The organism is Aeromicrobium ginsengisoli, from assembly GCF_004134905.2.
Lineage (GTDB): Bacteria > Actinomycetota > Actinomycetes > Propionibacteriales > Nocardioidaceae > Aeromicrobium > Aeromicrobium ginsengisoli.
Window position 1 is genome coordinate 1178046 of sequence record NZ_SDPQ02000002.1, and the last position, 56386, is coordinate 1234431.

The following is a 56386-nucleotide window of genomic DNA, read 5'->3' on the forward strand; positions in this document are numbered from 1 at the left end:
CGGCGGAGCTGCACGCCCGCGGACGGCGGATCGGCGCCCTCAATCTCTATGGCACGTCGGAGGCGACGTTCAGCCCCGAGGACATCTCGTTGGCGGCGCTGTTCGCGCGTCAGGGCGCGCTGGCCCTGGGTTACGCCCGCAGTGAAGAGGGTCTGCGTGTGGCGCTGGAGACGCGTACGGTCATCGGCCAGGCGCAAGGCGTGCTGATGGAGCGTTTCGAGATCGACGCCGATCGCGCGTTCGCGACTCTGCGCCGCTACTCCCAGCACCACAACATCAAGCTCAAGGCGTTGTGCCACCAGCTCGTCGAGACGCGCGTGCTGCCGGTCGCCGATGCCGGCGGCGCAGCTGGGGGTCCAGCGGCGGTTGAGACCCCGATCGCAGCCGTGTTGTCCGAGCCCGCCTGACGTTCGAGCTCAGAAGGTGCGATTGTTGCCTCCGCGCCAGTTGATCTTGGCCAGTCCTCGGCTGACCAGGAACCCGACGGTCAGCAGCGTGACGTAGAACCACGCCTGCGCCGCACTGAAGCCGGGGCCTGGCCCGTCCTCGTCGATGATCGCCGACGTGATGAACACGCCGAGCACGGCGAGGACGTAGAGGATCATCTCGATCGTGAGGTACGCCGACTGCGAGCCGGTCGAGACCTTCAGGTCACCGAGGTCGCGGGTGTCTCCGTCGTCGGAGCGGCGCTGCGGTTCGAGCGGTTCGTTGCTGGCCATGGTCTCCCTCTCGTCGGTCGAGGTGAGCGAAGAGCTCGTCGTGAGGACTACCCGGCGGGGCCGCTGCCAAACCGCGCGGAGTCAGCGGCGAACGACTCCGAAACCTCCACGTACGATTGACCAGTCATGACGAAGACCTACGAAGTGCGCACCTACGGCTGCCAGATGAACGTGCACGACAGCGAGCGGCTGTCGGGGCTGCTGGAGACCGCCGGCTACGCGAAGGCAGAAGCGGGCACACCCGACCTGGTTGTGTTCAACACCTGCGCCGTGCGCGAGAACGCAGACAACAAGCTCTACGGCAACCTCGGCCACATCGCGTCGGTCAAGGAGCAGAACCCTGGGATGCAGATCGCCGTCGGCGGGTGCCTGGCGCAGAAGGACCGCGACACCATCACGAAGCGTGCGCCCTACGTCGACGTGGTGTTCGGCACGCACAACATCGGCTCGCTGCCGGTCCTGCTCGAGCGCGCCCGCATCGCCGAGGAGTCGCAGGTCGAGATCCTCGAGTCGCTCGAGGTCTTCCCGTCGACGCTGCCGACCAAGCGCGACTCGGTGTTCGCCGCGTGGGTGTCGATCAGCGTCGGCTGCAACAACACCTGCACGTTCTGCATCGTGCCGAGCCTGCGCGGCAAGGAGAAGGACCGCCGCCCCGGCGAGATCCTCGCCGAGATCGAGGCGCTCGTCGCCGACGGCGTCGTCGAGGTCACACTGCTCGGACAGAACGTCAACTCGTACGGCGTGGAGTTCGGCGACCGGCAGGCGTTCGGCAAGCTGCTGCGGGCCTGCGGCGAGATCGAGGGACTCGAGCGCGTACGTTTCACCAGCCCGCACCCCAAGGACTTCACCGACGACGTCATCGCGGCGATGGCCGAGACGCCCAACGTCATGCCGCAGCTGCACATGCCGCTGCAGTCGGGCTCCGATCGCGTGCTGAAGGCGATGCGCCGGTCCTACCGCCAGGAGAAGTTCCTGGGCATCATCGATCGCGTACGCGCGGCGATGCCCGACGCCGCGATCACGACCGACATCATCGTGGGCTTCCCGGGCGAGACCGCGGAGGACTTCCTCCAGACCATGGAGGTCGTGCGCAAGGCACGGTTCACCAGCGCGTTCACGTTCCAGTACTCGCAGCGGCCCGGCACACCGGCCGCAGACCTGCCCGACCAGCTGTCCAAGGCGGTCGTGCAGGAGCGCTACGACCGGCTCATCGAGGTCGTCAACGAGGTCGCGTGGGACGAGGCGCGCAAGCAGGAGGGCCAGGTCGTCGAGCTGCTCGTCGCCGACCACGAGGGCAAGAAGGACGGCGCCACCCACCGCCTCACCGGTCGGGCCCGTGACAACCGCCTGGTCCACTTCGTGCCGGGCGACCACGCCGTACGACCCGGAGACATGGTCGAGGTCCGCATCACCTATGCCGCGCCGCACCACCTGGTCAGCGACGACGCGCCGATCTCCTTCAGGCGTACGCCCGCCGGCGATGCGTGGGAGTCGCGGCAGGGCAGGACGGAGGTCCGATCGGTGGGCCTCGGCATGCCGAGCCTGGGCGTGCCCGCGCCGTTGCCGCCCGCCGAGGCATGCGCGATCTGACCTTCCGCACACCTGACCTCGACGACTCGCGGGCGATCGCCGAGTTCCAGACGGTGTGCTGGCGTGAGGCGTACGTGGGGGTCGTCCCGCAGGTCTACCTCGACTCCACCGGCCCTGATGAGCGTCAGCGTCGATGGGCCGCGCGCATCCTCGGCAGCGAGCGCGACATCCTCGTGGCCGAGGACGGCGACCGCATCGTCGGCGTCGTCAGCTGGGGTGACGGCAGCTGGCTCGATGTCAGCGGACTCGAGCTCAAGAGTCTGTACGTCTCGGCGGACCAGCGGGGAAGCGGCCTCGCCACCACGCTGCTGCAGCGGTCGATCGGCGACGCACCCGCGTTCCTCTGGGTCTACGAGGCCAATCCGCGAGCACACGCGTTCTACCGGCGTCACGGCTTCGAGCCGAACGGCGTCAGCGAGCCGGATGCGGACAGCGGCGCCACCGTGATCATGCTGCAGCGCTGAGTCAGTGGAGTCCCGCTGTCAGCACCCCGCTCTAGCATCGGGGTGGAGGCGAAAGGGGGCAGACATGGCGGCAGATGCATTCGTCGAGACGTTCGACGGCACACGACTCGACGAGGGGCGCTGGCTGCCGCACTACCTGCCGCACTGGTCGTCGCGAGCGGAGTCGGCGGCGACGTACGACCTCGCGGACTCCGAGCTGCGGCTGAGCATCCCGGCCGACCAAGGCCTCTGGTGCCATGACTCCCATCCGACGCCGTTGCGGGTGTCCGGCATCCAGTCGGGTGCCTTCTCCGGGCCAGCCGGCAGCACGATCGGCCAGCAGCCCTTCCTCGACGGTCAGCAGGTGCGCGAGGAGGAGCCGGCGTGGTGGGGCTGGACTCCCCGTTACGGCCGCATCGAGGTTCGGGCGCGCATGCAGCTGTCCGAGACCTCGATGGCGTCGGTCTGGATGATCGGGCTCGAGGACAGCCCCGAGCGGTGCGGGGAGATCTGCCTCTTCGAAGTCTTCGGCAACGCCATCGCGGCTGGCGGTTCGACGGCAGATGTGGGCACCGGACTGCACGCGTTCCGGGATCCCTCGTTGGTCGAGGAGTTCTCCGCCGACAGTCAGCCGATCGATGTCGCCGAGCCCCACGCGTACGCCGTGGAGTGGCGACCCACCGGCGTCGACTTCCTCCTGGACGGTGGCGTCGTGAGGAGCTCGCAACAGGCGCCGCACTATCCGATGCAGATGATGATCGCGGTGTTCGACTTTCCCACCGATGAGGTCGGCGCGGGGGCTGACGCGCCGTTCCTCGCTGTCGACGAGGTGCGCTGGCAACCGCTGGCCTGAGACCGGACCTGTGGAAAAGGTCTTCGCAACGTTTCACAATCGACACGCAGCGACCGTTGCGCCTGACAACGATCGGGAGCAGGATGAGACAACTTCTGCTCGACCGAGCAGTCTTCCTTTATCGGGGGGTTACATGCGCAAGACCCTGCTCTGTACGGCGGCGGCGATCTCGCTGACCGTACTGACGCTCGCGGTGCCGACTGTGGCACAGGCCAAGACCGCTTCGGTGGCACCGGCCAAGTCCGCTTCGGTGGCCACCGCGGCCTCGACCATTCCGGTCGACTGGGGCACGTGCTCGAGCACGTCGCTCAAGAACGCCGGCGCCGAGTGCGCCAAGATCTCGGTGCCGCTCGACTGGGCCAAGCCCAGTGGCACCCAGATCAAGATCGCGATCTCGCGCGTCAAGCACACGGTGCCGGCGAGCCAGTACCAGGGCATCATGCTCGTCAACCCCGGTGGTCCCGGTGGCTCGGGCCTCGGCCTCTCGGTCCTCGGCAAGTACGTGCCGGACCGCCACGGCAAGGACGTCGGTGGCGCATACGACTGGATCGGCTTCGATCCCCGTGGCGTCGGCGCGAGCGAGCCCGCCGTGTCGTGCAACCCCAACTACCCCGGTGCCGGCTACAACCGGCCCAACTACGTGCCCTCCACGAGTGCGTACAACATCTCCGACCCGTGGCCGTCGATCACGAACCAGTACACGACCGACTGCGCGGCCAACAACACGTCCGGCATCCTGCGGCACATGACGACCAAGGACGTCGCCAAGGACATGAACCGCATCCGGCAGCGTCTGGGCCGGAGCCAGATGAACTACTACGGCTTCTCCTACGGCACCTACCTCGGTCAGGTGTACGCCTCGATGTTCCCCAACCAGCTGCGCCGGGTCGTCTTCGACGGCACGGTTGACCCGCGGGGTGTCTGGTACGGCGACAACCTGGACCAGGACGTGGCCTTCGACCGCAACATCAACATCTGGTTCGGCTGGATCGCCAAGCACGACGACGCCTACCACCTCGGCACCACCAAGACCGCGGTCAGGAACCTCTTCTACAAGACCCGGGACGACCTCTACGCCAACCCGGTCGGACCGGCCGGCAAGAAGCTCGGCGGTGCCGAGTGGACTGACGCGTTCCTCTACGCCGGCTACTACCAGTCGACGTGGACCGACCTGGCTGACGTGTTCTCGTCGTTCATCAACAACGACGACGTCAACGCTCTTGACGGCGCCTTCCTCGACGCGACCGGATACGGCGACGACAACGGCTATTCGGTCTACCTCGGTGTCCAGTGCACCGACGTCGCCTGGCCGACGTCGTGGGCGACCTGGTACAAGGACAACTCGGCGATCAACGCGATCGCGCCCTACGAGACCTGGTCCAACGCCTGGTACAACGAGAGCTGCCGTCACTGGCCCGCCCCGGCGCACGTGCCGATGCGGATCAAGGACCTCGGCGTCAAGAGCATGCTGATGATCGAGGAGACGCTCGACGCGGCGACGCCCTACCCGGGCAGCATCGAGGTCCGCAAGCGCTTCGCCAAGGCGAGCCTGGTGGCCGTCACGAGCGGCACGACTCACGCCAACTCGCTCAACGGCAACGCGTGCGTGGACAACACGATCGCGGACTACCTGCTGACGGGCGTTCGTCCCACCCGCACGTCGGGTGACCACGCGGACAAGTACTGCAAGGCACTGCCGACTCCCACACCGGAGGCAGCCGCCAAGCAGGCAGCACCCCAGTCGCAGATCACCAAGCTGCTGATGAAGGCGAACACCAACATGCTGCGGCCCTAGGTCGTACGCATGACGATGGGCCGTCCCGAGCGATCGGGGCGGCCCGTTGTCGTACGTCGGGGGCAGGATGGTGCGCATGACGGGGATCAAGCAGGACCTGCACACCAAGCTCAAGGCGAGCCGAGCCGTGATGCTGGCGAAGGTCGAAGGGCTCAGCGAGTACGACATGCGTCGCCCGATGACGCCGACCGGCACCAACCTGCTCGGGATGATCAAGCATCTGGTCGGTGTCGAGCACGTCTACTTCGGCGACTCATTCGATCGGCCACCGCCTGACATCCTTCCGTGGAACGAGGACGGCACGGTGTGGCAAGGCGCCGACATGTGGGCCACGGCCGACGAGCCGAGTGACGACATCCTCGACCTCTACCAACGGGCCTGCGCGCACAGCGACGCGACGATCGAGGCGCTCGACATCGAAGCCTCCGGCCGGGTGCCCCACTGGCCCTCGCCTGACACGACTCTGGGCTACTTGCTCGTGTGGGTCCTGACCGACACCGCTCAGCACAGCGGTCACGCCGACATCGTGCGCGAGCTGATCGACGGGAGCACGGGCTCCGACACCGCGACGAGCAACACGGACTGGTCGACCTATGTGCAGCGCATCCAGGCCGCCGCCGACACGTTCCGCAGCTGACTCACACCTGCAGTGTCGGGTGCAGCCTTGTCATCGTGACGGTCTGCCGGCGACGGGCGGCGAGCACGGTGACCGACAGCGCCAGCACCGTGAACAGCGCCAGCACGACGAAGTCCGTCGCCACACCGGCCCCGCCGCCCGCGGTGGCGGCGCGGAAGCCGTGCACCGCGTACGTCATGGGCAGCAGGCCGTGCAGCACGTTGAAGAACGGGGGAGCGGTCTCGATCGGATAGGTCCCGCCCGCCGCGGTGAGCTGCAGGCAGACGAAGACCAGCGCCGCGAACCGCCCGGCACCGCCGAAGAGCGCGACGAACATCTGGTTGATCGCGGTGAACACTGCTCCGGTGGCCAGCGCGACGCCGAGCAGCAGTGAGGGACTCGCCGCATCGATCTTGAGCACGCCCAACAGCACCGCGAGGAGCAGCACGACCTGCACGAACGACAGCACGACGCCCGGCACGTAGCCGGCGAGCGTCGTGCGGATGCTGCCGGTCGTCGACGCGATGGCGCGGGCCGACAACGGCCGGAGCAGGAGGTAGATCGCCATCGCGCCGACCCAGAGCGCGAGGGCCATGAAGTACGGCGCGAGGGCCTCACCGTAGTTCTTGACGGGGTTGACCCGCTCGGGCGCGTCCGTGATCGGGGTGGCCGCGGTGCGGGCGAGCTTCTCGCGCTCTGACGTGTCGTAGTCGGGCACCTGCTTGCTGCCATCGTCGAGCCCCTCGACGAGCTTGAGCGCTCCGGCCGAGAGCTGATCCGCGCCACCTGAGAGCTGGTCGGCACCCTTGGCCGCGTCTGTCGCCCCGTCACTGAGCTGTGACGTGCCGGTCGTCAGCTGCTTGGCACCGTCGGAGGCCCGGCCGATCGCGTCGACGAGCTGGGGCACGGCGTTGGCGAGCTTGGCGTTGCCGGCGGCCACCTGAGCTGCACCGTCGGCGAGCTTCTGGGTCTGACCGGCATAGCCGTCCGCCTGGGAGGCGAGGTCGCCCGCTCGATCGGCGGCGGCGTCCAGCTGGGCGCACAACGGCGGATCGGGCTCCGCTGCTGCGCGGCACTGTGCCGCTGCGTTGCGCAGAGTGCTGACGAGCTGGTCCGTCGAGCCCTTGATCTCTGAGGTCAGGCCCTGGACGAGGGTGTTGATCTGTGCCACGCCGCCGGAGACCTGCTGGGCACCGTCGGCGAGCTGTCGCGTCTGACCGGGCAGCCCGGACGTACGTGCGTCGAGCTGGGACAGTCCACCCGAGAGCTGCCTGGCGCCCGAATCGAGCTGACTCGCGCCGTCGGCGAGCTGCCGGTTGCCGTCGGCCAGGTCGCTCGCCCCATCGGCGAGCTTGCCGGCTCCGTCGGACAGCGTGCCGGCACCGTCAGCGGCGTCGGACAGCGCCATCTTGATGTCCGAGAAGCTGAGGTAGACGTTGTCGAGATAGGTCTCGGTGACCTGCGCGTTGAGCGCGCCCTTGGCGGCCCGCAGGATCGTCTGGGCGATCGTGCCGTTGATGTAGTTGACCGCGTCGTTGGTCCGCAGGTCGAGCTTGCCCTGCACGGCGTCGGCCGGGTCGCCGCTGGTCGACGTCGCTGCCTTCGACAAGGTCGTGGGGATCGTCAGGACGGCCTTGTAGTGCCCGTCGGCGAGGCCTCGCCGGGCGTCCTTGGCGTCGGTGAGCACCCAGTCGTAGTTGTCCTTGTCGTCGTTGCTGACGAGGTTGCCGGCGAGCTGCCGGCCGACCGCCACGGGCTGCTTCTTGCCATCCCGCCCGGTGATCTCGACGACCTTGTCCTCGTTGACGACTGCCGCACGTACGTGGTCGAGATGGCCGGTCGGGTTGATGTTGGCCCAGACGTAGAGCGCGCCGTAGAACAGCGGCACCATCATCACCGCGATGACGGCGGCGCGGGTCAGCCGGCTGCGGCGGAACCGCGCGAGCTCGAACCAGGGGAGTGTCGGGGAGGGAATCATCAGAGCATCAACTCGCGGAGGGTGCGGGTGGTGTCCAGCTCCAGGTGGTGGAGCCGGTTGGTCGGTTCGGGGGCGGACGACGCTGACTGGACGCTCGCGACGAGCGTGACGCGGCGGTCCTCGAGCAGCCACGCCAGCGCCGCCCAGAGCAGCTCGATGTCCTCGGCGGCGCGCAGGTCGTCGACGTCGTCCACCACGACGATCTGCGGGTCCTCGGTCAGCGCGAGCACCACGCCGAGCAGCTTGCGCTCCAGGCGGGTCAGGATCGACACGATCGTCGTGCCGGGCAGTGGGTCGTACGTCAGCCCGGCCTCCTCGTGGGCGCGCTGGAGGGCGTGATTGAGCTCGGCGAGGACGGGGATGATGCGGTTACGGGAGACCCAGAGGCCGAACGACCGGATCGAGAGTCGCTCGGCGATGTGCTGGTCGATCGTCAGGTTGTCCTCGAGGTCGTTGACACCGGGCAGCTCGGCCAGGGCGACGGCATGGCGTACGGCTGCGGACTCTTGGGGCAACAGGTGGCCGGCGACGCGCAGACGCCCCGAGTCGAACGCCATCCGGCCGGCGAGCGTCAGGAGCAGCGCGGTCTTGCCCGAGCCGCTCGGGCCGTGGACGACGAGCCAGTCGCCGGTGTCGACCTCGACCCATACGTCGTTGAAGATCGTGCCCTCGGGACCCGATGCGGTGACGCCGGCTGCGGTGATGGCAGCGCTCGAGTCGGGGCGCGGCCACGCCTGGAGCTGCACGCGGCGATGCAGTCCTTCGCCCTCGACGTCGACGTGTGGCAGCCGGGCGTCGAGCCAGGCCGGGAGCGTCCACGACCGGCGCCCGAACAGCTCGAGCACGGCGGGTGCGAACAGCATGCGGATCAGGAACGCGTCGACGAACACGCCGATGGCCAGCGCGAAGGCCACCGGCCTGATGCTGGGATCGCCCTCGGGCACGAACGCGGCGAACACCGCGAGCATGATGACCGCCGCCGCCGTGACGACGCGGGAGCTGCCGACGAAGCCGTCGGCGATCGCGCGGTGTGGGTCGTCCGTGCGGACGTACTCCTCCTTCATCCGCGACATGAGGAACACCTCGTAGTCCATCGACAGCCCGAACAGCACGGCCATCAGGATGATCGGCAGGAAGCTGATGAGGGGACCGGTCTGCTCGAGGTGCACGGCGGACGCCAGCCAGCCCCACTGGAACACCGCCACCACGGCGCCGAACGACGCCCCGGTCGACAGGATGAAGCCCAGAGTCGCCTTGAGCGGCACGACAAGCGAGCGGAACACGATCAGCAGGAGCAGCACGGAGAGGCCGACCACGACCAGCCCGAACGGCAGGAGCGCGGCCTGCAGGCGTTCGGACACGTCGATCCCGCCGGCGGTCAGGCCCGTCACGGAGACGTCGACTCCGTGCTCCTTCTTCCATTCCGGCTCGCGGTCGCGGATCTCACGGACCAGGTCGGTGGTGCGCTGATCGGTGGCGCCGGTCGTCGGGATGACCTGGATGATGCCGGTGTCGGCCGTACGGTTCGGGGTCGCCAGCCCGATCGCCTCGACGCCGGGCATGCGGCGCAGGTCGGCCTCGATGTCGTCGACCACGCCGAGCGGGTCTGTGGTCGAGATGATTTCGACGCTGACGAGCAGGGGTCCGTTGTAGCCGGGCCCGAAGTGCCGGTCGACCAGGTCGTACGCCTGACGTTGCGTGCTGCCCGTCGGGGCGGTGCCGTTGTCCGGCAGGGCGAGCTGGAGCGCGTGCGACGGGATCGCCATGACGCCGAGGCCGACCACGACGATGGAGATCGCGATCAGCGGGAACCGCGTCGTGATCGCGACCCAGCGGCGGGAGAACCCTCCGGGTGGGTGCTCGGTGCTGGGCGTGAGCTTCTCGCCGGCGCGGCCGAGCAGTGCCGGGAGGACCGTGAGGGCGACGGCGACGGCCACGACGACCGACAGTGCGGCGATCACGCCCATGACGGTCAGGAACGGGATGCGGGCGATCGCGAGACCCAGCAGGGCGATGATGACCGTCAGGCCCGCGAACACGACGGCCGAGCCGGCGGTGGCGACGGAGCGTGCGGCCGCCTCCTCGGGATCGAGTCCTTCGGCCAGCTGCTCGCGATGCCTCGAGACGATGAACAGCGCGTAGTCGATGCCGACCGCGAGCCCGATCATCAGCGCCAGCAGGGGCGCGGTCGCCGAGATCGTCATGAAGCCGGTCGCGGCGATCGTCAGCGCGCTCGTCACGAGGACGCCGAGGAGCGCCGTGACGATCGGGATCACTGCGGCCCGCAGCGAGCGGAACATCAGGTAGAGCACGATGAACGCGATGACGACGCCGATGACCTCGATGATCGACAGCTGTGGCCCGGTGTTGGCGAACACGTCGCCGCCGAACGATGCGGTGTAGCCGGCGTCGCGCAGCGCTTTGCCGGTGTCGACGAGGTCCTGGCGCTCGTCGTCCGTGACCGCCGTCAGCTCGCGGTCGAACTGCACTTGGACCTGTGCAGCGGTGCGGTCCTTGGAGATGCCGATCGACGTCTGGTCGGAGTAGGGCGAGACGACCTCGCTGACCCCTTCGACCTTCTTCATCCCGGCGATGGCGTCACCGATCAGCTGCTTGGTGCGCTCGTCGTCGACCGTACGGCCCTTCGGCGCCACCACCACGACGTACGCTCCGGCGCCACTGAGCTCGGGGAACGTACGCCCGAGGGAGTCGATCGCGTCCTGCGACTCGGTGCCGGGGATGTCGAACGAGTTCTGCGTGCCCGAGCCGAGACCGAGCGCTGCAGTGCCGGCCAGGACGAGGATCGCGACCCAACCGGCGAGCACCCGACGGTGGTGGCGGAAGGCCCAGCGGCCCAGGGCGTACAGGGAGGTGGACACGACTCCGACGATACGCTTTTGTATCCAATACAGCAATGTATCGAGTAAGGTGTGCTGCGTGACCCGCAACACGGCACCCGCCACACCTCGATCCCGCGCTGCGACCCGCGAGCGGCTGCTCGACGCTGCCCGCTCGGTGCTGGCAGCCGAGGGCATCCAGGGCGCGTCGGTCGAGCGCATCTGCGACGAGGCCGGCTTCACGCGTGGTGCGTTCTACTCCAACTTCACCAGCAAGGACGACCTCGTCCTCGCGCTGTTCCGGCGCGAGCGCGAGCTGATGATGGCGATCCTGCGCGAGGCCGCCGACCCGCAGTCGTACGCCGGCATGGACCCGGTCGAGGCGATCGGCGTCATCATGGACCGCTTCTTCAAGCTGCAGCCACCCGACCGCGAGTGGTATCTCGTGCACGCCGAGTTCGAGCTGCGCGGCGTACGTGACGACGCCGTCGGACGCGAGTTCAACGACGCATGGCGCGAGGTCAGGGCCCAGTTCGAGGTGATCATGGTCGCGGTGCTGCGCGACATCGGGCTGCGGCTGACGGTGCAGGCGAGCCACGCCTCGGCGATCATCATGGGCACGTACGACACGGCACTCCGAGAGGCGCTCATCGAGCGGCGCCCACTCGACCTCGACCTGCTGCGCGTGACGATCCCCCTCGTCATGCTGTCGGTCACTCAGCCCCTCGCCTCCGGTGGTTGAGGCGCGGAGCGAAGCCGAGCCTCGAAACCACCAGCGCCCGGTGGCAGGATGAGCCCATGGCCATCCGCATCGCCCAGGACCCGCACGCTGACGAGGTCCTGACCAACGACTCGTTCGCCCTGCTCGCCGGCATGCTGCTCGACCAGCAGTTCCCGATGGAACGCGCGTTCGCCGGCCCGGCCAAGGTGCTCGACCGCTTCGGCACGCTCGATCCCTCCGCTATTGCCGACGCCGATCCCGAGGCGTTCGCCGACCTGTGCGCCACACCGCCGGCGATCCACCGCTACGGCCGGTCGATGGCCGGCCGCCTGCAGGCGTTGGCCAGGGTCGTCGCCGACGAGTACGACGGCGACGCGTCACGCATCTGGACCGAGGCCCGTACAGGTGAGGCCCTGATGAAGCGGCTGCTGGCGCTGCCCGGGTTCGGGGAGCAGAAGGCCAAGATCTTCACGGCCCTGGTGGCCAAGCAGCTCGGCGTCAAGCCTGCGGGTTGGACCACGGTCGTGGGCGACTACGGCAAGAAGGGCTATCGCTCGGTCGCCGACGTGGTCGACGCCGACTCGCTGGCCAAGGTGCGGGCATTCAAGCAGGCCAAGAAGGCCGCTGCTCGCGCCTGAACCCCTCAGACGCCAGAGGCGTCGTCAGGCTCGGGGTTCACGAGCACCTCGGGCACCCGGCAGGTCGAGTCATCGAGGAAGGCGTCGTCCATGCGTACGTAGATGTCCCTGCCTTGATCGTCCGTCGGCAGCTCCAGCGTCGCGGGCTCGCCGTCCATGAGGGCGAAGGCGTACGTGTCGCGGGCTTCGGACAGCGAGCTCCAGTCGGCGAGCCAGGCGGTACTCGGCGGGTCGTCGGCCAGCAGCTCAGGCCCGGCGGCGGCGGTGATGCCCGAGATCATCTCCCGGATGGCGGCGTTCTGCTGGAGTATCGACTCGCCCTGCCGGCGAGCGGAGCCCTGGATCGGCAGCGACTCGACCGTCGTCGTCATCTCGTCGCACTGGCTCTCGATGACGGAGATCAGGTCGGGATCGTCGATCACGCCGTCCATGCCCGACGAGCCGACCGCGATGGTCACGACCAGCAAGGTCGTGCCGGCGACGAGGCCGAAGACGGACGCCCCGATCGCGAGCCACTTCCATCTCGACGACACCTTCGGCGGCGGGAACTGCCAGGCGTTGTGCGGGGGCGGGTAGTCAGGCAGTCCCCGGGAGTCGAACACGGCTCCATCGTGTCATGGCCGGGTAGCCTCTGACCCGTGATCCTCGCAGCCGCCGTGTGCCCGCACCCGCCGATGATCATCCCGGAGGTTGCTTCCGGTGCCGTGGACGATCTGGCGGCGTTGCGCGCGGCCTGTGATGCGGCTGTTGCCACGCTTCTCGCGCGGCGACCTGAGCGGGTCGTCGTGCTCGGGGCCGGCGAGCTGGCAGGCGATCTCGACGAGACTGCAGGCGGCACCTTCGCGGCGTACGGCGTGGATCTTCACGTCGGTGGTCCGGGCTCGCAGCTGCCGCTGAGTCTCGCTGTCGGGGCGTGGCTGCTGGACCGTGCGGGCTGGTCGGGACCGCGAACATACTCGACCGGTGTGCCCGATGTCGACGACGCTGCGCTGCTGGTGATGGCCGACGGGAGCGCCAAGCGATCGACCACGGCACCAGGTTTCTTCGACGACCGGGCGGAGGCGTTCGACGCGTCGATCGCGGCTGCGCTGGCCAGCGGGGACAGTGAGGCGCTGGCCGCGCTCGACCTCGAGCTGGGCGTGGACCTGTGGGCAGCGGGCGTGCCGGCCCTGCGAACCCTCGGAGAGCTGACGAAGGGCGCCGACGTCGCCGCGAACCTGCGCGTCGACGTGGCGCCCTTCGGTGTCGGCTACTGGGTCGCCGACTGGGTGCTCAGCTAGCTGCTACTTGCCGTCCTCGGCGAGCTTGTCGACGCTGTCCTGAGCCTTGTCGGCAGCGGCGTCGATCTTGTCCTCGTACTTGCCCTTGGTGGCCTTGTTGACCGCGTCGGCTGCCTTGTCGATGCCGGCGTCGATCTTGTCGTTCTGGCTCCTGGCCAGGTCAGCTGCCTTTTCCTTGAGCTGGGGGGCCTGCTTCTTGAACTTGTCGAGGAAACCCATGGCTTCCCTCCTTGATTCATGAGAAATGGGGGACGGCCGCCCCCGCGTGGTTCCTCACACTACTGCGAGACTTTGCCCATGTCTGTGCCCGAACGCGTCGTGACCGTCGTCGGACCGACCGCGGCCGGCAAGTCGTCGTTGGCCGTCGCGCTGGCGGAGCGTTTGGGTGCGGCCGAGATCGTCAACGCCGACTCGATGCAGCTCTATCGCGGCATGGACATCGGCACTGCCAAGCCCTCAGCGGCCGAGCGGGCGGGCGTACCGCACCACCTCTTCGACGTGCTGGACGTGACGGAGTCCGCCGCGGTCGCTGAGTTCCAGACCTGGGCGCGCGCGGCGATCGCGGACTGTCATCGGCGCGGCGTCACGCCGATCGTCGTCGGCGGATCGGCGCTGTACGTACGGGCGGTCCTCGACCGGCTCGACTTCCCCGGCACGGATCCCGACGTGAGGGACCGGTGGAAGGCCGCGCTCGCCACCCGCGGCGCCGAAGACCTGCACGCCGAGCTCGCCGAGCGAGATCCTGCAGCCGCGGCGCAGATCCTGCCGACCAACGAACGGCGGCTCGTGCGCGCGCTGGAGGTCATCGAGCTCACGGGAGAGCCGTTCGTCGCGACGATGCCGGCGTACGACTCGGTGTTCGGCGGCCTGACGATGCTGGGCCTCGACGTGCCGCGGCCGATCCTCGACGTACGTCTGGCAGCGCGGGTCGATGCGATGTGGGCTGCCGGGTTCGTCGACGAGGTCCGCGCGCTGCGGGACGCCGGGCTCGAGGACGGCTTCACGGCGAGCCGGGCTCTCGGCTATCAGCAGATCCTCGCGTACCTGCGTGGGGAGATGAGCGAGGACGAGGCGCGCGAGGCGACCGTCACCGGCACGCGGAAGTTCGCGCGGCGCCAGGATCGGCTGTTCCGCAAGGACCCGCGGATCCACTGGCTCCCGTACGACGCCGACGACCTCGTCGACCAAGCGCTGAAGTTGGTCGGCTGACGGTCAAGGCTTGCGGGCGACCCCGAGAATGCGGTCCACCGCGACGACAGCCCCGTCGACTGCTCTGATGCGTGCTCCGATCGTCGCGGCGGCCTCGCGGTGCGAGTCGTCCAGCACGGTCTCGACGGCTGTGCGGAACGCCGCCGCGGTCGACGACTTCTTGATCGACACTCCAGCGCCGGCTGACTCGACAGCCTTGCCGACCATCGGCTGGTCGAGCATCGGGTGCATCGGGACGATGACGAGCGGGAGGTCGTGCGCGAGTGCGCGCATCGTCGTCGAGTGCCCGCCATGACCGATCACGGCTGAGCACCCGGGCATGACCTCGTCGTGCGGCAAGAAGTCGTGCACGGTGGCGTTCGACGGCACCGTCAGCCCGGCCGGGTCGATCGCCGGACCCGTCGTCACGATCAGCTCGATCGGCGAGTCGGCGAGGCCGTCCAGGATGCGCTGCATCGCCTCGCGCTGGCCTGGGAACGACGTCGTGCTGAGGCTCAGGAGGACCCGTGGGTGGGACCTGTCCGAGGCGGGCTGCGTGCGTGGCTGGACCGGCCCGGTCCAGAGGAACGTCTCGGGCCAGGAGCCTCCGCCCGCGGGGTCGAGGCTCGGATCGCTGCACACGACCACTGCGTCCGACTCGCTCCACACCCGGCGCGGGCTCAGACCCTTGAGCCGGGCCGCGATGCCGACAGGCCCGTGACGCCACGGTCCGTCGAAGTAGGCATGGAACGTATGGACCATCGCCACGTGCGGCAGCCCTGCGGATGTCGCTGCGTCGAGCGCGCCCAGCAGCATGCAGTCGACGACCACCACGGAGGCGTCTCGGGCGAGCGTGACGAGATCCTCGCCCTTGCCCCGCTCGGTGAACTGGTGGATGAACCCCCGCAAGCCTGCGAGCGTCGACTTCGGCGCGATCGGGTCCCACGGCGTCGCGTGCTCGTACGCATGGAACTCGAGTCCCGCGGCCTCGAACGTGTCCCGCTGCTGAGGATGGCCCAGGACGCGGACGTCGTGACCTCGACGAACGAGCTCGGCACCGATGCCGAGCATGGGCGGCACGTTGCCACCGGCATCGAGAGTCGCGAGAACGACATCCATGAGTCGCACCGTCGCACCTCATCGGCGCAGGGTCAACGCCCGTGGGATGTCGCTCCGGACGGCTAGACTGGAACCTATGGCTTTTCCATGGCTCAAGGGGCACGGCACGGAGAACGACTTCGTGCTGCTCCCGGACCATGACGGCACGATCCACGGCGAGCTCGAGGGTGCCTTCGTGGCCGCCCTCTGCGACCGCCGGCGCGGCATCGGCGCCGACGGTGTCATGCGTGTCATCCGCACCGAGGCGCTCGGCGAGGCGTCGGCCGGCGAGTGGTTCATGGACTACCGCAACGCCGACGGCTCGGTCAGCGAGATGTGCGGCAACGGCATCCGGGTGTTCGCGCTGCACCTTGTGCAGCAAGGCCTCGTCGACCCCGCGGAGCCGATCGTCGTCGGCACGCGCGGCGGCGACAAGACGATCACCTGTGACCCTTCGACAGGCTCAGGGACCATGTCGTTCAGCGTCGACATGGGCACGCCCGAGGTGCTCGGCGTCTCCAAGGTCAGCGCGGCCGGGAACACCTGGGAGGCGCAGGATGTTCGTACAGGCAACCCCCATGCCGTTGCCTTCGTCGACCAGCTGGACGACGCCGGCAGCCTGCTGACCCAACCTGACTACGACGCGTCGGTCTATCCCGAAGGCGTCAACGTCGAGTTCGTGGTCCGCCAGGGCGAGCGCCACGTCGCGATGCGTGTGCACGAGCGAGGCTCGGGGGAGACGCGTTCCTGTGGCACCGGAGCCTGCGCCGTCGCCGTGGCGACAGCCGTGGCCGACGGCGCCGACCGGCCGACCACCTACCGGATCGACGTGCCCGGCGGCACGCTGCACGTCACCTGGAACGCCGACAACCACATCGTGCTCACCGGCCCTGCCGAGATCGTCGCGCAGGGCACCATGGATTGGATTGCATGACCGAACACATGGGCAGCACCGAGGGCCTGGAGCTCGAGGAGCGCAACTCACTGCGGCGCGTCGCCAACCTGCGCACCGAGCTCGAGGACATCACCGAGGTCGAATACCGCCAGCTCCGTCTGGAGCGCGTCGTCCTCGTCGGCGTATGGACCGAGGGCACCGCTGAGGACGCCGACAACTCGCTCGCCGAGCTCAAGCTGCTCGCCGAGACGGCCGGCTCCGAGGTGCTGGACGCCCTGATCCAGCGCCGGCAGAAGCCCGACCCCGCGACCTACATCGGCAGCGGCAAGGTCGAGGACCTGCGCGCCGCCGTCGTCGCGACCGGCGCCGACACGATCATCTGCGACGGCGCGCTCGCCCCGAGCCAGCTGCGCAACCTCGAGGACCGCTGCAAGGTCAAGGTCGTCGACCGCACCGCGCTGATCCTCGACATCTTCGCCCAACACGCCAAGTCCAAAGAGGGCAAGGCCCAGGTCGAGCTCGCCCAGCTGCAGTACCAGACCCAGCGCCTCCGCGGCTGGGGCGGCAACCTGTCCCGTCAGGCCGGTGGCCAGGCCGCCGGTGGCGAGGGCATCGGTGGCCGTGGCCCCGGTGAGACCAAGCTCGAGACCGACCGCCGCCGCATCCAGATGAAGATGACCAAGCTGCGTCGCGAGCTCAAGGAGCTGGGCAAGGCCCGCGAGACCAAGAAGGCCAACCGCAAGCGCCACGAGATCCCGTCGGTGTCGATCGCCGGCTACACCAACGCCGGCAAGTCGAGCCTGCTCAACCGGCTGACCGACGCCGGCGTGCTGGTCGAGGACGCGCTGTTCGCGACGCTTGATCCGACCACCCGTCGCACGCAGACCTCCGACGGCCGCGTCTACACGATGTCCGACACCGTCGGGTTCGTCCGCAACCTGCCGCACCAGCTCGTCGAGGCGTTCCGCTCGACGCTGGAGGAGATCGCCGAGTCCGACCTGATCCTGCACGTCGTCGACGGCTCGCACCCCGATCCCGGTGGGCAGATCGCGGCCGTACGCAGCGTGCTCGCAGACGTCGACGCCCTCGACGTCCCCGAGATCATCGTGATCAACAAGGCCGACACCGCCGATCCGCTCGTCATCAAGAACCTGCTGGCTCGCGAGCCGCACGCCGTCGTGGTCAGCGCCCGCACCGGCGAGGGCATTGACGAACTGCTCAGCGCGATCGAGGCCGACCTTCCGCAGCCCGCGACCCATGTGGACGTCCTGCTGCCCTACGCCCGAGGCGACCTGCTCAACCAGATCCACACGCAGGGCGAGATCGAGTCGCTCGACCACGAGTCGGATGGCACGCACGTCGTCGCCCGGGTCCATGGCCATCTGGCCGCGGAGCTGGCCGATTACGCGGTGAAGTAGGAACGTCACCTTGTCGGGCCAACCCGCGTCCCGACGCACTCGTCAGCGCGGCGGCCTCCCGCACCTTGTGGATGCAGGTCGCGGGGATGGGTCACCTCACGACTAGCCTTGCGACATGCCCTCCACGCCCGACGTACGCGCGGTCCTGCATGCCGCCGTCGAGGCCGTCGGGGGAGAGGACCGGCCGGGCCAGATCGAGATGGCCGAGGCGGTGCAGCATGCCCTCGAGAGCGGCGAGCACCTGCTGGTCCAGGCCGGCACCGGCACCGGCAAGTCGCTCGGCTACCTCGTGCCCAGCCTGTTGCACGGCAAGCGCGTTGTCGTGGCGACCGCGACGCTCAACCTCCAGCACCAGCTCGTCGAGCGCGACATCCCGGCACTCAAGGACGCCGCACGCGCCACCCTCGACGTCGTCCCCCATCACGCCGTCGTCAAGGGGCGCAGCAACTACGCCTGCCTGCACCGCGTACGCGAAGGCGCTCCGGACGACCAGGGCACGCTGGTGGACGTACCCGAGGGATCGCTCGGTGCCGAGGTGCTCGAGCTGCGCGAGTGGGCCGAGGAACAGGCCAAGGGCTCTCATCTGGGTGACCGCGACGCCGCCCCCGCCCACACCGAGCGCGCGTGGCGGCAGGTCAGCGTCAACCACCGCGAGTGCCTCGGCGCCTCGCGCTGCGCCCATGCCCTCGAGTGCTTCGCCGAGCGGGCCCGTGAGGACGCGCACACCGCCCAGGTGGTCGTCACCAACCACGCGCTGCTGGCGATCGACGCGATCGACGGCGTGCCGATGCTCCCGGAGTACGACGCCGTGATCGTCGACGAGGCGCACGAGCTGGCCGCCCGCGTGACCCAGGCATCGACCGACGAGCTCGATCCCGTCGTGGTCGAGCGGGCCGCCCGACGGGCGCGTGCGCAGGTCGACGGCAAGGAGGCCGACGACCTGACCGACGCCTCCGATGCCCTCGCGGACGTGCTGGCCCGCACCGCGGAGGGGCGCATCGACGACCCGCCGCAGCCGCTGCAGGAGGTCCTGGCATTCGTACGCGACACCGCTCGCGCCTGCCTCTCGGCATTCCCCAAGGACAAGGACAAGGGTGAGCCCGATGCTGCGCGGCAGCAGGCCCGTGGCATGGTCGACGACATCCGCAAGATCGCCGAGCGCATGGCCGCCAAGGGCGAGACCGAGGTGCTGTGGATGAGTGACAACCGCGGCAACAAGCAGCTCCACATCGCGCCGATCGACGTGTCGGCGAGCCTGCGCGACAAGCTCTTCGCCGACAAGACCGTCGTGTTGACGAGCGCGACGCTCAAGCTCGGCGGTGGATTCGACCCGGTGGCGCGCTCACTGGGACTCGCGCCGGGCGACGACTCCTGGAGCTCGCTCGACGTCGGCTCGCCGTTCGACTACCGCAAGCAGGGCATGCTCTACGTCGCTCGCGACCTGCCGCTGCCGGGGCGCGATGGCCTCGAGGAGGCGCAGCTCGCCGAGATCGCCGCGCTGGTCGAGGCCGCGGGCGGACGTACGCTCGGCTTGTTCTCCTCGCGCCGCGCTGCCGAGAAGGCCGCCGAAGAGGTACGCACGCGGTTGCCCGACATCGACATCTGGTGCCAGGGCGATGCCCAGCTGCCCGAGCTCGCCCGCCGCTTCGCCGAGACACCCAGCACGTGCTTGTTCGGCACGCTCAGCCTCTGGCAGGGCGTCGACCTGCCGGGCGACACGTGCCAGCTGGTGATCATCGACCGCGTGCCGTTCCCTCGGCCCGACGATCCGCTGATGAGCGCGCGCCAACGTCTCGTCGAGAAGCGCGGAGGCAACGGGTTCATGAGCGTCGCCGCCAGCCACGCCGCACTGTTGCTGGCCCAGGGGACCGGTCGCCTGATCCGCCGGGCCACGGACAAGGGCGTCGTGGCGATCCTCGACCCGCGCATCGTCACAGCGCGCTACGGCTCGTTCCTGGCCGCCTCGTTGCCCGACATGTGGCGTACGACCGAGCGCGAGGTCGCGCTGGCCGCGTTGCGCCGTCTGGACGACGCGGCGAATGCAGTCAGCACCCCTGAAGTTTGATAACCTGTCGCAGATTCTCTCCATTCGCCGACGTCCCGGGGATTCCATGAAACTGCGCCTCACTGCCATGCTTCTCGCCGTCCCGGCGGTGATTTCTGGGCTCCTCGTGGCGATTCCAGCAGCGGACGCCCTGACCTATGACGCGGCCGTGCCGACGCGCAACATCGCGATCTCCACGAGCGGGCTCGGCAAGGTGACGGTGCAGTGCTTCGCGTCCACGACGTGCAAGGGCAAGCTGAGCTTCACCAACGCCAGCACGCGCGTCCGTGACTACAGTGTTCCGGCGCACTCGTCCCGCACGATGCAGGTGGCCGTACGCACGACCGAGGCGGCCTACCCCTATGCGTCCAACGGCGGCATCAAGCGCGGCGACGTCTACTACAAGGACGCCGTCCTCGTGGTCAACCAGGACTACCCCCGCAACAAGACCCGCACCTACAACGTCCAGACCGAGACGCTCCTGACCGCCCAGCAGATCACCGGCGTGGTCCAGGGCCCGGTCGGGCACGAGGCCACCGACGTCAAGGTGGAGCTGGTGCGCGGCCTGCGCGGCGGCAACACCGAGGTCGTGCGCAGCGCTGACATCCCCGACGGTGGCGGCACCTACACGTTCACGGTCGGACTCGGCTCCAACAACGCGCCGTCGGGCGCCTACAAGGTGCGCATCAGCGGCCTCGTGGCCAACGCCGATCACGGCACCACGCGCAGCTGGTACTGGCGAGGCAGCGACGGCAGCACGACCGGCGGTGGTGGTCGCTACCTCGACGAGGGCAGCACGGTGCGCGCCACCAAGATGGGCGACTTCAACGCCAACTTCCTCTACGGGTCGATCACCGGCAGCGTGACCAACAGCATCCCACCCAACGGGCGCGTGGACATCACGGTTGCGGCACCGCCGCGGACCTACTCGTCCAACTCCAAGACCCGGCGTGAGTACGACTTCCCCTACTGCGGCAACGTCTACGGCACGACCGACGCCGCGAGCGGTGGCACCTACCGCGTCGACTTCCTGCCGCTCTACACCGGCACCAAGCGCTACATGGTCCGCACGTCCTACGGCTCGGTCGAGAACTGGAACCCGCTGTCATCGTCCAACACGGCTTACGGCAGCTGCCTCGACGTCATGAACTACGAGCGCTCGACGACCAACCTGATCGCCTTCAATGGCAGCACGACGATCGACTACGACGTCCGCCTCCGCCGCGGGCTGCAGGACCTCTACGTCAACAGCGCCTTCAGCGGCTTCAGCAGCACGGTCGCCGGCGACCGCCAGATCACGATCCGCGAGAAGGTGCCGGGCCTCCCGGTGCTGTCCGCGCCGGTCGTCGCACGCGGCACCACCAACAGCAACGGCAACGGCACGATCCAGAACCTCATGCCCGGCAAGTACTGGGTCGAGGTCGGCCGCCGCACGAACTGCTCGGCCTGGTATCCCAGCGTCTACCCGGACAACAACGCCTACTTCAGCGGCGCTGACCGTGGCGCCGAGCGCTGGAAGACCGTCGCCGGCGCGGCTGCCGAGTACCAGAAGTCGTACGACATGGGCTACGTCAAGCGGACCCCGCCCAGCGGCTACAAGGGCTGGATGTACCGCGGCTACTGCAAGGCGCTCGGCACGGGCACCTACAACAACACCGTGAGCATCACCTCGATGGATGCGGGCACGACCACCGAGGTCACCAGCACGATCCACAAGGGCGCGGTCGTCAAGGGCCATGTCAAGCGGGCCGGCGGCAAGACCAACAAGGAGATGATGGTGCGGCTGTCGTCCTCTGACGGCAAGCGCGTCATCCGCACCGATCTGACCGACAGCAGCGGCAACTTCTACGTGGCCGGTCTGCCGTCGGGCACGTGGACGATCTCGGTCAACTCAGACTCGTGGCGAGGCATCGGGCGTACGTTCACCGGCAAGCACACGATCAGCGTCACGTCGGGCCACACCTACAGCGCCGGCACCCTCTACTTCAAGGGGTGACCGGGGCTCTGACAGGCTGGTCGTCATGACCGTTCTCGTCACCGGCGGTGCCGGCTATATCGGCTCGCACATCGTCCGCGCCTTCCGGCTTGCCGGGCTCGACTGCATCGTCGTCGACGACCTCTCGAGCGGCCATCGTGAGTTCGTGCCGGACGGGGTCGAGTTCATCGACACCAACATCCTCGACAGCACGCTCGTCGCCAAGGCGATGGTCGAGCACGAGGTCGAGGCGGTCGTGCACCTCGCCGGGTTCAAGTACGCCGGCGTGTCCGTCCAGCGGCCGCTGCACACGTACGAGCAGAACGTCCAAGGGACCGTCAGCCTGCTGCAGGCGATGCATGAGGCCGACGTCGACAAGATCGTGTTCTCGTCCAGCGCCGCGGTCTACGGCACGCCTGACGTCGACATCGTGACCGAGGCGACCGCGACGGCGCCGGAGTCGCCCTACGGCGAGAGCAAGCTGATCGGCGAGTGGCTGCTGCGTGACGCGGCCCGTGCGTTCCCGATGCATCACACGTCGCTGCGCTACTTCAACGTCGTCGGCTCGGCCGTGCCCGACCTCTACGACACGAGCCCGCACAACCTCTTCCCACTGGTCATCGAGGCGCTGCTCGAGGGCCGTACCCCACGGATCTTCGGCGATGACTACCCGACACCGGACGGCACATGCGTTCGCGACTACATCCACGTCGCCGACCTCGCCGATGCCCATGTGGTCGCCGCCCAGAAGCTGCTCGCCGGCACCCAGCTCGAGCCGGTCTACAACCTCGGCAGCGGTGACGGCGTCTCGGTGCGGGAGATCATGACGGCGGTCGCCGACGCGACCGGCATCGAGTTCGAGCCGGAGATCAGCGATCGCCGCCCCGGCGATCCCGCCCGCATCGTCGCGTCGGGTGAGCTCGCCGCGCGAGATCTCGACTGGGCCATGCGCCACTCGCTGGCCGACATGGTCAGCAGCGCCTGGAACGCCCGCCAGAACCACCCAGTCTGACGGGCCGCTCCTCAGGGCAGGTAGTACGTCGGGTTGGGCAGCTTGTACGCCTTGCCGTGCCCGCCGATCAGGTCGCTGAACTGGTCACCGAAGTTGGCGACGATGTCGTAGCCGCCACCGCTGGGCGACTCGACGTGCGCCCGGGTCTGTGACTTGTACTCGATCGTCGTGCACTTGGCGGTCGCGCAGGTGACGTAGGACGGCTGCTGCGACGAGCCGACGCCTGTCCACTTGGTGTAGTAGTTGGCGGCGGTGAAGCCCTGGTAGCCGACCTTCTGGAGGTTCGCGATCGTCGCGGCCTTCTGGTTGTCGTTGCGCCCGGTCAGGCCGATGATCGTGCAGCCGGCCTTGTCGGCGGCGTTGACGAACGAGACCATCGACGGGGTGGCCGGGAACTTCTGGCCCTGCACGTAGACGTCCTGCAGGGCCGGGTCGAACGTGAAGTGCATCCCGGCGACCTCCATGTCGTACGTCCACAGGGTCGTGTCGTCGGCGTCCAGGACGATCGCCGGCTTGGTGTGGTGCTTGACGCCGGCGCGGCACTGCGCCAGCACCGACGGAGCGAACGAGTGGGTGAGCTTCGCCATCTCGCGGATGTAGGGCGAGCTCTCCTTGTCGGCGATACCGGTGCCGGGGTCGCCGTAGTAGGCGTAGATCGTGCTCTTGACCGAGTCGATGTTGGGAATGCCCTCGCCGTCGCCCTTGAGCCCGCTGGACCCGTCCGGCTTCATGGTGAAGTGCGTACGCGGCGAGAGCTCCGGCTCGTGGACGCCCGGCAGGTCGGCGGACGGCAGGTAGTAGGTCGGGTTGGGCAGCTTGAGCGTGCTGTCGGCGTAGCCGCCCTGGAGGTCGGACCACTGGTCGCCGACGTTGAGCGTGATGTCGTAGCCGAGCGACTCGATGTGCTTGCGGGTGCCGGCCTTGTACTCGACCGTCGTGCACTTGGCGGTCGCGCACGTGATGTAGGACGGCTGCTGGGAGCTGCCCGTGCCGGTCCACTTGGTGTAGAAGCGGTCGGCCGTGAACGCGTCGTAGCCGACCTTGTCGAGGTTGCCGAGCGTCGCGGCCTTCTGGTTGTCGTTGCGACCGGTGAGGCCGAAGATCGTGTAGCCGATGTCGGCTGCCTTGTCGACGAAGCCCACCATCGCGGGGGTTGCGGGGAACTTCTGGCCCTGCACATAGACGTCCTGCAGGGCGGGGTCGAACGTGAAGTGCATCCCGGCGACTTCCATGTCGTACGTCCACAGGGTCGTGTCGTCGGCGTCGAACACGATCGCCGGCTTCTTCCCCTGCTTGATCTCGCGGTCATACGTGGACTGCAGGTTCTTGGTGGCTCGCTTGACGATGCGATCCATCTCGGAGATGTAGGGCGAGCTCTCCTTGTTGGCGATGCCCGTGCCGGGGTCGCCGTAGTAGGCGGCGATCGTCTTCTTGACGGAGTCGATGTTGGGGATGCCGGCACCGTCGGCCCTGAGTCCGCTGGAGCCGTCGGGCTTCATCACGAAGTGCGTACGAGGGCTCAACTGATGGTCGGTGCCCTTGGCCTGGGCGGCGCCGCCGACCAGGACGAGTGAGCTGGTGATGGCGATGGCCGTGAGCGTACGAGTCGTGAACATGGAGCCCCCGAGGATGTGGTTGTCTGACGCAACGACGCTACTCGGATTGCCGCCCGTCGGCGATACCCAAACGGTTAAGGACTGACTAAGACGCCGCTCCCTGAGCGGAGGGCGGTGAGTTCAAGGCTCGGTCCAGATCTCCGTTCCCTAAGGAGGCCGCCAGCGGCCGACTGGGGACGGGAGGCAGAGCACGCACCTCCTCAGGGAACGTGGGTCAGACGCGGCGGAGGACTGCGGTGACGATGCCGAGGATCGAGGCGTGCGTGCCGTCGATGGGGTCGTATGCCTCGTTGTGCGGCAGCAGCCAGACGTGGCCGTCCTTGCGCTGGAACGTCTTGACCGTGGCCTCGCCGTCGAGCAGTGCCGCGACGATGTCGCCGTTGTTGGCGGTCTGCTCCTGGCGGATCACGACGTAGTCGCCGTTGCAGATCGCCGCGTCGATCATCGAGTCGCCCGACACCTCGAGCAGGAACAGCGTGCCCTCGCCGACGAGCGACTTGGGCAGCGGGAAGATCTCCTCGACCTGCTCGGTGGCCAGGATCGGACCACCGGCGGCGATGCGGCCGACCAGCGGGACATTGGTGGCCTGGGGGAGTGCGTCGCCGATGCCGGTCTCGTCGAACGTGCTCTCGACGGCGCTGCTCATCGAACGGCGAGCCGCCATGACGTCGGGCAGGAAGATCTCGAGCGCACGGGGCCGGTTGGGGTCACGCTTGACGTAGCCGAGCGCCTCGAGGGCGCGAAGCTGGTGGGCGACCGAAGACGTGCTGGTCAGTCCGACCGCCGCACCGATCTCGCGCATGCTGGGCGGGTAGCCCCGCTTCTCGATCTCGTCGCGCAGGAACTCGAGCACCTTGCGCTGCCGCGCGGTCAGCCCCGAGGAGTCTGCGGGCCCGTCGGGGAGCTCGGTGACGTCGGCGTTTCGGTCTTCGGTCATGCCGGAAGGGTAACCCGGAACACAGGGCCAGTTCAAACATATGTTCGATGGCGTGTCGCGAGGCGTGGCGTCTAGGTTGGGGCGGTGTCGAAGCCCTTGGTGAAGCCCGGAAGCCCGCGTTCAGCCGTCGTCACCGGGGCGGGCAGGGGCATCGGCCGGGCGATCGCCCTCGAGCTGGTGGGCCGTGGCTACGAGGTCGTGGTGACCGATCTCGATGCCGACGCCGCCGAGCTCGCGGCCAAGGAGATCGGCGCCGCGCTGGGTCTCGGCCTCGACGTGACCGATCCCGACGCCAACCGCGACATCGCCGCTCGCGCCCGCGAGATCGCACCGCTGGGGGCCTGGGTCTGCAACGCCGGCGTGCTGGCCGAGGGGGACGTGACGGCGCTGTCGGTGGGTCAGGTACGCGCGATGGTCGACGTCAACGTGCTCGGCGTGGTCTGGGGCGTACGAGCCGCCGCCGACGCATTCCGGGACCAGCACGGCGTCAAGGGTGGCGACATCGGCATCGTCGCGTCGCTCAGCGCCCACGCGCCGGTGCCGGCCCTCAGTGTCTACGCCTCAACCAAGGCCGCGGTGCTGTCGCTGACGACATCGCTCGCCTCCGAACTGCACCGCGACAAGATCAAGGTCCACGCGGTGTGCCCCGACGGCGTCGACACCGCGATGGTGCAATCGATGGACGCGCAGGGTGACGTACGAGCTGCGTTGGCCGCTGGTGTCCTGCTCACGCCGCCGCAGGTCGCGCGCGAGCTCGTCGACATGTTCGGCACGGGGCGCGTCTACAAGACCCTGCCCGCGTGGCGCGGGGTCGTCGCGCGCACGGCGTCACTGGCCCCGCGTGCGGCTCTCCATGTCGACCCGTGGCTCCGCAGACTCGGTGCCCGCAAGCTCAAGAAGGCCGGCAAGCGTTGACCGCTCGCGTCAGTGCTGGCGTGCGTGGCGCTTGCGCTTGAACAGCGACGCGGACCGGGAGTCCGGCTCGCGCAGTGTTCCAGGCTCGCGCTCGGTCTCCGGCTCGGGCTCCTCGACGACCTCGGTGGGGACGGTCTCGCCCGCAGCCTCGGCCGTACGCCACTCGGCGATCGTGGTGTCCTCCTCGACCGTCTCCGGCGTGACGACGTCCTCGCGGACCGCCTCGACGCATGCGCCGAGCAGGATCGCGTAGATGCCGATCCACAGCCACAGCAGGAGCACCACGACACCGGCGAGTGCGCCGTACGTCTTGCCGTAGCTGCCGAAGTTGTCGACGTACAGCGAGAAGCCCACCGACACCAGCAGCCACAGCACGGTGGCGACCACGACACCCTTGGACACCAGTGAGCCGCTGGCGGCGCGGTTGGGCGCGAGCCGGAACAGCACACCGATCGCGATCGTGACGGCGGCGAGCAGCAGCAGCCAGCGGCCGGCCTCGAACGCGGCGCGTACACCGGGCACGATGTCGATCTCGTCGAGGACCGCCGGAGCAACCGCCACGAGCGCCACGACCAGCACGACAAAGACGATCGCGCCGAGCGTCAGCAGGAGGGACAGGGCCTTGCGCTTGATGAACCCCCGGGTCTCGCCGAGGCCGAACATCGCGTTGATCGCGGTGACGAGGTTGCCGACCCCGCCCGCAGCGCTGTAGATCGCCAGCACCAACGCGACCGCGAGGCCGATGCCGAGGGAGCTGTCCGAGGTCTTGATGAGCGAGTCGAGCTGTCCGGTGACGACCGACGCCGCATCGGACGGCAGGGCGTCGGCGATTTGGTCTGACTGGTTCGCGACGGTCTCGGGGGAGGCCACCAGCCCGTACGTCATGACGGCCGCGATCATCGCCGGGAACAGCGAGAGGAACGCGTAGAACGCGACGCCGGCGGCCAGCAACGGGGCCTGTCGAGATGATGCCTGCTTCCAGGCCGTGATGACGCTCTTGCGCGGAGAAGTCATGCCTCGACGGTAGTGCGGCTCAGCTGTGGCCGCCTCCCGAGGCGTGTGGCATCGCGCACACGGCGAGAAATTTCGCTGTCGATTTTGGCTGGAATGGCAGGCGCAACGCGACACCTATCGAAATTGTGTTCGACAGATGCTTCCTTTTGTCAGAGGCGTCCCCTATCGTCGTACATGTGTTCGATCGAACGCCTGTTCGCACCATCGAATGACATCGAGAACAGCGTTTGATCGACCACACCACAACTCCACACCAGCCCTCACTTCCCCCTTGGAGGCCATCATGAGCAGCATCGCATTCAGTCATCACGACCACTCCGTCCGTCCGGTCCGCCACCTGCGCGCCGTGCCCGACGCCAGGCCGGCTCCGCACGTGCGTCTGACCCGTCGCGGCAAGGTCGTCGTGCTCACCGCGGCCGTCGCCGTCGTCGCGCTGCTGGTGGTCATGTTCGGGTCCTCGTCGTTCGCCGGCGACCAGCCCGGCACTGCGCCCGAGACCACGTCGGTCCGCGTCCTCCCGGGCCAGACCCTGTGGCAGATCGCCAGCCAGGCCAACCCCAACGGCGACATCCGCAAGACCGTCGACGACATCGTCCGGCTCAACTCGCTTCCGAATGCCTCGGCGCTGCAGCTGGGCTCGGAGATCGCGGTCCCCGTCTACAAGTAGCGGGATCGTCACTGCAACACCCACCGGCGTCCGCGGTGCACCTTGGGGAAGGGGTGCCGCGGGCGCCGTCGTGTTCCGCCGACTCGCCGGTCGAGTAGCAGGCGAGCTCTGCGAGTTCGCGTATCGAGACCACGCCGGGAAAGGACTCGCGTAGGTGCTCGTTGACCGGGGGACTGCCACCTGTTTGACTGCTGCTTCTGTGTGCAGGCGAAAGCCTGACACTTTTCGGAGAGGGACCACGTGACGTCACCTGCTGCACCCGGCCGACGGATGGTTGCGATGTTGAGCGGAGCAGCGGTGATGGCCGCGCTCCTGAGCGCGTGCACGGGTGGGCCGCCCGACCCTCGCAAGGCCGCCGAGGCGCTGGCCGCCGGTCTGGCGAAGCAGGACCTCAAGGGCATACCCGCGGTCAAGGGCGGCCGCATCCCGCAGGCCGACCTCAAGCGGATCGTCGAGGGCATGGGCTCCGCGCGGGCCAAGGTCACGGTCGGCGACATCGAGAAGGACGGCGACAGCGCGACGGCGACGCTCAAGACCAGCTGGACGTTCAAGGGCGCTGACTGGACCTACGCCACCCCGGCCAAGCTGGCGTACGAGGACGACGAGTGGCGGGTGAAGTGGAGCCCGGCGATCGTCGCGCCCCGACTGACCGCCGACGAGGCACTCCGCATGCGCACGTCGCCAGCCGACCGCGGTGACATCGTCGGCGCCGGGGGCAAGGGCCTGGTGATCGAGCGGCCGGTCGAGCGGATCGGCATCGACAAGTCGCGCATCAAGGCCGCCGAGGCGGACGGCTCGGCGCGGGCGCTGGCCCGGCTGATCGACATCGACGCCGACCGGTTCGCCAAGGCGGTCAAGGCGGCCGGCCCGCAGGCATTCGTGGTCGGCCTGGTGGTGCGCGCGGACTCCGATGACACGCTCAGCGATGCCCAGATCGCCTCGATCCCCGGCGCAGCCCAGCTCGGCGCCGTGCTGCCGTTGGCGCCGACCAAGGGGTTCGGACAGCCTCTGCTCGGGGTCGTCGGCGAGGCAACCGCCGAGATCATCGCCAAGTCCAAGGGCTCGGTCAGCCCGGGTGACCTGGTCGGCCTGACGGGTCTGGAGCAGCGCTACGACAGCCAGCTGCGCGGCAACCCCGGAGTCACGGTCGAGGCGGTGGCCGGGTCCAAGGCGCGCGAGGTGTTCTCCAGCGCGCCGCGCCCCGGCAAGACGCTCCGCACCTCGATCGACGTCAAGCTGCAGGGCGCGGCCGACGAGATCCTCTCGAACGTGAAGCCGGCCAGCGCGATCGTCGCGATCCGCCCGTCGTCGGGCAAGATCGTCGCCCTCGCGAGCGGCCCGGGCGGCAAGGGTGCCGACACCGCGGCGGCGGGGCACTACGCGCCGGGGTCGACCTTCAAGCTCGTCACGGCGCTGGCATTCCTGCGCTCCGGGCTCAAGCCGTCCAGCACCGTGCCGTGCACGCCGACCGTGACGGTCGAGGGTCGCCGGTTCAAGAACTACTCCGACTACCCGGGCAGTGCGATCGGCAACATCCCGCTGAGCGCGGCGATCGCCAACTCCTGCAACACCGCGATGATCGCTACCCGCGGCAAGGCGCCCCAGGGCAAGCTCGCAGCTGCGGCCGCGGCGCTGGGACTCGGGCCGGACCTCGACCTGGGCTATCCGGCCTACCTCGGATCCGTGCCCAGCAAGGCCGGGGGCACGGAGCACGCCGCGTCGATGATCGGGCAGGGCAAGATCGAGGCCTCGCCGCTGGCCATGGCCGTGGTCGCCGCCTCGATCGCCCATGGTTCGCGGGTCACGCCGACGCTGTTGGACCAGTCGCCGACCAAGCCCGCGGCGAAGCCCGCCGATCCGCTGACCAACGGTGAGGCCAAGCAGCTCCAGGAGCTGTTCCGCGGGGTCGTGACGAGCGGAAGCGGCCGGTTCCTGCTGGACCTGCCCGGCAAGCCGGTGTCGGCCAAGACCGGGACGGCCGAGTACGGCACCGACACCCCACCGCGTACACATGCCTGGATGATCGCGACCCAGGGCGACCTCGCTGTCGCGGTGTTCGTCGACGACGGCGACTCCGGCTCCGGCACGGCCGGGCCACTGCTCGAGGAGTTCCTGAGGAGCGCCCAGTGACGATCGAGCTGACGCCGACTGTCGAACGTACGCTCTGGCGGTCGTTGCCTCCGTGGGCCCTCGTGCCGGTTGCGGCCGTGGCGTGGTGGCTCGCCGGGTTCCTGCCGTGGCTGCTCAACGGCACCGGTCGCGACGTGCTCACCGAGAGGGGAGTCGGCTTCCTGCTGCTGCCGCCCCTCATGTCCGGCGGCGTGAGCCAGCTCGTGCTCGGCGCGGGTGTCGGCGGCGTGGTGGCCGGTCTCACCTCCATCCTGAGTGACGGAAGCCGCGCGCTGCGCGCGGGCGCCTGCACCGCGGGGGTTGCCGTCGCCCTGCTCGTGACACTGCTGCAGACCCGCAACGGGGTCAGCGGCACGGCCGTCGACACCCGAATCACCAACGGGCTGACGATCGTCGTCATCGTCACCGCGATCGTCGGTCTGGGTCTGGGGCTGCTGAGCCTGCTCGGACGCGTCGGCCTCGGGTTCGCGGTCGGCGCCCTCGCCGGTGCGACGCCGATGTGGGTCATGAGCGTGTTCATGGCGTTCGAGTTGGTCGATACAACCGGTCGGCTCGAGGTGGCGCACCGCGTCAGCGAGTGGTCCGGCGCCGCGGTGCTCGCCGTCGCGTTGCTCTGTGTCGGCCTCGTGCCGGGCGTACGCGCGGTGGCCTGGGCTGGGATCGTCTTGCTGGCCTGGTTCATCGGCCCGACGATCACCGCGGCCGGCTACATGGAGGTGTTCCTCCGCCCCGGCATGGGGCGGCACGACCTGTGGGGCGACCAGCTCTCGGCCGCCGCCGACGTGTGGCGCATGGCGGCCTCGCTGGATGCGCGGTCACTCGCGCCCTGGGGCGTCCCGATCGTTGTCGCTGCAGCAGCGGCGACCTGGCTCGCACTCCGAGCCACGCCACGGCCGGATCAACCGGCACAATGACCTCATGCGCATTCACGTGGTCGCCGACGAGGCCGACAAGGACGGCGGGCACTTCCACGAGCGCCTGCTCCAGCTGGGCGGTGAGCTCGTCGAGCTCGACCGTGACGACCTCCCGGCCTACGCGTCCATCGGCGACACCGATCTGATCTTCCTGCTCGGCTCCGACAAGGGCGCCCACGAGCCGAAGTGGAAGGACGTCGTCGAGGCCGAGTCCCGGTTCGTCCGCGGAGCGCTGCGGGCCGGCACACCCGTGATGGGCATCTGTTACGGCGCCCAGCTCATGGCCCGTGCGCTCGGCGGTACGTCCTGGAGGGCCGACCAGCCGGAGCTCGGCTGGCAGCGCGTCGACACGATCGACCCCATCCTGTGCCCCGAGGGTCCATGGGCGCAGATGCACAGTGACGTGTTCGCGCCCGGCCCCACGTCGAACGTCATCGGCACGTCGTGGCGCGGCCCGCAGTGCTTCATCGACGAGGCGCACGGTGCGCGGGCGATCGCGTGGCAGTTCCACCCCGAGGTCACCGCGGAGACGTACGAACGGTGGGTGCACGAGGGCTACTACGGCGCTGTCGGCATCGACACCAAGGACCTGATCCGCCAGGCGCATGCGCACGCCGCGGCGACCCGCAACCTCGCGCACACCCTCGTCGACTCGGCGCTCACCTATCTGCGGGTGACCCCGTGAAGGGCCGGCCGAGCGGCTTCGAGTGGGTCGTCCGCGGCAAGGAGGTCGTGATCTCGCACCACGGCCGGGTGGCAGCGGTGCTGCGGGGTGAGAAGGCCCACCAGTTCGTCCGCGACGCCGAGTCGAGCGATCCGCAGCTGCTGATGGCGCGCCTCACCGGCAACTACAAACGCGGCAACGAGCGCACGGCGAAGTCGCACCCCCGCAATCGCTGACTCAGCTGCTCGCGATCGACTTCCACTCGTCGAGCCGTTGGGCGATCAAGGGGCTTCGTCATGCCGACATCCTAGGATGACTCGCAGATATGCATAGTGCATACATCAACGGCTAGAATGTATGCATGGCTGGCTTGGTGCAGATTCGCGACGTGCCCGACGACGCTCGGCAGGCGCTCAAGGCACGTGCCGCGGCCCGCGGAGTGTCGCTCAACGAGTACCTGCGGGCGCTGCTGGTCGAGGAGGCGTCACGGCCGACGCTCGCTGAGGTCCTCGAACGAGCACGCTCACGGTCCGAGCGATCGGCAGTCTCGTCCGTCGACATCATCAGAGCCGATCGCGACGGCAAACGGTGATCGTCGCCGACTGCTCGGTGGTCGTGGACGCGTTGGTCGGCACCGATGCTGACCTCGTCGGCGAGTCGCTCGACGACCGTTTGGCGGCGCCGACACTCATCGACTTCGAGGTGGTCTCGGCCGTCAGAGGTCTGGCTCTGGGCGGCCACATCTCGGAGCATCGCGCGCGGGATCTCCTGCGCGACTTCGACCAGCTGCCGATCACCCGATGGGGTTCCGCGCACGATCTCCGGGTTCGGGCCTTCGACCTGCGGCACACGGTCACGGCCTACGACGCTGCCTACGTCGTGCTGGCCGAGTCACTCGACTGTCCTCTGGTCACGCGCGACCGCCGGCTTGCCAAGGCCGCTCGCACGTTGGTCGACGTCATCGTCGTCTGAGTTCGGTCAGCCTTCGTCGCAGGAACTCCCGCTCGACCGCGTTCTCGGTCAGGTCGATCGCCCGCTCGTACGCTTGCGCGGCGTCGTCCGTACGCCCGGCCCGACGCAGCAGGTCGGCACGGATCGCGTGGAACAGCCCGAACCCGTCCAGGTCGAGCCCGTCAGCGATCGTGAGGCCCGCTGCTGGACCGTCGACCTCGGCGACCGCGACCGCACGGTTGAGCGCTGCGACCGGGCTCGGCGCCAGCCGCATGAGGTGGTCGTAGAGCTGCACGATCTGACGCCAATCCGTGTCGGCGGCCGTCACTGCGTCGCTGTGCACGGCGGCGATCGCGGCCTGCAGCTGGTACGGCCCGGGTTGGCCCCGCCGGATGCATCGGCGTACGAGGTCCTGCCCCTCGGCGATCTGCTCGCGATCCCACAGCGCGCGGTCCTGGTCGGCGAGCAGCACGAGGTCGCCTCCGGACGTACGTGCCGATCGCCGTGAGTCGTTGAGCAGCATCAGGGCGAGCAGGCCAGCGGCCTCGGGCTCGTCGGGCATCAGCTCGACCAGCAGCCGGCCGAGCCGGATCGCCTCGGCGCACAGGTCCGCGCGTACGAGATCGGCGCCCGAGCTGGCGGTGTAGCCCTCGTTGAACACCAGGTAGACCACCGCGAGCACGCCGCGCAACCGGTCGGGCAGGTCCGCGTCGCGGGGCACGCGGTAGGGGATGTGCGCCGCGCGGATCTTGCCTTTCGCGCGTACGAGCCGCTGCGCCATCGTCGGCTCCGGCACGAGGAACGCTCGCGCGATCTCCGGCGTGGTCAGCCCGCCGAGCATCCGCAGCGTCAGTGCGACGCGGGCAGCGGGGGAGAGCGCGGGGTGGCAGCACGTGAAGATGAGGCGGAGCCGGTCGTCGGCCACGGGACCCTCCTCCTTCGGTTCGTCCTGCTCGAGCAGTAGGGCTGCCTGGGCATGCTTGTCGTCGCGGTTGGCCTCGCGGCGCAGCCGGTCGATCGCCCGGCGTCTGGCTGTGGTGATGATCCAGCCGCTGGGGCTGGGCGGTGTGCCGTCGGCGGGCCAGCGCTCGACGGCGATGGTGAACGCCTCCTGGACCGCGTCCTCGGCGATGTCGAGATCGCCGAAGACCCGGGCCAGGACGGCCACCGCGCGGCCGTGCTCCTCGCGGAACACGTGCGCGATGCCGGCGTCGTCGGTCGTCACGTCAGTGGCGGAACGGGCGCACTTCGATCGCCAGCCCGATCGCCTCGGCGTACCTGCCGGCCCATTCCAGCGCTGCGTCGAGGTCGGGGGTGTCGACGATCGTGAAGCCGCCGACGTGCTCCTTGCCCTCGACGTACGGTCCGTCGGTCATGAGCGTCTCGCCGTCCTGATGGCGTACGACGGTGGTCGCGTCGGGGCCGGTGAGCCCGCCGGCGAACACCCACTGGCCCGACGCCTGCAGCTCGTCGTTGACGATCGCGAGCTTGCGCATGATCGGCTCGAGGAACTCCGGAGGGGGAGTGAACCCCGGCTCCATCACGGGTTCGATGACGTTGAGCACGTACTGCGTCACGGTGGTGCCTCCTGTGTGCGGGCCGGCCTGTTGCCAGCCTCTCACCCCCTACACGAACGACGCAGGGCGAAATCGACACCGAGCGGGAGAATCTTCACTCGCGTGCAAGCTCGCTCATCCACCTCGCCGGTCGAGTAGCAAGCTCGCTCATCCATCTCGCCGGTCGAGTAGCCCGCGAGCTCTGCGAGCCGGCGTATCGAGACCACACGCTCTCTCGCCGGTCGAGTAGCAAGCTCGCTCAGCGAGCGGTGTATCGAGACCACACGCTCTCTCGCCGGTCGAGTAGCAAGCTCGCTCAGCGAGCGGCGTATCGAGACCACACGCTCTCTCGCCGGTCGAGTAGCAAGCTCGCTCAGCGAGCGGCGTATCGAGACCACACGCTCTCTCGCCGGTCGAGTAGCAAGCTCGCTCAGCGAGCGGCGTATCGAGACCCCGCTCTCTCGCCGGTCGAGTAGCAAGCTCGCTCAGCGAGCGGCGTATCGAGACCCGTGAGATAACTACTCACCCGAGCCAGACCGCTTGAACGTCTTCTTCGACAGCCCGGGCAGCAGGTGCAGCTCGCCATTGATGAGCGCTTCACGCTTGGCCCGTGACCAGTTCTGCACCTTCTTCTCGAACCAGTACGCCTGAACGATTGACTCGCACGGCTGGACGAAGACCAGCTCGACGGGCAGACGTCGGCGGGTGTACTCAGCACCCTCCCCGGCTTGATGCTGTCGAAGCCGGGTGATGATGTCGCGCGTGCTGCCGACGTAGTAGCTCCCATCACCGCATCTGAGGATGTACATGTAGCCGCCCATACGACGAGCATGTCGGTGGCGCCTCGATTGCGTGAGTGGTCATCCACAGGGGTCTCGATACGCCTCCCTCGCAGAGCTCGGTCGGCTACTCGGCCGGCGAGAACCTCGCCTCCCTCGCAGAGCTCGGTCGGCTACTCGACCGGCGAGAAAGTCGGGTCCCTCGCAGAGCTCGGTCGGCTACTCGACCGGCGGTGTACGGGACTACTCGGTGACGTCGGCGGCGTCGCTGGCCTGGATCGCCGCTTCGGCCTCGGACAACGCGCCTTCGGTCGACAGCGCACCGCCGGAGCTCTCCAGGTGCGCCCGTACGAACCAGTGGAACAGCTCGAGCTGCTTGGCCTGGCCGATGACCATGTCCTCGGTGACCGGGTCGATGTCGGCGACGGCTTCCTGCACCTTGCGGTGATCGGCGATCAGCCGGACGTACACCTCGTCGAGCGCTCCGAGGTGCTCGTTGGTGGTGGCGCGACCCAGCGAGTAGTCGTCCCAGCTTCGGCCGCTGACCACGGCGCCGGGCGTACCCGACGGCGAGGTGCCGAGGGTCGCGATGCGTTCGGCGGTCTCGTCAACCATCGCGATGACCTCGTCGACGTGCGGGTCGATCATCTCGTGCACCGCGATGAAGTGCGGGCCGACGACGTTCCAGTGCACGTGCTTGAGGGTCAGGTGCAGGTCGATCAGCGCGTTGAGGCGCTCCTGCAGAATGCCGGCGAGCTTCTCGCCCTCGGCGGTGGTGAGTCCGGGAATCGTGTACTTGGGTGAAGTAGGCATGCTCATGGCCTACCCATCGAAGCCGGTCTCACACGTCGGCATACGGTTGCGACATGGCTTTGATCGTGTGTCCGTTGTGCGTCCGCGAGGACGATGTCGTGGTGCTGCGCACCCTGCCCGACGGGCGCAAGGAGGCCGAGTGCACGGACTGCAAGTTCACGTTCCCGTTCGGCTCGCCGACGCCGGAGGCCACGCCGGCAGCCGCCCGCAAGAGCACGCCGCGCCGGGCGGCCAGCACCGTCGTCGCGCCGCGGCCCATCGCGTACGTCGTGCAGCAGTTCCCCAAGGCCACGGACGTCGATGCCGGCGCTCTGGAACGCGTTGAGGCGCTCAAGCAGGAGTTCCTCGCGACGCCGTACGAGCCGGATCCGCTCGTCGCCCGCCACTGGGCCAAGTTCGCGTGGGTCTTCTCCGCCGACGGGCTCGACAAGGCGACGATCTACGACCTCAAGCTGTTCGCCGACGACCCGACGGGTGCGAGCACGGGGGACCCGACGGAGTTCGACAAGGCGTGGGTCCTGCTCGGCGAGCTCGAGGGCGCCCGCCGCGTGCGCGCGGTGAGTGCGCACCTGTTGCGCGGACCCGGTGAGCTCGAGGACCGGCTCAGCAACCTCGTCGACCAGGGCTTCGGGTTCTCGATGCCCGGCTGGGGCGAGGGGCTGCTCACCAAGACGCTCGCGGTCGCCGATCCCGACCGGTTCCTGCCGATCGTCACGTACGCCGACAAGCGCGCGATCATCGAGTCGTTGTACGGCCTGGAGCTCGCCAACGTCGACCTGACGTCGTGGACGATCGGGCGTCTCGGCGTGTGGAGCAACGACCTGCTGGTCGAGCTGCTCGGCGACGACTTCGCCGACCTCCACCACGCCGCGGCATTCCTCCGCTGGGCACACCACCACTAGGGGTCGTGCCGGCTTCCCAGGGCATACGGGAGAGCCGAAAAGTGTTGATACAGGTGTGTCTGGAGGGTTTCGACACGCCGTAATTCTGCTGACCAAATGGCGTCTGACCTGCAATGACGCGGTCCCATTCAGAAAGTGTCCGAGGTTGCCGGAATCGTGTTGCACGGGCCCCACCACCGGCGTACAGTGGCACTAGATCTAGTAGTTACACCAATGTAGTTCTCCACATGTTGTGGAGGGTTACGCACCGAAAATCGGCGGAATCCACACGGCTTCCACACCACTTGTCCCCATCGGGGGACAACTTTTCGGGCCAAGCCCCTTGTATGGGAAGGAGTTGACCGACATGCATTGTCCGTTCTGCAAGAACACCGACACCCGGGTTCTCGACAGCCGTGTCGCCGACGAAGGTGGAGCCATCCGCCGTCGCCGGGTCTGCTCCGCCTGCGAGAAGCGGTTCACCACGATCGAGCAGATGCAGCTCACGGTCGTCAAGCGCTCCGGCGCCACCGAGCCCTTCGTCCGTGACAAGGCCATCGCCGGCGTCCGCAAGGCCTGCAAGGGCCGACCGGTCGACGACGACGACCTGGCGCGACTCGGCCAGCAGGTCGAGGACACGCTTCGCGACTCCGGATGCGCGGAGGTCCCGGCCCACGAGGTCGGACTCGCGATCCTCGAGCCCCTCAAGAGCCTCGACGAGGTCGCCTACCTGCGATTCGCCAGCGTCTACAAGCAGTTCGAGTCCGCCGACGACTTCGCCGACGAGATCGCCAGCCTCATGGCGGCCGGCGCCGACGGTGAGCTCGCCGAGCACACCGCCAAGAAGGACCACCACCAGACCTGAGTCCCGCTGGTCTCGAAACTCTGGCCTTCGCCGGTCGAGCAGCTCCTAGGAACGAGGAGCGTATCGAGACCACCGAGACGCAAGTAGCAAGCACACATCACACACCGCGAAATAGGAGCACTCTCATGACGGAAACGGTCAGCGGACCCTCGGGGTCCTCTCGCAAGACTGCTGGCAAGAAGGGCAACGCTGCCCTCAAGATCCAGCGCGTCTACACGACCGAGGGGGTGCACCCGTACGACAACGTCACCTGGGAACGTCGCGACGTCGTGCAGACCAACTGGAAGACCGGCGAGAACGTCTTCGAGCAGCGCGGTGTGGAGTTCCCCGACTTCTGGAGCGTCAACGCCTCCACGATCGTCACGACCAAGTACTTCCGCGGCGCCGTCGGCTCGCCCGAGCGTGAGCAGAGCCTCAAGCAGCTGCTCGACCGCGTCGTGCTGACCTACACCAAGGCCGGCCGCGAGCACGGCTACTTCGCGACCGAGGACGACGCGACGATCTTCGAGCACGAGCTGACGCACATGCTCCTGCACCAGGTCTTCAGCTTCAACAGCCCGGTGTGGTTCAACGTCGGCACGTCGAGCCCGCAGCAGGTCAGCGCCTGCTTCATCCTCGCGGTGGATGACTCGATGGACTCGATCCTCAACTGGTACAAGGAAGAGGGCCTGATCTTCAAGGGTGGCTCCGGTGCCGGCCTCAACCTGAGCCGCATCCGCTCGTCCAAGGAGCTGCTCCGCTCCTCGGGCGGCACGGCCTCCGGCCCGGTCTCGTTCATGCGCGGTGCCGACGCGTCCGCCGGCACGATCAAGTCCGGTGGCGCCACGCGTCGCGCGGCCAAGATGGTCGTGCTCGACGTCGATCACCCCGACATCCAGGAGTTCGTCGAGACCAAGGCCCGCGAGGAGGACAAGATCCGCGTCCTCCGCGACGCCGGCTACGACATGGACCTCGGCGGCGCCGACATCACGTCGGTCCAGTACCAGAACGCCAACAACTCGATCCGCGTCAACGACGAGTTCATGCGCGCGGTCGAGTCCGGCGGCGAGTTCGGGCTCCGCGCCCGCACCAACGGCGAGATCATCGAGACCGTCGACGCCCGCAAGCTGTGGGAGGACATCGCGCAGGCTGCCTGGGCGTGCGCCGATCCCGGCATCCAGTACGACGGCACGATCAACGACTGGCACACCTCGCCCGAGGCCGGCCGCATCACGGCGTCCAACCCGTGCTCGGAATACATGCACCTCGACAACTCGTCGTGCAACCTCGCCAGCCTCAACCTGCTGAAGTTCCTCAAGGACGACGGCTCGTTCGACACCGAGACGTTCGTCAAGGCGACCGAGTTCATCATCACCGCGATGGACATCTCGATCTGCTTCGCGGACTTCCCGACCGAGGCGATCGGCGACACCACGCGCGCCTACCGCCAGCTCGGCATCGGCTTCGCCAACCTCGGCGCGCTGCTCATGGCGTCGGGCCTGGCCTACGACTCCGACGGTGGCCGCGCCCTCGCAGCGTCGATCACGTCGCTGATGACCGGTACGTCCTACCGTCGCTCGGCCGAGCTCGCCGGCGTCGTCGGCCCCTACGACGGCTTCGCGCAGAACGCCTCGGCGCACGAGCGCGTCATGCGCAAGCACCAGGCCGCCAACGACGAGATCCGCACGCTGCACTCGATCGACATCGCGGTGCACCGTGAGGCTGCCAAGCAGTGGAAGCTCAACCTCGAGGTCGGTCAGAAGAACGGCTGGCGCAACAGCCAGGCGTCGGTGCTCGCACCGACCGGCACCATCGGCTTCATGATGGACTGCGACACGACCGGCATCGAGCCGGACTTCTCGCTGGTCAAGTTCAAGAAGCTCGTCGGTGGCGGCTCGATGCAGATCGTCAACCAGACGATCCCGGCAGCGCTCAAGAAGCTCGGCTACACCGGCGAGACGATCGAGGCGATCGTCGAGTTCATCGCCGACAACGGTCACGTCGTCGACGCGCCCGGGCTCAAGACCGAGCACTACGAGATCTTCGACACCGCGATGGGTCAGCGCTCCATCAAGCCGATGGGCCACGTGCTGATGATGGCTGCCTGCCAGCCGTTCCTGTCCGGTGCGATCTCCAAGACGGTCAACCTGCCCGAGACCGCCACGGTCGAGGAGATCGAGGACGTCTACTTCCAGGGCTGGAAGCTCGGCCTCAAGGCACTCGCGGTCTACCGCGACAACTGCAAGGTCGGCCAGCCGCTCAGCGACGGCAAGGAGGCCAAGTCCTCGGGTGACACCAAGGTCGAGGTCAAGGAAGTCATCGTCGAGAAGCCGATCCGTCGCCGCCTGCCGAAGTCGCGCCAGTCGATCACGACGTCGTTCTCCGTCGGTGGTGCCGAGGGCTACATGACCTCCGGTGCTCACCCCGACGGCTCGCTCGGCGAGATCTTCATGAAGCTCGGCAAGCAGGGCTCGACCCTCGCCGGCATGATGGACGCCTTCTCGATCGCCATCAGCATCTCGCTGCAGTACGGCGTGCCGCTGGAGACGTTCGTCCAGAAGTTCACCAACATGAAGTTCGAGCCGGCCGGTCTGACCGACGACCCGGACGTCCGCATGAGCCAGTCGATCATGGACTACACGTTCCGTCGCCTGGCCCTGGACTACCTCGACTTCGAGACCCGTTCAGCCCTCGGCATCCACTCGGCCGAAGAGCGCCAGCGCTACCTCGACACCGGCAGCTACGAGCCGATCAACACCGGAGGCACCACAGCCGCCGAGCTGATCGCGGATGACTCGGTGGTCGAGTCCGAAGATGCCGCCGGTTCTGCATCCGAGGCGACTACCGCTGGTCGAGTAGCTCCGAGGAACGAGGAGCGTATCGAGACCAAGGCAGCCAAGGCAGGGGAGACCCACAGCGTCTCCGGCGACAGCCATGACGCCTCGGCCTCCAAGCCCGCCCCGGCAACCGCCCACACGAGCGCCGAGCTCCTGGAGACCCTCACCGGCTCCGCGGTCGACTCGCCGCTCTGCATGACCTGTGGCACCAAGATGCGCCCCGCCGGCTCCTGCCACGTCTGCGAAGGCTGCGGCAGCACCAGCGGCTGCAGCTGATCATGCCGTGAACGTGGATGAGCCCCGACCCGCACGGTCGGGGCTCATCCATGTGGAAGAACGTGGGACTTCAGTAGTGCCGCTTGTGCAACTTGTGTCGTTGGCCAGTTTGATCATCCGTCTGTTTCTGGATGCGTGCGGAGGTATGTTCTTGAAGCGTCCACGAGAGGGATCGGAACATGCATGGCATCCGGAGCCGATTCGTTAAGCGGCTGAGCAGAACGGATGCTTCAGAGTCTCAGACGAATCAGGCCGGCCTTCTCATCCCGAAGGCTGAAGGGCAAGGACAAGTTCGCCACGAAGGACACCATCGAGCACAATGCGGTCAACCGCGACGACGTGCAGGTCGACAACTTCGACTTCGCGCCCATCAACAAGAACGCGGCTGACACGTTCCACTGATCAGCGCGTATGCCACTCCGGCCGTGCACCCTCGGGGGTGCACGGCCGGAGGTGTTTGTGGTGGGCGGGTGGTCGATATGGGGTCTCGATACGGCCTCCTCGCAGAGCTCGTCGGCCTACTCGACCGGCGTGGGGGCCGTTTCGCAGGGCTCGGTCGGCTACTCGACCGGCGTGGGGGCCGTTTCGCAGGGCTCGGTCGGCTACTCGACCGGCGAAGGGTGGCGCTCGGTCGGCTACTCGACCGACGAGGGGCTACTTGTGGCGGAGGGCCATTCGTCCCTGTGCGGGTGACTCGATTGGGGAGCATGATCGCGACATGACCCAGTACGTGTATGACTTCAGCGAAGGCGGGATGGATCAGAAGGATCTCCTGGGCGGCAAGGGGGCCAATCTCGCGGAGATGACGAACCTGGGGTTGCCGGTGCCGCCGGGGTTCACGATCAGCACCGAGGCCTGTCGGGCATACATGACCGAGGGCAAGGAGCCCGACGGGCTGTCCGACGAGGTCAGCGAGCACCTGAAGGCGCTGGAGCAGGCCCGCGGCAACAAGCTCGGCGATCCGGGCGACCCGCTGCTGGTGTCGGTGCGGTCGGGGGCGAAGTTCTCCATGCCGGGGATGATGGAGACCGTCCTCAACGTGGGCCTCAACGACGAGTCGGTGAAGGGCCTCGCGCAGGTCGCGGGCGGCGACGAGCGGTTCGCGTACGACTCCTATCGGCGGCTGCTGCAGATGTTCGGCAGCACGGTGCTGGGCATCGAGGCGAGCGTGTTCGCCGAGGCGCTCGACGCGCTCAAGGCCGACCGCAAGACCGGCGACGACCTCGACCTGACCGCCGAGGACCTGCAGGGACTCATCGAGACGTACAAGGGGCTCATCGCAGAGCACGGCGGCCGCGACTTCCCGCAGGACCCGCGCGAGCAGCTCGACATGGCGGTGCTGGCGGTCTTCGACTCGTGGAACACCGAGCGGGCCGCGCTCTATCGCCGCCAGGAGCGCATCCCCGACGACCTGGGCACCGCGGTCAACATCTGCTCGATGGTGTTCGGCAACGGGGGAGACGACTCCGGCACGGGCGTCGCGTTCACGCGCGACCCGGCGACCGGTGCGCAGGGTCTGTATGGCGACTACCTCGTGAACGCGCAGGGCGAGGACGTCGTCGCCGGCATCCGCAACACGATCCCGCTCGCCGAGCTGGAGCAGGTCGACAAGGCGGCGTACGACGAGCTGCTCGCGATCATGCAGAAGCTCGAGCACCACTACAAGGACCTGTGCGACATCGAGTTCACCGTCGAGCACGGCAAGCTCTGGATGCTGCAGACGCGGGTCGGCAAGCGTACGGCCGAGGCGGCGTTCCGCATCGCCCACTCGTTCGCCACCGAGGGCATCATCGACCTCGACGAGGCGGTCGACCGGGTGACCGGCGCGCAGCTGGCGCAGCTGATGTTCCCGCGGTTCGATTCCGACGCCGAGCGCCACCTGATCGGCAAGGGCATGAACGCTTCGCCGGGTGCCGCCGTGGGCAAGGCCGTGTTCGACTCGCAGACCGCCGTGGAGTGGGCTGCGAGCGGCGATGACGTCATCCTCGTGCGCCGCACGACCACTCCTGACGACCTGGCCGGCATGGTCGCGGCCAAGGGCATCCTGACGAGTCGCGGCGGCAAGACCTCGCACGCCGCCGTCGTGGCGCGCGGCATGGGGCGTACGTGCGTGTGTGGCGCCGACGAGCTCGACGTGGACACCGAGGCGGGCCAGTTCACGGCCGCCGACGGCACGGTCGTCAAGGAGGGCGACGTCATCTCGATCGACGGCACCACGGGCGAGATATTCGAGGGCGCCGTCGACGTGGTCGACTCCGTGGTCGTACGCCACTTCGAGGGCGACGAGGCCGCGGAGGGTGATGACCTCGTGCGCGCAGTGACCGCGCTGATGGACCACGCCGATGACGTACGCCGGCTGGGCGTGCGCGCCAACGCCGACACCCCGGCCGACGCCGCGCGGGCCCGCAGGTTCGGCGCGCAGGGCATCGGGCTGTGCCGCACCGAGCACATGTTCCTCGGCGAGCGGCGCGAGTACGTCGAGCACCTGATCCTCGCCGATACGCCCGACGAGCAGCACGAAGCACTCAGCGCCCTGCTGCCGATGCAGCGCGACGACTTCGTCGGCATCCTCGAGGCGATGGACGGCCTGCCCGTCACGATCCGGCTGCTCGACCCGCCGCTGCACGAGTTCCTGCCCGACTACACCGAGCTCGCGGTGCAGGTGGCGATCGAGGAGGAGCACGGCGAGGACAGTCCGCGTACGCACAAGCTGCTCGCCGCGGTGAAGCGGCTGCACGAGGAGAACCCGATGCTGGGGCTGCGCGGCGTACGCCTCGGCATCGTCATCCCCGGTCTGTTCACGATGCAGGCCCGGGCGATCCTCGAAGCCGCTGCCGCGCGTACGGCTGCCGGCGGAGACCCGCGGCCGGAGATCATGGTCCCGCTGGTCGGCGACCCGCAGGAGCTCGAGCTGATCAAGGCCGAGATCATTGCGGTGGCCGCGGAGGTGGAGCAGGAGACCGGCACCAAGCTGACGTTCATGGTCGGCACCATGATCGAGCTGCCCCGTGCGGTGGCCGTGGCCGGGCGGATCGCGAAGTCGGCGGAGTTCTTCTCGTTCGGCACCAACGACCTGACGCAGATGACGTGGGGGTTCTCCCGGGACGACGTCGAGGCGTCGTTCTTCTCGACGTACCTGGACAAGGGCATCTTCGCGGTCTCGCCGTTCGAGTCGCTCGACATCGAGGGCGTCGGCCTGCTCGTTGAGCATGCGGTGAAGATGGGTCGCAAGCAGCGCCCCGACCTGCACCTCGGCGTCTGCGGCGAGCATGGGGGAGACCCGGCCTCGATCCACTTCTTCGACGAGGTGGGGCTCGATTACGTGTCGTGCTCGCCCTATCGCGTACCCGTCGCCCGACTCGAGGCCGGCCGATCGGCGAGCGCCACATCGGCGTCTGCCTGAGGGGCTTTTCCACAGCTGGGTTGGTCTCGCCGGTGGAGTGTCGGAGCCCTTCTGTAGGCTGGGACTGGGCACAGCTTCAGGTACGATATTCGCTGCAATAGCAGCGAATAATTTCTGTGAGAGCCTTGCGCGACTGACGTGTTCTCTGGTTGAATAGAACACATGTTCGAGTTATGGTCTCCCGCCCTCGCGGATGTCGCGCGGATGCTGGATGCGATCGAGCTCGACACCTACGAACACATGAGCGCGCGTGAGCAGATCGCGGCGTGCGAGGCGCTCGGCCGGCTGGAGTCGCGGGTCAAGGCGCACCAGCTGGCTGCGGCAGCGGCAGCGGATCGTTCGGAGGCGGCATCCACGATCGGTGCGGCGTCGACGGGCGCGATGATTGCCAACGGCTTCGGTGGCGATCCCGGCGCCGCGGCCAAGCTGCTCAAGCAGGCCAAGAAGATCGAGGACCTGTCCGCGACTCGACAGGCGTTGGCTCGCGGCGAGGTGTCGCTTGCCCAGGCTGAGCTGATCGCCGACAAGGTCAAGGACCTGCCAGGTGACCCGACCGAGGCGCAGCGAGAGGGATGCGAGACCCAGCTGCTGGACGACGCAAGAAGCTCAGCCTCAAAGACCTGAGTCGCCGGGCCGATCGCATCACCGAGACGTTCGCACCCGATGATGTCGATGCGCATGAGAACGAGACCCTCGCGCAGCGTGAGGCCAAGGCGCGCAAGAACTCCTACTTCTGGATGGCTGACCGCAAGGACGGCACCTACAAGGGCGAGTTCGTCATCCCTGAGGCCCAGGGCGAGATGCTCAAGAACGCCCTCGAGGCGCTCAATGCGCCTCAGGTCAAGAAGGCCGAGGACGATCCGGCACTGGCGGTCCTGGATGACAAGCCGACCTACGGCCAGCAGATGGCCAGTGCGTTCTGCACCTTGATCGAACACCTGCCGGCCGACAAGCTTCCCGACACCGCGGGTGTCGGCGTGACGGTGACCGTCAACATCGACCTCAAGAGCCTCATCGACGGACTCAAAGCCGGCACCCTCTCCACCGGCTGCCGGATCTCGGTCCACGAAGCCCGGCGGATGGCGTGCGAACACGGGTTGTTGCCGATGGTCTTCAACGGCAAGCCCCTCCCGCTGGACTGTGGCCGCGAGCAGCGACTGTTCAACCGGGCTCAGCGACGCGCGGCTGAAGTGCGCGACCGCGGCTGCAGCTTCCCGGGCTGCGATCGGCCGCCGTCTTGGTGCGTCGGTCACCACGCCCGCAAGCACTGGGCCAAGGGTGGCGCCACCGACCTGGGCGACATCGTGCTGATCTGCGCGCACCATCATCGTGTGGTCCACACGGATGATTGGGACATCAGGTTCGCGGGCGACGGCTATCCCGAATACATCCCGCCGGCGTCGATCGACCCCAGGCGAAGGCCACTGCGGAACTCACGATTCCGCGCCGAAGCCTCCACCTCAACCGCCGCCTGAGCCCGTCACACCGGGCTCATCCGGCCTGCCCGGAGACGCGGCTCGGCCGACGATCAACGCGGCGACCAAGGCGCCGAGCGTGCCCAGCAGCTCGTCGCTGAGCGTGTCCTCGTATGCGCCATCGAGCTCGGTGCCGCGGCGGATGAAGGTGTACCACTCGCCGAGCTCCCAGCCGACGGCCAGGATCGCGCCGAGTCCGGTGATCGTGAGGATGAGGCCCCACGCCGGGCCGGTCCAGACGAGGCGCAGCAGCAGGCCGCAGCCCCAGAGCAACAGCATCCAGTTGAAGAAGTGGTTGGCGTTGTCCCACCAGTCGACCGAGTCATAGAGGTCGACGGTGTTGCCGGAGACGTCGACGAGGAACGGCGCCATGATCAGCGCGAACGCGCCCCAGGGGAGCTGAGCGGCAGGCGTCCGCTCACGCGTTCGCCACCACCAGACCGCCGGGACGATCAGCATCAGCAGGGGATAGGCGAGCAGTCGGTAGCCGAATCCCTTGCCCTCGAACTGGTCGAGCCCCGCGAACGCGCCCACGGCGAGCTGGATCAACGTGAGCGCGAAGATGACGACCGCCGCATAGAAGCCGCGCGTCCGGGGGATCTGCATGGCCCACACCCTCCCACACGATCTCACCGTGCGAGCCCGGTTCGGCTCGCCTAGCGTCGGAGCATGAAGAAGCCGAGCTACAGCGCCATGATCTCCGTCGCCACCGTCGCCTACTCCGTGTTCGCGCTCGCCAAGCCCCGCCACCTCGGCAACGCGATCACCGCGAGCCCGCTGAAGCAGCCCGACTACGACATCGCCGCACGTACGTTCGGCGTACGCGACCTGGTCGTCAGCGGGCTGGCGCTGGCGGCTCCGACGGCACAGGCCCGCGAGCAGGCGATGATGGGCCGCGTCGTGTTCGACCTGACCGACTCGGCCCTGTTCACCAACGAGGCGACGACCGCCGGCCGCAAGGCCAAGGTGCTCGCGGTCACCGTCGGCTGGGCGGCGCTCAACGTCGCCGCGATCGTCGCCGACCGCAAGCGTTGAGACTCAGCGCACCACGAGCCACGTGACGACGCCGCAGGCGACGAACAATGCCGCCGAAAGCGACGCGATGACCTTGGTCGGCCAGCCCGAGGCCGCGCCGACGTCACCCTCACCAGCGGCAACGCGGTCAAGGGCGTCGGCCAGCTCCTCGGCGCTCCGGGGCCGGCCGTCGGGCTCGAGCGCCATGGCGCGAGCGAGAACCGAGTTGAGGGCATCGCGGTGCTCGGCGGGCAGCCGGCCGGGGCGATCGGACGCCTTACGGGTGACGAGCGCGATCGGGTCGCTGATGTCGTAGGGCAGCGTGCCGGTCAGCAAGACGTACGTGACGACGCCGAGCGCATAGATGTCGCTGCGCTCGTCGATGCCGCGACCGAGGGCCTGCTCCGGCGCCATGTAGGACGGCGTGCCGGTCGTGACGGTGATGCCGCTGGCCTCGGCGAGCCGTTTGGCGCTGCCGAGGTCGGCGACCACGACACGTTCATGGCCATCACGGTCGATGTCGACCAGCAGGTTGCTGGGCTTGATGTCGCGGTGGATGACGCCGGCGTCGTGCAGCACCTGGACCGACCGGGCCGACTGGGCGGCGAGGTCGAGGGCACGATCGGGCGCCAGGGATCCGTCGACGCGGTCGGCGAGCGTGCCGCCGGTGGCGAAGTCCATGACGAAGAACGGCTGGCCCTCGTGCGTGCCGACGTCGTACACCCGGACGACGCGATCACTGCTGAGTCGCCGCAGCAGCCTGGCCTCGTCGAGGAACCGCTCCCGTACGTCCACCTGGTGCGCCCAGTTCTCGGCGAGCACCTTGACGGCGACGGTGATCTCAAGCTCGGTGTCGAACCCCTGCCACACTGTCGCGAACGCACCCGAGCCGTGGATGCGATCCAGGCGGTAGCGTCCGATGTGCTTCATCACCGAAAGTATGGACGACGCACAGGAAGCGGTGAGCATGGACACGAGCGGGTGGGACGAACTCGTCGCGCGGGCACGCGCCAGCGAGGCGTACGCCATGGACGACCTGCTCGCCGCCGTACGCCCGCTGGTCCTGCGGCGGTGCGCGAAGTTCCTGCCCTATCGGCAGGACGCCGAGGAGGCGACGCAGGAGGCGCTCATGACGATCGCCACGCGCCTCGACGACTTCACCGGCCGCGGCTCGTTCGCCGGCTGGGTCACCGTGATCGCCACGAACGCGGCACGGATGACCTATCGCTCGATGCGCCGCCGTTTCGCCGACACCACCACCGACGTGATCAGCGATCCGCCCGACCCCCGCACCACGAGCGTCATCGCGGGAACCCGCCTCGACCTGCTCGACGCTCTCGAACAGCTCGAGCGCGACCACCCGGCCGCCGTTCAGGCGTTCGTGCTGCGCGACCTTGGCGCCCTCCCGTACGACGAGATCGCCGCGCTCACCGAGACTCCGGTCGGCACGGTCAAGGCGCGCATCCACACCGCCCGCCGCCACATCCGCCAGACGTTGGAGCCGTCGGCGGCAACTATTTCCGCACTTCGTGCATCTGATCTGTGACCAGTCGTCCATGATCGGAGCCACACCATGATGAAGAACCAGATCGCCGCCCTCGTGCTGGGCGTCAGCGTCGCAGGCGGCATTGGCGCCGGGGTGCTGGCCAACGCGCTCACGACCAACACCCCGGCGGCCGCGGCCAACGACGACAAGGCGACGGACAAGCCGACGTACAAGACCATCGCGACGCCGCCCACGAATGCCACGCCGGCCTCGCTCAAGGACATGGTCATCGCGCCCGGCCGCATCGGGGACGTGCGCGTCGGCATGACCAAGAAGGAGGCGATGGAGACCGGCCGGTTCGACGCCGACGCCCCGGCGCCGGTCGACGGCTGCCCCGTCCGGCCGCTGACGTGGAAGAAGGCGTATGGCGACCTGATTGACGTGGCAACGCTCGGCAACGGCGAGATCTCCTCGATCGGCATCCGGGACAAGGCGCCGCGCACGAAGGACGGGCTCGGTGTCGGCAGCACGTACGGCGAGGTCCGCGCTGCGATCGAGGACGGCAAGCCGGTCGAGGCGGGCTACCTCCAGTCCGGCCTCTACGAGTACAACCTGCAGAACGGCGGCTGGATCGGCTACCTCTTCGACGCGTCGGTGGACCAGCTCAAGGACAGCGATCCGGTGACCTTCGTCGAGATCACCAAGAATGCCCAGCCCGGACTCATGCGCGACGGTTGCTGACCGGCTGACGACGTATTTCCCTGTGATGACGGTCATCTTTCCCCGCGATGACGGGCATCCCGGGGTGACGGGGTGTCCGTGAGGGCCCTATCCTGACCCGATGCTGCACATTCGCTTGGGGGAGCACCGCGCGGTGGATCCGATGGTCGACGACCTCGGCCGGACGTTCGTCGGCTACCGATATGGGATGTCCGACGCCGAGATGTACGAAGCCAACCGTGGCTGTTGGCGGCTGGGGCCGGGGGCGCAGGACGAGCGCTTCGCGATCTTCAGCTATGACGGCGTCGTCCGCCAGGCTCTGGAGATCTCGAGCGTCGAGGCGGCGCCCAAGCGCTCGATGCGCAGCATCATCTACGGTCGCGTGCTCGCCAAGGGCAACCCGATCTATGACACCTACGTCAACCAGCCCGCCCCGGAGTCGCTCGGCCGCAACCCCATCTCGTACCTCCCCGACAAGCCGCCCGCCGAAGACGTGCTGAACGCACGCTTCTCCGGCGTCACCGAGAGCCGGGCGGTCGAGATCATCGCGATGAGCTTCGTGTGTGGTCAGTACGCCGTCGACGGCTGGATCGTCGAGGACGTCAGCGCCCTCGGCCTCGGGTGGGACATCACCGCGACCAAGGGGCCGCGCGTACGCCACATCGAGGTCAAGGGCGTCTCGGGGCCGATCCCCAAGGTTCTGATCACCCAGGCCGAGCTGCAGGCCGCCGGACACGACCTCGACTGGGTGTTGTCGGTGGTCACCAATGCGTTGACCAGCCCGACCGCCCGCGAGTACCACCCGGGCGACATCCGCAAGTTCGCCGTCCCGCTGGCGTACGAGGCGGACCTGCGCGGCGCTTAGGCGACGTCCATGCCGACGGCGCGCAGCCTCGCGCGTACGTCCTCCAGCAGGCGGGTGGGGAATTCCGACGTGCGCCGGCAGCGCTCCACGAGGTAGACGATCTTGTTGAGTCGCGGGCCGGGCATCTCGAGGCCGCGGGACGCCAGCGCCGGGCGCAGCACGTTGCGGTCGAACGCCCCGTCGCTGTGCTCGTCGGTGCCGCGCCACAGGGCGAACGCCCGCTTGAGCTCGCCGTGGGCGACGACCCCGTGCTCCGGTGACAGCGCCACGGCGATCGCGGCGACCAGCCAGGCGTCATCGTGCTGCAGCGAGTCGACGCCGAGCTGCACGGTGCCCGAGCCGCCGGGCTGCTGCGCGGGCAGCTCGAACTCGACGACGGCGGCGAAGGTGAGGTCGGGATAGCGCAGCTCGATGCGGGTGCCGCTGTGGGTCAGCGAGATCTTCTGGCCCGGCGCCGGAGTCGTGGACTCGCCGGTCGGGCCGGTGAGCTCGACGACCGCACCGTTGGCGCGCTGCCCGCGATGCACGACGGGCTCTCCGGCGGTCGCGGTGATGACCAGCGCGGGGTCGCTGACATATGGGAGCCGCACGAAGACGTACGCCGACCCGTCGATGTTCTCGGCGACGAGCGGGCGTTGCTCCGGCAGGTTCATCCGCCGTGCCAGCACGAACGCGGAGCCCGGCGCGAGCTGCGCCTCGCCCGCGTGCTGCTCGCCGGCCGACCAGGCGATGTGCAGCACCGGAGCTCCTTCGTGGAATGCGTTCCGCCGCGGCTCGACCTCAGTGGCGCGCGACCCTGAAGATGATGCCATGTATGGGACTCTGTCGGCGCTCGCCTCCAACCTGTTGATCCTCGTCCTCTTCGTCGTGGTGATCTGGGTCGGCCTGCGGATCGCCCAGAGCATCTTCGGCGTCGAGTCCAAGCGCGCTGCGGCCGGTGAGGTCGCCGCGAAGCTCGTGTCGTACCCCACCGGCTCCGCTGCGGTACTGCGCCGCCGGTTCGTACGCGCGCTGACCGGGCAGCACGTCGTGATGCCGAGCGGAGAGCGCCTGGCGTTCGCCGAGCTGACCGTACGCGTGGCGCCGGAGGACCTGGAGAAGCTCGACCCGGACGGCGACCTGGAGCGGCTCGGCGACGACGGGGCGAAGCTCTATCTGGCGCACGCCGAACGATGCGGCTGGGCGGTGCCGGACGAGGTCACGGTCGTCGTCGAGGTCGACCCCGGCCTGCGGTCCGGCTGGGTGCCCCCGGCGCGGGGGAGCGGCCGCGCTGAGCCTGCCGCCGCAGCGCCGTTGCGTACGCCCGTGGGGTGGGAGGTCGTGCCGGATGACCTGCCGGTGGTGTCGAGGCCGGCCGTCGTCGCAGCGCCTGCACCTGCACAGAGGCCAGACCCCGAGGCGACGATGAACTTCCCCGCGCTCGTGCCCGACCTCGAGGACACCGCGCCGACCATGAACGTCGCGGCGGGCTTGAGCCTGGAGCGGAACGGCCGGGCGACCCCGATCCCGCTCGGCGGCACGGTGCTCGGCCGCCTGCCGGAGAGCCCGGTGCGCTTCGAGGAGCCCGAGGTGTCGTACCGCCACGCTGCGATCCGTCGCAACGGCACCCAGTGGCAGGTCAAGGACCTGGGCAGCACCAACGGCACGACGGTCGACGGCCAGCGCATCGACGACTGGACTGACGTGCGTACCGGATCGGTCATCGCTCTCGCCGGCGTACGCGTGACCGCCGTGACCGACACGTCGGGAACCGTGCATCTGCAGGGTCTGACCAGTCACTAGGGACAATGGACCTGCACGTCGTACCGTCATGGGAAGCGTCTCGTCGACCTGGAGCAGGAGGATCTTGGATGCCGGATCCTCTCGCCACGTCGCCGAACCCACCCAGCACCGTCCCGGTCGAGCAGCGCTTCGAGCTGTTGGGCCGCATCGGCGCGGGCAACCACGGAGTCGTGTTCCGTGCCCGTGACAGCCAGCTCCAGCGCGAGGTCGCGATCAAGCGGTTCTCGCACTTCCTCGCCGACGACCCGCGCGCGATGCGGCGCATCACCCGCGAGGTCGCGACGCTGGCGCGGGTGTCGCACCCCAACGTCGTGACGGTGCACGACCTCGTGCACATGACCGACGGCGACGGTGAGGTCACCCCGCACCTGGTCATGGAGCTTGTCGAGGGCACCTCACTGCGTGACCTGCTGGCCACCAGCGGTCCCAGCCTGCGCTCGGTGCTCGTGGTCCGCGGCGTCCTCGAAGGCCTCGCCGCCTGCCACCAGGCCGGCATCCTGCACCTCGACATCAAGCCCGCGAACGTCCTGGTGACGCAGCGCGGGGGAGTCAAGATCGTCGACTTCGGCATCGCCCGCGCCGCCTCCGACACGACGGCTACGGTGGCCGGCACGCCGCACTACATGGCGCCGGAGCAGTTCGACGGCAAGGCTGATGAGCGCAGCGACATCTACTCCGTCGGGTGCCTGCTGTACGAGTGCCTGACCGGCACGCCGCCGTTCGAGGGCACGATGGCGGCGCAGCTGCTGGCGCACCGCAACCATCCGCGACCCGATCCGCGTGCGCGCGCTCCGCAGGTGCCGGCGGCGCTGGCCGCGGTGGTCGCGCGGGCGATGGCGATCGACCCTTCGGCTCGCTATCAAAGCGTGACCGAGATGCTGTCGGCGCTGACCGCGGTGGATCTCGGTGCGCTGGACGCCCTCTCGACGAGCTCAAGGGGCGAGGGGGTCGATCCGGTCCGTGAGCCTGTCGAAAGGACACCGGCCGGTCCGCTCGTCACGCGCGTGACGAGGCTCAAGGCGTACGCCGTGGGGCTCGGGCTGGCCGCGTTCATCGTGGCGCTCGTGCCGGGACTCGCCTGGCTGGTGACCGAGCTGGTGGCGCCGGACTACCGGCCGCCCGCGATGCAGGACAACACCGCGACGGCGTGGTGGACGCTCGCCGTGGCGATCGCCGGCGTCTACCTCCTCGTACGCCGCAGGTCCTTCCTCGCGTCGATCGGCGGCCCCGCTGTCGGGCAGCCGCAGCCGGGCCGCGTCGTCGACCGGTCGATGCGGTCAGGCCTGAGGGTCGCCGCCGGGGCGGCCTCACGCGGCTCGCTGCCGATCCTGTTCCCTTGGTACGTCGCACTGATCGCCCAGCTCGCGAAGGGCGTCGGCGTGCAGTGGCCGGACGACCTGTTCAGCTCCAGCTGGGATCTCGCGTGGGTGCTGATGCCCGCCGCAGCGGTGGCGCTGGTGCTGCGGGGCGTGTCGCGGTTGAGGATGCGGCTCGGGTCGCTCCTGCTGGCGATGGTGCACCTCGGCGGCGCGGGCGCGGCGGCGATCCTCTTCGTCGCCTACCCCCTCGCGCTCTGACCGCCGTCCGACACCGCCGAACGCACCTGACGGATGCGGCGCGCCGCCTAGACTGAGCAGCGCCACCACCCGGGGGAGACCATGTTCAAGCTCATCAGCGTCCTCGTCTCGCTGGCCGCCCTCATCGGCCCAGCGCAGGCCGACATCGTCAGCGACGCGCACTCGTACTCGAACCAGACGCCCTACGGCGATCCGGCGACGACGAAGATCAGGACGCCGCCGCCCAACTACGAGGCGTTCTTCATCGAGAACGTCGGCCGGCACGGCTCACGCAGCCAGACCAACAGCGACAGCGAGAAGCGCGCGCTCGCGGTGTGGAACGCGGCCGCCAAGAAGGGTCAGCTGACGACCGCCGGCAAGCTGTTCGACGACGACCTCAAGGCGTTCCAGGCCGCCGAGACCACGATCGGCTACGGGCACCTCAGCACGATCGGGCGCGCCGAGTGGGCAGGGATCGGCCGGCGTACCGCGGCGAACTATCACGACCTCCTCACCAAGGCCGCGGCCGACGGTGACGACATCCGGTTCCGGACGACCAGCATCTATCGCACCCAGCAGAGCGCAACAGCGCTGCGCGGCGGGCTCAAGGCCGCGATCCCCGGCCTCGACCTCAAGGACCGCACGACCGACGACCGGATGCTCATCACCAACGGTGCGACGGCGAAGGGCAACGCCGCGATCGCCAGCGTGCTGCGCCGCTCCGACGTCCGGACCGCGGCACGGCACGTGCTGCGCAGGCTCTACACCGCGTCGTACGTCGACAGCCTCAGCGATCCGGTCGGCAAGGCGCTCGACATCTACGGCATGTACGCCCTGGCCGCCGGCATGCACGACGACACCGACGTGACGTTCAGCCGCTACGTGCCGCTGACGGACGCGCACTACCTGGGCTTCGCCAAGGACGCGCAGAACTTCTACCGCTACGGGCCCGGCGTCAAGGGCGAGACCAGCTCGTACCAGCAGGCCAGGCCGATCCTGACGGACTTCTTCAGCCAGCTCGACAAGCGCATCGCCGGCGGCAGCACCGCGGCGGTCTTCCGCCTGGCCCATGGCGAGACAACGATGCCGTTCGCGGCGCTGACCCGCCTGCCGGGCAGCACCAAGCAGGCGTCCGCGAGCACCCCCTACTCGTACGGCAACAACTCGTGGCGCGGCTATGTCGCCGGACGCATGGCCGGAAACATCGAGTGGGTCGCCTATCGCAATCCCAAGAGCGGGGGCGTGCTGGTCACACTGCGCTACAACGAGCAGCCCGTACGGCTCAACAGCTCGTGCACGCCATCGGACCTCGACCCCTACTTCTACCGCGTCTCGGCGCTCAAGCGCTGCCTGCTCTGAACCATGACGTCCGAGGTGGTGATCGACGAGCGGCTCGCGTACGCGATCGAGCACCGGCGGCAGCTGGAGATCCGGTACGTCGTCGGGCCGCAGTCGCGCGGGCCGAGGGTGGTCAATCCGCACGTGGTGTTCACCGCCTCGACGGGGGCACTGTCACTGCACGCGGTCCAGGTCTCGGGGTTCTCGTCGTCCGGGCTCAGCGCGCCAGGGTGGCGCTCGTTCGACCTGGCGCGGGTGTGGGTCATCAAGCTCCTGGACAGCACGTTCGAGGTCGACGACGAGCTCAACCTCGCGAACGACGAGCTCTACACCGAGATCCATCTCGCCGTCAGCCGGTGAGCTGACGCAGCCTACTTCCGCAGGCGTACGAGGTCGGCCAGCGCGGCGTCGGAGAGCTCGGTGAGCGCGCCCTCGCCGCCGTTGACCACTGCGTCGGCGAGCGAGCGCTTGGACCGGATGAGCTCGGCGATCGACTCCTCGATCGTGCCCTCGCTGATCAGGCGGTGCACCTGGACGTTCTTGGTCTGCCCGATGCGGTGGGCGCGGTCGGTGGCCTGGTCCTCGACGGCAGGGTTCCACCAGCGGTCGTAGTGGATGACGTGGTCGGCCTTGGTCAGGTTGAGGCCGACGCCGGCGGCCTTGAGCGACAGCACGAACACCGGGATCTCGCCGCCCTGGAACTTGTGCACCATCTTCTCGCGCGCGCGTACGGTCGTGGCGCCGTGCAGGAACTGGTGGCCGATCTTCTTCTCCTCGAGGTGCCGCGTCAGCAGCCGGCCCATCTGGGCGTACTGCGTGAACACCAGCGTCGCGCCGTCCTCGGCGACGATCTCCTCGACCAGCTCGTCGAACACGCCGAGCTTGCCTGAGCGCCCCGTGATGCGGCCGTCGGGCTCGCGGAGGAACTGCGCCGGGTGGTTGCAGATCTGCTTGAGCTGGGTCAACAGCTTGACCACGAGGCCGCGGCGCTGGATGCCCTGCGCGTTCTCGATCTGCGCCATCGTGCTGCGGACGACCGCCTCGTAGAGCCCCACCTGTTCGCGGGTGAGGTTGATGCGGTGGTCGGTCTCGATCTTGGGTGGCAGCTCGGGCGCGATGCCGGGGTCGGACTTGCGGCGGCGCAGTACGAACGGCCGGATGAGCTGCGACAGCCCGGTGGCCTTGCCGGAGTCGCGGCGCGACTCGATCGCGCGCGACCAGGTGTTGCGGAACTGCTGGTACGTCCCCAGGAGGCCCGGCGTGGTCCAGTCGAGGATCGCCCAGAGCTCGCCGAGGTTGTTCTCGACGGGCGTACCGGTCAGGGCCAGCCGTGCCTTGGCCGGGATGCCGCGGATGGCTTGAGCCGTACGGGCGTGCGGGTTCTTGATGTTCTGCGCCTCGTCGGCGACGACCAGGCCCCAGCCCGGCTGGTGCTCGGACAGCTCGATCGCGTCGGAGCGCATCGTGGCGTAGGTCGTGACGAGGAATCCGTCCGTGACGCCGTCGAGGCGCCGCTTGGGGCCGTGATAGCGGCGTACGTTGACGCCCGGCGCGAACCGCTTGATCTCGCGCTCCCAGTTGCCGAGCACGGAGGCGGGGCACACGACGAGCGTCGGCGACGAGGAGATCGCGGTGCGCTGCAGGTGCAGGGCGATCAGCATGACGGTCTTGCCGAGGCCCATGTCGTCGGCGAGGATGCCGCCGAGCCCCAGGTCGACGAGCTGTGTCATCCAGCGCAGGCCTTGCAGCTGGTAGTCGCGCAGCGTGCCCTCGAGCCCGTCCGGCTGCACCGCCGGGGCGATGTCGCGGTCCTGCACGGCGAGTCGCTTGCGTACGTCCTCGAGCCAGCCGAC

Annotated in this window: 53 protein-coding genes and 1 pseudogene (2 of these 54 only partly in view); 37 read left to right on the plus strand and 17 right to left on the minus strand. The window is 68.5% G+C overall.

The features are described from left to right. A protein-coding gene (locus ESP70_RS12575) for a GAF and ANTAR domain-containing protein (protein WP_149689582.1) crosses the window boundary here: on the plus strand, nt 1-407 show its 3' portion. The gene continues 349 nt to the left of window position 1, outside the view; only the last 407 of its 756 coding nucleotides appear in the window; the start codon falls outside the window, past its left edge; the stop codon is at nt 405-407. Between the two features lie 9 nt (nt 408-416). On the opposite strand, the gene ESP70_RS12580 is transcribed toward ESP70_RS12575, so the two are convergent. Further along, nucleotides 417-719, minus strand: a complete 303-nt coding sequence (locus ESP70_RS12580; RefSeq protein WP_149689583.1) for a hypothetical protein — start codon at nt 717-719, stop codon at nt 417-419. Nucleotides 720-845: 126 nt separating this feature from the next. Here ESP70_RS12580 and miaB point away from each other — a divergent pair, with 126 nt between their 5' ends. The 5 genes from miaB to ESP70_RS12605 all read left to right on the plus strand — a co-directional run bounded on the left by miaB (nt 846) and on the right by ESP70_RS12605 (nt 6037). Beyond that, on the plus strand, nt 846-2309 hold the full coding sequence (gene miaB / locus ESP70_RS12585; protein WP_149689584.1) for a tRNA (N6-isopentenyl adenosine(37)-C2)-methylthiotransferase MiaB: 1464 nt from the start codon (nt 846-848) through the stop codon (nt 2307-2309). Further along, the gene (locus tag ESP70_RS12590) at nt 2297-2773 is read left to right on the plus strand and encodes a GNAT family N-acetyltransferase (protein WP_149689585.1); all 477 of its coding nucleotides are present in this window, start codon (nt 2297-2299) and stop codon (nt 2771-2773) included. Before miaB ends, ESP70_RS12590 begins: the two co-directional genes overlap by 13 nt. Nucleotides 2774-2837: 64 nt before the next feature. Further along, on the plus strand, nt 2838-3605 hold the full coding sequence (locus ESP70_RS12595) for a glycoside hydrolase family 16 protein (RefSeq protein WP_149689586.1): 768 nt from the start codon (nt 2838-2840) through the stop codon (nt 3603-3605). A gap of 133 nt (nt 3606-3738) precedes the next feature. Next, nucleotides 3739-5400, plus strand: a complete 1662-nt coding sequence (locus ESP70_RS12600) for an alpha/beta hydrolase (RefSeq protein WP_149689587.1) — start codon at nt 3739-3741, stop codon at nt 5398-5400. A 76-nt stretch (nt 5401-5476) separates the two neighbouring features. Then, the gene (locus ESP70_RS12605) at nt 5477-6037 is read left to right on the plus strand and encodes a DinB family protein (RefSeq protein ID WP_149689588.1); all 561 of its coding nucleotides are present in this window, start codon (nt 5477-5479) and stop codon (nt 6035-6037) included. A gap of 1 nt (nt 6038) precedes the next feature. Here the strand turns inward: ESP70_RS12605 and ESP70_RS12610 are convergent, their stop codons facing one another. Next, nucleotides 6039-7994: a YhgE/Pip family protein gene (locus tag ESP70_RS12610; RefSeq protein WP_149689589.1), complete on the minus strand. Its 1956-nt coding sequence runs from the start codon at nt 7992-7994 to the stop codon at nt 6039-6041. Further along, entirely contained in the window at nt 7994-10873 is a 2880-nt protein-coding gene (locus ESP70_RS12615) for an MMPL family transporter (protein ID WP_149689590.1), read from the minus strand. Before ESP70_RS12615 ends, ESP70_RS12610 begins: the two co-directional genes overlap by 1 nt. Nucleotides 10874-10931: 58 nt before the next feature. Between ESP70_RS12615 and ESP70_RS12620 the strand changes: the two genes are divergently transcribed. Continuing rightward, nucleotides 10932-11573, plus strand: a complete 642-nt coding sequence (locus ESP70_RS12620) for a TetR/AcrR family transcriptional regulator (RefSeq protein WP_188110607.1) — start codon at nt 10932-10934, stop codon at nt 11571-11573. A gap of 56 nt (nt 11574-11629) precedes the next feature. After that, nucleotides 11630-12190 carry an HhH-GPD-type base excision DNA repair protein gene (locus ESP70_RS12625; protein ID WP_149689592.1) on the plus strand — a complete coding sequence of 187 codons (561 nt, stop codon included), beginning with the start codon at nt 11630-11632 and terminating at the stop codon, nt 12188-12190. Between the two features lie 5 nt (nt 12191-12195). Here ESP70_RS12625 and ESP70_RS12630 read toward each other — a convergent pair whose 3' ends face one another. Then, entirely contained in the window at nt 12196-12792 is a 597-nt protein-coding gene (locus ESP70_RS12630) for a hypothetical protein (protein ID WP_149689593.1), read from the minus strand. A 36-nt stretch (nt 12793-12828) separates the two neighbouring features. On the opposite strand from ESP70_RS12630, the gene ESP70_RS12635 reads away from it, so the two are divergent. Next, the gene (locus ESP70_RS12635; RefSeq protein WP_149689594.1) at nt 12829-13470 is read left to right on the plus strand and encodes a class III extradiol ring-cleavage dioxygenase family protein; all 642 of its coding nucleotides are present in this window, start codon (nt 12829-12831) and stop codon (nt 13468-13470) included. Nucleotides 13471-13473: 3 nt separating this feature from the next. Here ESP70_RS12635 and ESP70_RS12640 read toward each other — a convergent pair whose 3' ends face one another. Further along, nucleotides 13474-13689 carry an antitoxin gene (locus ESP70_RS12640; RefSeq protein WP_149689595.1) on the minus strand — a complete coding sequence of 72 codons (216 nt, stop codon included), beginning with the start codon at nt 13687-13689 and terminating at the stop codon, nt 13474-13476. Nucleotides 13690-13767: 78 nt separating this feature from the next. Between ESP70_RS12640 and miaA the strand changes: the two genes are divergently transcribed. Further along, the gene (gene miaA, locus ESP70_RS12645; RefSeq protein WP_149689596.1) at nt 13768-14679 is read left to right on the plus strand and encodes a tRNA (adenosine(37)-N6)-dimethylallyltransferase MiaA; all 912 of its coding nucleotides are present in this window, start codon (nt 13768-13770) and stop codon (nt 14677-14679) included. 3 nt (nt 14680-14682) lie between these two features. Here miaA and ESP70_RS12650 read toward each other — a convergent pair whose 3' ends face one another. Beyond that, complete coding sequence (locus ESP70_RS12650) at nt 14683-15777, minus strand: glycosyltransferase (protein WP_149689597.1); 1095 nt, start codon at nt 15775-15777, stop codon at nt 14683-14685. A gap of 76 nt (nt 15778-15853) precedes the next feature. Here ESP70_RS12650 and dapF point away from each other — a divergent pair, with 76 nt between their 5' ends. The 5 genes from dapF to galE all read left to right on the plus strand — a co-directional run bounded on the left by dapF (nt 15854) and on the right by galE (nt 23100). Continuing rightward, nucleotides 15854-16690, plus strand: coding sequence for a diaminopimelate epimerase (gene dapF / locus ESP70_RS12655; protein WP_149689598.1), 837 nt, complete (start codon nt 15854-15856; stop codon nt 16688-16690). After that, on the plus strand, nt 16687-18069 hold the full coding sequence (gene hflX, locus ESP70_RS12660) for a GTPase HflX (protein WP_149689599.1): 1383 nt from the start codon (nt 16687-16689) through the stop codon (nt 18067-18069). The genes dapF and hflX overlap by 4 nt, the downstream gene beginning before the upstream one ends. Nucleotides 18070-18184: 115 nt before the next feature. Then, nucleotides 18185-20134, plus strand: coding sequence for an ATP-dependent DNA helicase (locus ESP70_RS12665; RefSeq protein ID WP_149689600.1), 1950 nt, complete (start codon nt 18185-18187; stop codon nt 20132-20134). Nucleotides 20135-20201: 67 nt separating this feature from the next. Continuing rightward, on the plus strand, nt 20202-22109 hold the full coding sequence (locus tag ESP70_RS12670) for a hypothetical protein (protein WP_149689601.1): 1908 nt from the start codon (nt 20202-20204) through the stop codon (nt 22107-22109). A 25-nt stretch (nt 22110-22134) separates the two neighbouring features. Continuing rightward, a complete protein-coding gene (gene galE, locus ESP70_RS12675; RefSeq protein WP_149689602.1) occupies nt 22135-23100 on the plus strand; it encodes a UDP-glucose 4-epimerase GalE in 966 nt (321 codons plus the stop codon). Nucleotides 23101-23111: 11 nt separating this feature from the next. Here galE and ESP70_RS12680 read toward each other — a convergent pair whose 3' ends face one another. Further along, nucleotides 23112-24716 (minus strand): HAD family acid phosphatase, encoded by a 1605-nt coding sequence (locus ESP70_RS12680; protein WP_149689603.1) that lies wholly within the window; start codon nt 24714-24716, stop codon nt 23112-23114. A 214-nt stretch (nt 24717-24930) separates the two neighbouring features. Continuing rightward, nucleotides 24931-25653, minus strand: a complete 723-nt coding sequence (lexA, locus tag ESP70_RS12685) for a transcriptional repressor LexA (RefSeq protein ID WP_149689604.1) — start codon at nt 25651-25653, stop codon at nt 24931-24933. Between the two features lie 84 nt (nt 25654-25737). Here lexA and ESP70_RS12690 point away from each other — a divergent pair, with 84 nt between their 5' ends. After that, nucleotides 25738-26568: an SDR family NAD(P)-dependent oxidoreductase gene (locus ESP70_RS12690; RefSeq protein WP_149689605.1), complete on the plus strand. Its 831-nt coding sequence runs from the start codon at nt 25738-25740 to the stop codon at nt 26566-26568. Nucleotides 26569-26577: 9 nt separating this feature from the next. Here ESP70_RS12690 and ESP70_RS12695 read toward each other — a convergent pair whose 3' ends face one another. Then, the gene (locus ESP70_RS12695) at nt 26578-27582 is read right to left on the minus strand and encodes a YihY/virulence factor BrkB family protein (RefSeq protein ID WP_149689606.1); all 1005 of its coding nucleotides are present in this window, start codon (nt 27580-27582) and stop codon (nt 26578-26580) included. Between the two features lie 283 nt (nt 27583-27865). On the opposite strand from ESP70_RS12695, the gene ESP70_RS20140 reads away from it, so the two are divergent. From ESP70_RS20140 to ESP70_RS12730, 7 genes are all read left to right on the plus strand, one after another. Next, nucleotides 27866-28249: a LysM peptidoglycan-binding domain-containing protein gene (locus tag ESP70_RS20140; protein WP_188110608.1), complete on the plus strand. Its 384-nt coding sequence runs from the start codon at nt 27866-27868 to the stop codon at nt 28247-28249. Nucleotides 28250-28549: 300 nt separating this feature from the next. Beyond that, nucleotides 28550-30379: a penicillin-binding transpeptidase domain-containing protein gene (locus ESP70_RS12705; RefSeq protein ID WP_223148708.1), complete on the plus strand. Its 1830-nt coding sequence runs from the start codon at nt 28550-28552 to the stop codon at nt 30377-30379. Next, complete coding sequence (locus tag ESP70_RS12710; RefSeq protein WP_149689608.1) at nt 30376-31293, plus strand: hypothetical protein; 918 nt, start codon at nt 30376-30378, stop codon at nt 31291-31293. The genes ESP70_RS12705 and ESP70_RS12710 overlap by 4 nt, the downstream gene beginning before the upstream one ends. A 4-nt stretch (nt 31294-31297) precedes the next feature. Next, entirely contained in the window at nt 31298-31978 is a 681-nt protein-coding gene (locus tag ESP70_RS12715; RefSeq protein ID WP_188110609.1) for a type 1 glutamine amidotransferase, read from the plus strand. Next, nucleotides 31975-32193, plus strand: coding sequence for a hypothetical protein (locus ESP70_RS12720; RefSeq protein WP_149689610.1), 219 nt, complete (start codon nt 31975-31977; stop codon nt 32191-32193). The genes ESP70_RS12715 and ESP70_RS12720 overlap by 4 nt, the downstream gene beginning before the upstream one ends. Before the next feature lie 125 nt (nt 32194-32318). Then, a complete protein-coding gene (locus ESP70_RS12725; RefSeq protein WP_149689611.1) occupies nt 32319-32549 on the plus strand; it encodes a FitA-like ribbon-helix-helix domain-containing protein in 231 nt (76 codons plus the stop codon). After that, entirely contained in the window at nt 32546-32929 is a 384-nt protein-coding gene (locus ESP70_RS12730) for a type II toxin-antitoxin system VapC family toxin (protein ID WP_149689612.1), read from the plus strand. The genes ESP70_RS12725 and ESP70_RS12730 overlap by 4 nt, the downstream gene beginning before the upstream one ends. Here the strand turns inward: ESP70_RS12730 and ESP70_RS12735 are convergent. From ESP70_RS12735 to ESP70_RS12750, 4 genes are all read right to left on the minus strand, one after another. Continuing rightward, nucleotides 32916-34133 carry an RNA polymerase sigma factor gene (locus ESP70_RS12735; RefSeq protein ID WP_149689613.1) on the minus strand — a complete coding sequence of 406 codons (1218 nt, stop codon included), beginning with the start codon at nt 34131-34133 and terminating at the stop codon, nt 32916-32918. The two genes, ESP70_RS12730 and ESP70_RS12735, sit on opposite strands and share 14 nt — an antisense overlap. Before the next feature lies 1 nt (nt 34134). Then, a complete protein-coding gene (locus ESP70_RS12740) occupies nt 34135-34485 on the minus strand; it encodes a YciI family protein (protein WP_149689614.1) in 351 nt (116 codons plus the stop codon). Between the two features lie 497 nt (nt 34486-34982). After that, nucleotides 34983-35285: a GIY-YIG nuclease family protein gene (locus tag ESP70_RS12745; RefSeq protein WP_149689615.1), complete on the minus strand. Its 303-nt coding sequence runs from the start codon at nt 35283-35285 to the stop codon at nt 34983-34985. 201 nt (nt 35286-35486) lie between these two features. Further along, complete coding sequence (locus ESP70_RS12750; protein ID WP_149689616.1) at nt 35487-36056, minus strand: Dps family protein; 570 nt, start codon at nt 36054-36056, stop codon at nt 35487-35489. Nucleotides 36057-36109: 53 nt separating this feature from the next. On the opposite strand from ESP70_RS12750, the gene ESP70_RS12755 reads away from it, so the two are divergent. From ESP70_RS12755 to ESP70_RS12780, 6 genes and pseudogenes are all read left to right on the plus strand, one after another. Beyond that, nucleotides 36110-36958: a hypothetical protein gene (locus ESP70_RS12755; protein WP_149689617.1), complete on the plus strand. Its 849-nt coding sequence runs from the start codon at nt 36110-36112 to the stop codon at nt 36956-36958. 346 nt (nt 36959-37304) lie between these two features. After that, nucleotides 37305-37802 carry a transcriptional regulator NrdR gene (gene nrdR, locus ESP70_RS12760; protein WP_149689618.1) on the plus strand — a complete coding sequence of 166 codons (498 nt, stop codon included), beginning with the start codon at nt 37305-37307 and terminating at the stop codon, nt 37800-37802. A 125-nt stretch (nt 37803-37927) separates the two neighbouring features. Continuing rightward, nucleotides 37928-40894 carry a vitamin B12-dependent ribonucleotide reductase gene (locus tag ESP70_RS12765; RefSeq protein ID WP_149689619.1) on the plus strand — a complete coding sequence of 989 codons (2967 nt, stop codon included), beginning with the start codon at nt 37928-37930 and terminating at the stop codon, nt 40892-40894. Between the two features lie 225 nt (nt 40895-41119). Further along, on the plus strand, nt 41120-41296 hold the full coding sequence (locus ESP70_RS20145; protein ID WP_188110610.1) for a hypothetical protein: 177 nt from the start codon (nt 41120-41122) through the stop codon (nt 41294-41296). 316 nt (nt 41297-41612) lie between these two features. Next, nucleotides 41613-44297, plus strand: a complete 2685-nt coding sequence (ppdK, locus tag ESP70_RS12770; RefSeq protein WP_149689620.1) for a pyruvate, phosphate dikinase — start codon at nt 41613-41615, stop codon at nt 44295-44297. Nucleotides 44298-44537: 240 nt separating this feature from the next. Continuing rightward, nucleotides 44538-45772, plus strand: a pseudogene (locus ESP70_RS12780) (HNH endonuclease signature motif containing protein). Here ESP70_RS12780 and ESP70_RS12785 read toward each other — a convergent pair. Beyond that, on the minus strand, nt 45758-46378 hold the full coding sequence (locus ESP70_RS12785; RefSeq protein ID WP_149689623.1) for a DUF2238 domain-containing protein: 621 nt from the start codon (nt 46376-46378) through the stop codon (nt 45758-45760). The pseudogene ESP70_RS12780 and the gene ESP70_RS12785 overlap by 15 nt on opposite strands. 63 nt (nt 46379-46441) lie before the next feature. Between ESP70_RS12785 and ESP70_RS12790 the strand changes: the two genes are divergently transcribed. After that, nucleotides 46442-46807: a hypothetical protein gene (locus tag ESP70_RS12790; RefSeq protein ID WP_149689624.1), complete on the plus strand. Its 366-nt coding sequence runs from the start codon at nt 46442-46444 to the stop codon at nt 46805-46807. A gap of 3 nt (nt 46808-46810) precedes the next feature. On the opposite strand, the gene ESP70_RS12795 is transcribed toward ESP70_RS12790, so the two are convergent. Then, complete coding sequence (locus ESP70_RS12795; protein WP_223148709.1) at nt 46811-47716, minus strand: serine/threonine-protein kinase; 906 nt, start codon at nt 47714-47716, stop codon at nt 46811-46813. Nucleotides 47717-47753: 37 nt separating this feature from the next. Between ESP70_RS12795 and ESP70_RS12800 the strand changes: the two genes are divergently transcribed. The 3 genes from ESP70_RS12800 (at nt 47754) to ESP70_RS12810 (ending at nt 49857) form a co-directional block, all read left to right on the plus strand. Continuing rightward, nucleotides 47754-48332, plus strand: coding sequence for an RNA polymerase sigma factor (locus tag ESP70_RS12800; RefSeq protein WP_149689626.1), 579 nt, complete (start codon nt 47754-47756; stop codon nt 48330-48332). Between the two features lie 27 nt (nt 48333-48359). Then, a complete protein-coding gene (locus ESP70_RS12805; protein ID WP_149689627.1) occupies nt 48360-49013 on the plus strand; it encodes a hypothetical protein in 654 nt (217 codons plus the stop codon). Between the two features lie 100 nt (nt 49014-49113). Next, nucleotides 49114-49857 carry a protein NO VEIN domain-containing protein gene (locus tag ESP70_RS12810; protein ID WP_149689628.1) on the plus strand — a complete coding sequence of 248 codons (744 nt, stop codon included), beginning with the start codon at nt 49114-49116 and terminating at the stop codon, nt 49855-49857. Here the strand turns inward: ESP70_RS12810 and ESP70_RS12815 are convergent. Further along, nucleotides 49854-50597, minus strand: coding sequence for a hypothetical protein (locus tag ESP70_RS12815; RefSeq protein ID WP_188110611.1), 744 nt, complete (start codon nt 50595-50597; stop codon nt 49854-49856). The genes ESP70_RS12810 and ESP70_RS12815 overlap by 4 nt on opposite strands. Before the next feature lie 70 nt (nt 50598-50667). Here ESP70_RS12815 and ESP70_RS12820 point away from each other — a divergent pair, with 70 nt between their 5' ends. The 4 genes from ESP70_RS12820 to ESP70_RS12835 all read left to right on the plus strand — a co-directional run bounded on the left by ESP70_RS12820 (nt 50668) and on the right by ESP70_RS12835 (nt 54893). Next, complete coding sequence (locus ESP70_RS12820) at nt 50668-51639, plus strand: FHA domain-containing protein (RefSeq protein WP_188110612.1); 972 nt, start codon at nt 50668-50670, stop codon at nt 51637-51639. A 68-nt stretch (nt 51640-51707) separates the two neighbouring features. After that, nucleotides 51708-53216, plus strand: a complete 1509-nt coding sequence (locus tag ESP70_RS12825; RefSeq protein WP_188110613.1) for a serine/threonine-protein kinase — start codon at nt 51708-51710, stop codon at nt 53214-53216. An 81-nt stretch (nt 53217-53297) separates the two neighbouring features. Then, nucleotides 53298-54554 (plus strand): histidine-type phosphatase, encoded by a 1257-nt coding sequence (locus ESP70_RS12830; RefSeq protein WP_149689632.1) that lies wholly within the window; start codon nt 53298-53300, stop codon nt 54552-54554. Nucleotides 54555-54557: 3 nt separating this feature from the next. Beyond that, entirely contained in the window at nt 54558-54893 is a 336-nt protein-coding gene (locus ESP70_RS12835; protein ID WP_149689633.1) for a WYL domain-containing protein, read from the plus strand. An 11-nt stretch (nt 54894-54904) separates the two neighbouring features. On the opposite strand, the gene ESP70_RS12840 is transcribed toward ESP70_RS12835, so the two are convergent. Continuing rightward, nucleotides 54905-56386, minus strand: the 3' portion of a protein-coding gene (locus tag ESP70_RS12840; protein WP_149689634.1) for a DEAD/DEAH box helicase. It continues 1110 nt past the right edge of the window; only the last 1482 of its 2592 coding nucleotides appear in the window; its start codon lies off the right edge, out of view; the stop codon is at nt 54905-54907.

What these genes read in the sequence shown, in the direction of transcription:
- ESP70_RS12580 (WP_149689583.1), bottom strand. Translation starts at nt 719, where the DNA reads ATGGCCAGCAACGAACCGCTCGAACCGCAGCGCCGCTCCGACGACGGA.
- miaB (WP_149689584.1), top strand. Translation starts at nt 846, where the DNA reads ATGACGAAGACCTACGAAGTGCGCACCTACGGCTGCCAGATGAACGTG.
- ESP70_RS12590 (WP_149689585.1), top strand. Translation starts at nt 2,297, where the DNA reads ATGCGCGATCTGACCTTCCGCACACCTGACCTCGACGACTCGCGGGCG.
- ESP70_RS12595 (WP_149689586.1), top strand. Translation starts at nt 2,838, where the DNA reads ATGGCGGCAGATGCATTCGTCGAGACGTTCGACGGCACACGACTCGAC.
- ESP70_RS12600 (WP_149689587.1), top strand. Translation starts at nt 3,739, where the DNA reads ATGCGCAAGACCCTGCTCTGTACGGCGGCGGCGATCTCGCTGACCGTA.
- ESP70_RS12605 (WP_149689588.1), top strand. Translation starts at nt 5,477, where the DNA reads ATGACGGGGATCAAGCAGGACCTGCACACCAAGCTCAAGGCGAGCCGA.
- ESP70_RS12610 (WP_149689589.1), bottom strand. Translation starts at nt 7,994, where the DNA reads ATGATTCCCTCCCCGACACTCCCCTGGTTCGAGCTCGCGCGGTTCCGC.
- ESP70_RS12625 (WP_149689592.1), top strand. Translation starts at nt 11,630, where the DNA reads ATGGCCATCCGCATCGCCCAGGACCCGCACGCTGACGAGGTCCTGACC.
- ESP70_RS12640 (WP_149689595.1), bottom strand. Translation starts at nt 13,689, where the DNA reads ATGGGTTTCCTCGACAAGTTCAAGAAGCAGGCCCCCCAGCTCAAGGAA.
- miaA (WP_149689596.1), top strand. Translation starts at nt 13,768, where the DNA reads ATGTCTGTGCCCGAACGCGTCGTGACCGTCGTCGGACCGACCGCGGCC.
- ESP70_RS12650 (WP_149689597.1), bottom strand. Translation starts at nt 15,777, where the DNA reads ATGGATGTCGTTCTCGCGACTCTCGATGCCGGTGGCAACGTGCCGCCC.
- dapF (WP_149689598.1), top strand. Translation starts at nt 15,854, where the DNA reads ATGGCTTTTCCATGGCTCAAGGGGCACGGCACGGAGAACGACTTCGTG.
- hflX (WP_149689599.1), top strand. Translation starts at nt 16,687, where the DNA reads ATGACCGAACACATGGGCAGCACCGAGGGCCTGGAGCTCGAGGAGCGC.
- ESP70_RS12665 (WP_149689600.1), top strand. Translation starts at nt 18,185, where the DNA reads ATGCCCTCCACGCCCGACGTACGCGCGGTCCTGCATGCCGCCGTCGAG.
- ESP70_RS12670 (WP_149689601.1), top strand. Translation starts at nt 20,202, where the DNA reads ATGCTTCTCGCCGTCCCGGCGGTGATTTCTGGGCTCCTCGTGGCGATT.
- galE (WP_149689602.1), top strand. Translation starts at nt 22,135, where the DNA reads ATGACCGTTCTCGTCACCGGCGGTGCCGGCTATATCGGCTCGCACATC.
- ESP70_RS12680 (WP_149689603.1), bottom strand. Translation starts at nt 24,716, where the DNA reads ATGTTCACGACTCGTACGCTCACGGCCATCGCCATCACCAGCTCACTC.
- lexA (WP_149689604.1), bottom strand. Translation starts at nt 25,653, where the DNA reads ATGACCGAAGACCGAAACGCCGACGTCACCGAGCTCCCCGACGGGCCC.
- ESP70_RS12695 (WP_149689606.1), bottom strand. Translation starts at nt 27,582, where the DNA reads ATGACTTCTCCGCGCAAGAGCGTCATCACGGCCTGGAAGCAGGCATCA.
- ESP70_RS20140 (WP_188110608.1), top strand. Translation starts at nt 27,866, where the DNA reads ATGAGCAGCATCGCATTCAGTCATCACGACCACTCCGTCCGTCCGGTC.
- ESP70_RS12705 (WP_223148708.1), top strand. Translation starts at nt 28,550, where the DNA reads ATGGCCGCGCTCCTGAGCGCGTGCACGGGTGGGCCGCCCGACCCTCGC.
- ESP70_RS12715 (WP_188110609.1), top strand. Translation starts at nt 31,298, where the DNA reads ATGCGCATTCACGTGGTCGCCGACGAGGCCGACAAGGACGGCGGGCAC.
- ESP70_RS12725 (WP_149689611.1), top strand. Translation starts at nt 32,319, where the DNA reads ATGGCTGGCTTGGTGCAGATTCGCGACGTGCCCGACGACGCTCGGCAG.
- ESP70_RS12745 (WP_149689615.1), bottom strand. Translation starts at nt 35,285, where the DNA reads ATGGGCGGCTACATGTACATCCTCAGATGCGGTGATGGGAGCTACTAC.
- ESP70_RS12750 (WP_149689616.1), bottom strand. Translation starts at nt 36,056, where the DNA reads ATGCCTACTTCACCCAAGTACACGATTCCCGGACTCACCACCGCCGAG.
- ESP70_RS12755 (WP_149689617.1), top strand. Translation starts at nt 36,110, where the DNA reads ATGGCTTTGATCGTGTGTCCGTTGTGCGTCCGCGAGGACGATGTCGTG.
- nrdR (WP_149689618.1), top strand. Translation starts at nt 37,305, where the DNA reads ATGCATTGTCCGTTCTGCAAGAACACCGACACCCGGGTTCTCGACAGC.
- ESP70_RS12765 (WP_149689619.1), top strand. Translation starts at nt 37,928, where the DNA reads ATGACGGAAACGGTCAGCGGACCCTCGGGGTCCTCTCGCAAGACTGCT.
- ESP70_RS20145 (WP_188110610.1), top strand. Translation starts at nt 41,120, where the DNA reads ATGCTTCAGAGTCTCAGACGAATCAGGCCGGCCTTCTCATCCCGAAGG.
- ppdK (WP_149689620.1), top strand. Translation starts at nt 41,613, where the DNA reads ATGACCCAGTACGTGTATGACTTCAGCGAAGGCGGGATGGATCAGAAG.
- ESP70_RS12785 (WP_149689623.1), bottom strand. Translation starts at nt 46,378, where the DNA reads ATGCAGATCCCCCGGACGCGCGGCTTCTATGCGGCGGTCGTCATCTTC.
- ESP70_RS12790 (WP_149689624.1), top strand. Translation starts at nt 46,442, where the DNA reads ATGAAGAAGCCGAGCTACAGCGCCATGATCTCCGTCGCCACCGTCGCC.
- ESP70_RS12795 (WP_223148709.1), bottom strand. Translation starts at nt 47,716, where the DNA reads ATGAAGCACATCGGACGCTACCGCCTGGATCGCATCCACGGCTCGGGT.
- ESP70_RS12800 (WP_149689626.1), top strand. Translation starts at nt 47,754, where the DNA reads ATGGACACGAGCGGGTGGGACGAACTCGTCGCGCGGGCACGCGCCAGC.
- ESP70_RS12805 (WP_149689627.1), top strand. Translation starts at nt 48,360, where the DNA reads ATGATGAAGAACCAGATCGCCGCCCTCGTGCTGGGCGTCAGCGTCGCA.
- ESP70_RS12810 (WP_149689628.1), top strand. Translation starts at nt 49,114, where the DNA reads ATGCTGCACATTCGCTTGGGGGAGCACCGCGCGGTGGATCCGATGGTC.
- ESP70_RS12820 (WP_188110612.1), top strand. Translation starts at nt 50,668, where the DNA reads ATGTATGGGACTCTGTCGGCGCTCGCCTCCAACCTGTTGATCCTCGTC.
- ESP70_RS12825 (WP_188110613.1), top strand. Translation starts at nt 51,708, where the DNA reads ATGCCGGATCCTCTCGCCACGTCGCCGAACCCACCCAGCACCGTCCCG.
- ESP70_RS12830 (WP_149689632.1), top strand. Translation starts at nt 53,298, where the DNA reads ATGTTCAAGCTCATCAGCGTCCTCGTCTCGCTGGCCGCCCTCATCGGC.
- ESP70_RS12835 (WP_149689633.1), top strand. Translation starts at nt 54,558, where the DNA reads ATGACGTCCGAGGTGGTGATCGACGAGCGGCTCGCGTACGCGATCGAG.